The sequence below is a fragment of the Enterococcus sp. 10F3_DIV0382 genome (assembly GCF_002140245.1).
Lineage (GTDB): Bacteria > Bacillota > Bacilli > Lactobacillales > Enterococcaceae > Enterococcus_B > Enterococcus_B lactis.
Genome location: NZ_NGMF01000001.1, coordinates 226,552 through 284,222, shown reverse-complemented (window position 1 = coordinate 284,222; position 57,671 = coordinate 226,552). Strand labels below are relative to the sequence as shown.

The window sequence follows — 57,671 nt, the reverse complement described above, 5'->3', positions numbered from 1 at the left end:
GTCTGTTTTCTCCCAGTGAACAAGCAGAAGGATGATCAAAATCTTGGACATCAATGATTTTTTCTACTAATCCTTCTTGCAATAGATCGACCATCGCTTTCGTGATACCGCCAAGAGCAAAGCTTGCTTTAATCCCGTCTTGAAGCATCGATTCACGTAAAAAGCGTGTCACCGCTAATGCTGCTCCACCTGTACCTGTCTGAAAAGAAAAACCTTCATGATAATAAGGAGACTGAGTGATTACTTTAGCCGCATATTCTGCGATTAGTAACTCTTTTGGATTTTTAGTGAATCGTGTAGCCCCTTTAGCAATACCTTCTGGGTCTCCAATCGAATCTATTTCAACAACGAAATCAACATCTGTTTGTGGGATGCTAATAGGTGTATTAGGAAAAGGTACAAGCGTGTCCGTCACAATTACTACTTGATCTGCGTATTTTGCGTCAACCATTGCATAGCCTAAAGAACCACATGTTGCTTTACCAACTGTTCCATTTGCATTTCCATAAACATCTGAACTAGGCGCACCTAAAAACGCAACATCGATAGATAGGTCTCCTGCCGTTATCGCCCTTGCCCTTCCACCATGAGACCGTATAATCACAGGAGCATCCATTATTCCAGAAGAAATTGTTGCCCCAACCTCGTCTCGTAATCCACTAGTTGTAATATGGGTGACGACTCCATTTTTGATATAATCGATCAAAGGTTCATGAATATTGGCAATCGAGCTAGGCGCAATCGTTAAATCTTTGATACCCATCGCTGAAATTTCTGCCAAAACCTTGTTCATGACTTGATCTCCTTCGCGAAAATGATGGTGGAATGAAATCGTCATACCGTCTTTCAAGCCTGTTCGCTCAATTGCTTCGCGTAAATTGCTTAACAATTTTGTTTCACGTGGTGTTTTTGGTTTAATGTTGCGACTGGCTTCTTTATACGAATTGATGTGCGCAAGTTCACCTTCGAAAATACCGTAATGTTCAGCATATTCTTTTGGTATCTCTCTACCTGCTTGATTCAAAACCATTTTCATCACTCCTCTTCACTTAGTAGATTGGTAGCTTTTGCAAGTGCAATCACCCGCTCAGCACGCTCCACGATTGGTTTATCGATCATTTTTCCATTCAAAGAAATAACGCCAGAACCTCTGGAATCTGCCTCTTCAATTGCCCAAATAACTTCTTTTGCATGTTGGATATCTGCTTTAGTTGGTGCATAGATTTCGTGTACGACAGGGATTTGGCGAGGATTGATCACTGATTTACCATCAAAGCCTAGTTGTTTGATAAGCGCCGTCTCCGCTTGAAATCCAGCCATGTTTTCTACATCTGAATAAACCGTATCGATAGCGGCTATACCAGCAGTACGTGCAGCGTGCAAAATCATGCTCCGAGCAAAGAACAATTCTTGTCCATCAGGGTAACGTTTTGTTTTCATATTCGTCACATAGTCTTCGGCTCCTAAAGCAATACCAACTATTCGTGGAGATGCTTGTGCGATTTCCCGTGAATTCAGCACACCTTCTGCTGATTCAATAGCAGCCATCATTTTAGTCGTGCCGACTGTACAGCCGAATATTTCCTCTGCTTTGGTAATCACTTTATCCACTGCAATGATCTCTTGAGCTGTTTCTGTTTTAGGCAACCTAATAACATCCACACCGGCTGAGACAACAGCTTTGATATCTTCTTCACCACTTTGTTCCAAAGCATTGATTCTGACAACTGTTTCTACATTACCGTAATCTATAGTTTTTAAAGCAAAATGCACAAGGGTACGAGCAGCATCTTTTTCTTTCAGCGATACAGCATCTTCCAAATCAAACATGATGGAATCAGCACCATATAATGGGGCATCCCTCAACATAGCAGCATTTGCACCAGGAACAAACATCATCGTTCTTCTCAATTTTTCCATTTGTCGATTTCACCCCAATCATAAGCGTCTTTCTCGGCAGCCCGATAAACGGCAGTAATCAGTCGAGCAATAATCGTACAATCTAATGCTCCTTTGTCGATTGCTGTTACTTTTGCTGAAGTTACCTTTAAATGAGTCAGTGTTTCTGTTATTACTTGTCGAATCTGCTTGCCAAACTGTTTCTCTACACTACTGTCTAAAGAAATGCTAAGTGTCTCTTTTTCATTTGGTTCGATCGTTATCAAAATATCGCTGGATTCAACGGTACCAGCAGCTGCAACTTGTTTTATTTCCACATGTCATCACTCCTTTTTGATGTAAGTATTCAAGCGTAGTCTCAGGTAGGAATTTCATTAGTTTTTGTTCATTTCGTTCTTTTATTGCTTGCCGTGCTTTAGTCGCACTGATGGTTTCGCCGTTACAGCTCAAACGAGGAAGAATAATAAGAGAAATGTCCGAATCAAAAACTTCTTTCATGGTTTGATTATAAAGATTCGTGACCTCTGAAAAAGGTTCTTCCCCTACAAAGCGTTTATTGATGTGTAAAATTGGTGCTATTTTTTCTTTGAAAAGCTGTGAATCAAAAGTTGCTTGTATACGAGCTTGTTCGATTGGTGCTTTTTCCTTTAAAAAATATGCAGGAAACACCGCAGCAGATATAAGATAATCATTTGTTGGCAGTACACTGACGTTTTTAAGATGGGCTACACCTCTTTTGACCATTTCAAAACGATCAGCCGCTGAAAACATTGATTCTTCTGCGGATAAAACAAAGAGATACACATATTCACTTTCTTTTGCAGCAGATTCGACTAAATATTGGTGTCCTTTCGTAAATGGATTTGCATTTATGACGATCCCGCTAGCACTTTCTGCCTTCTTAGACTGTTTCAGTAGTGTTTTGTATTCATTGAAATTCGGTGCTCCTAACTCCATAAATGCGACTTCTCTCGTTGAAAAGACTTCTTTAAAACCTAACGATCGGAACACTCTTTGATTTTCCAATTTAGTATAAATAAAATAATGCAACTTGCCTTCTTCTCTAAGCTTCTCGATTAAATGGTTGATGATCCGAATCAGAAGTTTTTCCGACTGATATTTTTTACAGACAGCAATGTATTTAATGACCTGCCCTTCATAAGACCCTGAGGCAATCAACTGATCACCATCATAAATACCAACTGTATAATCTGGACACTCGTTTCCACTCAACCCTACAGTATGCAACAATTCCTGCCACTTAATCATTGTTTGATGTTCTTTAGATAGCCAAAGCTGTTTAAGTACGTACATAAAAGCCCTTCTTTATTTTTTTATCGGAAATGTCTTGGTCAGCAGTAAAGAAGCTAAATAAATAATCAAAATCACTACGAATACGCCGCCCCAGCCAAACAATAGTAATTCGAATGCCTTATATAAATCTTCTGTCATTTTTATTCCTCCTTTTTATGTGAGCAGTGCCAAAAGCAGTCCACCTGCGATAACGGAAGCAATCTGACCTGAAACATTCGCTCCAGCTGCATGCATCAAAATAAAATTCTGCGGATCTTCATCTGTTGCCATCTTCTGTATGACTCGACTAGACATTGGAAAAGCAGAGATCCCAGCTGCACCAATCATTGGATTCACTTTTTCTTTGCGGAATAGATTCAGCAGTTTTGCGAATAGCACTCCACCGACAGAATCCATGATAAAGGCTACTAGCCCTAGACCGATCACTATCAATGTATCGACTTTCAAAAATTCTTCGTACTGCATCTTGACAGAAATCGACAGACCTAACAAAATACTGATGATATTCACTAATTCGTTTTGTGCTGTAATAGATAATCGATCCAACACGCCACATTCTCTCAACAAATTCCCAAACATCAAGAAACCCACAAGAGGTAAAGACACAGGTGCAATAAGCCCAGCTACGACCGAAATCACTACAGGAAACAATATCTTAGCTGTTTGAGAAACTTCGCCTGCACGGTAGCTCATACGGATTTGACGTTCTTTTTTGGTCGTTACTGCTTTGATGGCGACTGGTTGGATGATTGGAACTAGTGCCATATACGAATAAGCAGCAACCATAATCGCTCCCATATATTTTGAATTCAGCGTATTCGCTACAAAAATAGATGTTGGCCCGTCTGCGGCTCCGATAATCCCAATCGAGGCTGCGTCATTTAAATCAAATCCTAATAAGACGGCCGCGATTACCGTAAAGAAAATCCCGAATTGAGCTGCTGCCCCAAACAACAGCAAAAACGGATTTTGCAATAACGGCCCAAAATCGATCATCGCGCCAATCCCAATAAATAAAAGTAAAGGAAATAATTCTGTGCTGATCCCCATTTCAAATAAAACTTGAAACGGCCCCGCTTCTCCGCCCGCACTAAGTACCCCTGAATTGGGAAAATTGACCAAAATCGTACCTAGTCCCATAGGCACAAGTAAGGTTGGTTCATATTCCTTTTTTATTCCTAGATACATCAGTATGCCACCGATGATCATCATAACTAAGCGTCCAGGTTCCGTTGCGATCCCAGTTACACCTTCAATCAATGTCTCCATAAACTTCACTTCCTCTTTTTAAATTAACGATCACGAAACCGTAATCAATGCATCACCAGGATTGACCATGTCCCCCGCAGTAACATGGATAGCAGCTACTGTTCCAGCTTTTCCAGCTACAATTTCATTCTCCATTTTCATGGCTTCTAAAATCATCAATGGCTGATTCTCCTGAACAGCTTCCCCATTGTCAACAAGTATTCTTAAGATCGTGCCAGGCATCGGAGCAGTGATGGCATCATCTGTTCCTTGAGCTATCGGCGTAAGGGGTGCTGTCTCTCTTTTTAACGGTGTTTCCTCTTCTTGACTTATTGGCTTCTGAACAACAGATTGGCTAGGCATAGACAGTTGTTGAGGAGTGCCGCCAATCTCTTCCATTTCTACTAAATACTCTTTTCCATCAATCGTTAATTTGAATTTACGTAGCATTTTTTCGACCTCCAATAATTATTTCTCTTTTTTTCTCATAATTTTTCTTACAATGAATTGCGATTTTTCTTTTTCTCCTGCTACGATACTTGTCGCAATCATGGAGACAAGTACAGCTTCAGGATTGCGTTCTTGGATACTTCTGACTACGAATCGGCTTTTTGGCTGATCGTTGGCAACAATAGCAGCAGAGATTACACTCACTATCTCGTTATTTTCGGAACTTGTGGGAATATATTCTGGAACCGCTTCCCATTCATCTGAAAATAAAGCTTCGTTTGATGGATGTTTTGTGTGAAATTCTTCTTTTTGCTGCTTTTCTTTTTTGAACAAGTTTTTCAAAAAGTTCAAGCCCTTTCTCCTTTCTCCGTTATTCGACTCATTTCCATTATAAAAATAACTAAAAAATCAGCTAGCATTATTTTATGTTTGAATTGTTTTTTCGCTGTTCCTTTTTTTCAAAAAATAAATAAAACTCTTTAAAACGTTGGTATATAAGTATTTTCTTCGAATTAATATTTCGTTAAGAACTTATTAAGCTAAAGCTAAGAAATAAGTTTAGGAATTGTTTTTTCTCTGTTCTTTTTCATCATTCATCTTTTCACTGTATTTCATATTGATTATTCTTAACCACGTTAAGCAATGAATTGATAAAAAACAAAAAGGAGGCGTGAGGTGGCTCAAGAGCCAAATGTATTTATTTTTTTACAGCAACATGTCAACGCTTACATTTATTTTAGAATTAGAGAGGAAGAACTATCATGATACTTACAATTTTATCTTATGCAATGATTATCGTGTTTATGTTTGTCATTATGAAAAAGAAAATGTCACCATTTACAGCGTTAGTTATTATCCCACTTTGTTTTACAATTATCGCGATGCTAGCTGGTGTAGCCGATAAAGGAAATATCGGCGATTTTGTCTTAGAAGGTGTAGCTACTACAGCAAATACAGGGATTATGCTACTTTTTGCTATTTTATACTTTTCAATTATGTTAGACGCAGGTTTATTTGACCCGATTACAAGGAAAATGATCTATTTTGCTAAGGGAGATCCAATGAAAGTCCTAGTGGCGACTGCAGTCGTTGCAGCAGCAGTATCACTAAACGGGGATGGAACGACAACTACATTGATTTGTTGCTCTGCGTTCATCCCAATCTATAAAAAACTAAAGATGAAAATGATGAATCTTGGTGTGCTGATCATCCTTCAAAACACTATCATGAATCTGCTTCCTTGGGGTGGACCAACTGCTCGTGCAATGGCAGTTCTAGAAGTTGATGCGGATATCTTGACTTATTTGCTCCCAGGAATGTTTTTCTCATTGCTTTATGTCATCTTATTTGTTGCTCGTCGTATGGGAAAACAAGAGCGGGCGAGGCTTGGAATCACTGAGTTGACAGATGCAGAAATCAAAGAAATGACAACTGTTTCTGATCCAGATATGCTAAAGATTCGTTGTCCACAAAATTTTTTATTCAATGCTGCATTGACGATTCTTCTCATCGGCTGGTTAGTTGCCAGTTCTTTCATCTCAAGTATTGCTCTTCCACCTATCCTTTTGTTTTTAGTAGGAACATGTATTGCTTTGATGGTCAATTACCCAGTATTGAAAGAGCAATCAGAACGAATCGGCGCAAATGGTGGCGATGCTGTTCAAGTAGTCATCCTTGTTTTTGCCGCAGGAATCTTCATGGGCTTATTCCAAGGTTCGGGTATGGCCACCGCTTTAGCTAATAGTTTCACGCACCTTATTCCTCAGCAGCTTGCTGGGTTTTGGGGATTGGTCATTGCTTTGATCTCTGCACCAGGAACATTTTTTATTTCAAATGATGGTTTCTATTTTGGTGTTTTACCAGTCTTAGCAGAAGCAGGTCGTGCTTATGGATTTACTAATATGCAGATGGCTCTTGCCTCCTTATTAGGACAGGCTTTTCATTTACTGAGTCCGCTAGTCGCATTTATTTATCTGCTTTTGCGCCTGACAGGTTTAGATATGGGACAATGGCAAAAAGAAGCGGCAAAGTATGCATTAGGGATCTTCATCATTTTCGTCGTTACGATCATTCTTTTAGGACATATGCCGCTTTACATTCCTCAATAAATAACCATAAAAAAATTAATTCGAAAATTTGTTTTTATATATAATTGTTTTTTGTTATTTTTTTCGTTATGATTCCTTTAGTTGCTTGATTATTTGATTTTTAGAATCCAATTCAGATAGTCAGAAAGGAGTTGGCAAATGAGCTCGATTATTGATGCAGTCAAAAAAAATCTTGATTTTTCACAAAATAAGACCTTGAAAATCTTACTTTACGAAGCGTTTCGAAAAACGATTATTTTAGGAGAAATTCCTGCTGGTACGCGAATCAACGAAAAAGAATTTTCTGAGATCTTGAATATCAGCCGTACCCCAATCCGTTATGCGCTAAAGCAATTAACTACAGAAAAATTAGTCACATATGTTCCTAAAATCGGTGTCGTAGTAAAGGGAATAAGTACGAAAGATGCTCATGAAATCTACGATATTCGAAAATCGCTTGATACACTCGCCGCAATTAAAGCTATGGATCAAATGACAACTGACGATTTTAAAAAAATGAAAGCGCTGTTGATATATGGGGAGAAATTAAATAGAGAAGATCGAGTAGATGAATTACTACAAAATTTCTCCGATTTCAATGCATTTATTTATGAAAAGAGCCAAATGCTTCGGCTAAAAGGAATTGTATTAGAATTGCAATCTTACCTTATCTACTTTCGTGATATTGCCATTCGTTCCTCTAAACGTAGAAATACAGCCCTGGAGGAACATTGGCTTATCTATCGAGGAATGAAAACAAAAAACAAAGAGCAACTCACTTTATTGATCCATGAACATTTAGATCACTCGCTAAAATTCATTCTAGAAGAAATGGAGCGGCAAAAAATTGACTAATCCTTTATTAAAGACCATCAGTAGTTATGCAGAAAAGGCTTTGCTATACGAAGTCTCACTTACTCCAAAACCCGGACTGGTCGATCGCTACTCGAATGGCGCTCATCACGATATGGATTTTTATACTTTTCTCGACAGTATCGTCAGTTTAGCCCCCTTTTTTTATCAATATGCAGAGGCTGGTTATAATCATAAAGGAGATGCTCCTTTACTTTTTGAACAGTTACGAAAGATTGGAAAAAAAGCAGAAAAAGCAATGCTACACGCAACAAATGGTATAAATACACATAAGGGTGCTAATTTCTCTTTTGCGATTCTTCTAGGTGCTACAGGGCTATATATCAAAAAAGGTGCTACCCTTCCCTTTACAAAGAAAGATACTGAGTCTGTCCTTCAAATAGCAAAGCAGATCGTCTCCGGAATAGTAGAAAAAGATTTTCAGCACCTCTCATGTAAAGATAAAGAATCATTGACTTATGGAGAAAAACTTTATCTCGAACACGGCAGTACCGGAATCCGAGGCGAAGCAGCAAGCGGCTACCCTACACTAAATAAGCTGTTAGATTTTTTACGGCAGCATACGCAGAACAACCAAGAGATAAAATACTTATATGCATTGATTTTTTTGATGAGTGAGACACAAGACAGCAATTTGCTCCATCGTGGCGGCTTTGAAGCTTTAAAGCAAGTACAAGCTGAAAGCAGCTATCTGTTCAAAAAAAATTTATCAGCGCAAGCATTTATCCATGAACTGACAATTTATGACCTCCATTTGACCAAACGGCATTTAAGCCCCGGCGGTTCTGCTGATCTACTTGCTTTAAGTATTTATTTTTCATTTTTAGAACATTCCTTGTCTCCATCAGGCAAGAATGTATAGCCGATCCCCCAAATCGTTTTTAAATACTTTGCGTTTTTGGGGTCGGCTTCGATTTTATTTCTTAAATGATTGATAAAAACCATGATCGTATTGGCATCAAAATGCTCATCATTCCAAACACTGCGATAAATTTGTTCTTTGGAAAAGACCTGATCTGGATTTTCCATGAAAAAACGGATCAACTGAAGTTCTTTAGATGATAATTTGATCAGACAATCTTTTTTAAACAATTGATAACGTATTGGGTCAAATCGAAAATCTCCGGCTTTGATCTCTCCTTTTATAGGATGGGCAGACTGGTTGCGAATCGCTTTATTACGATCTAAAGCTGCTGTCACTTGTGCGCGTAAAAGATCTAAAGAAAAAGGCTTAGTCAAATATTGATCTGCTCCTACTTCTAAACCGGTAATCATCGCCTCTTCGCTTTTCTTACCACTTAGAAAAAGTAATGGAACGGCTGGATCTTTTTCTCGGATCAATTGCGCTAAATGATATCCGTCGTTTTCATAATCAAGGCTGATATCAAGTAAAAAAAGATCAAATGTCACACGTGACATGATTTCAATCGTCTTTTCTAGTGAGTCGCTTTGATAAACTAAAATGCCTGTAGATTGTAGAGACTTCCAAATCAGTCTCCGAATCGCCGGCTCATCGTCTACAACTAAAATTTTTTCATTTCGCACAAAAACTCCTCCTCTATTTTTATTTGATAGATTAGCAACAGAAAGGAACGAACAATGAAAAAACCTACAAACAAAGGTCTCTATGCTCCCATCGCACTGATCCTGCTGCTGACGATCAGCGGAATTATTTTTACACTTGCCAGTTTTCATACTTCACAAGAAAAAGCTGTAAAATCTGCAGAAGTGCAATTAGCTCAAATCAATCATTCTGCTATTGAATTGATCAAAGAAAAGATTTTTTCTTATCAATGCTTACTGGACAAGTACAGCGGACAAATGAAAAACGAGGAACTTGCTTCTGATTTATCTGATGTCTCTATATCTAAAAATCAAAAAGCTGCAATCGGTATTTTCCTTTTCTCTTCTAATGGTCAACTTATTCACCAATATAAATTTCAGAGTGCCTTTACTGATATACCAAAAGCCCTAACAGCTGATCCTTTGTTTTCAACAGCTTTGTCAGAGAATACTATTGAAAATGGTGATGTGTATTTCCATCAACATCACGCTTACATAAATTTATACCAGCAAGTTTCTCTCGCCTCTAAAAAACAAGTTCTACTCGTCATGCCGCTTGATTTACAACAGATTTATCAGACCAATATTTCAAAAGATTCTGCAGTCATCGGCTATACAATGGTCAAAAATGCAGAAATGAAGATCATCATGCATCCTTCTCAGGAACAGATTGGCTTAACAGTGGTAGATGATCGAAAAGAAAAATTCCCAACTTTTGATTTTGCTAGTTTGGAGCAGCTAGAAAAAGAACAACTGAAACATAAAAAAGGCAGCCTGACCTACTATTCATACTGGTGGACAAAAAAACATCCTAAACAAGTGATAAAGATTTCTTCCTATGAGTGGTTTACAGTTGGTAACGCTCGACTTATCGCTGCTAGCAATGAAGATTATTACGAAAGAAATGGACTGCTCCTACAGGATAACCTGATTACACTAGGATTGTTAATGTTCTTGCTAGTCATTATTTTTTTGTTAACTGTTTCCATCCGCTATTATGTAAAACGAAATGAAACTTACTTAGAGAATATTCGTCTACAAGAACGACAACTGCTTTTACAAGAAAAATATGAGCTGGAAAAAAGTATCCTTCAAGAATCCAAATTAGAGACAATCGGTTTATTGACTACTACGATCGTTCATGACATGAACAACTTCTTGACACCCATGATCGGTAACTTACAGCTTTTGATAGAAGAACGCCAAGAAGATGAACAATTAACTGAAGATTTAAAAGAAATCTATCAATCTGCAGAAAAAGGACTGCAACTTTCTACCAATGTCTTGCGCTTTTCAAAAGTACATTCAGGGGAACAGTCAGTCCATCAAGTATCAGAAACGGTTCAAGAAGCGATACAAACGATTCGTATTTTACTTCCTAAGACAATCATTCTAGATACTGAACTTTCCGCTAATGGAAGTAGCAGATTTGAAAAAGAAGATCTGCAAATCGTCCTCTATAATTTGATAATGAACGCTTATCAAGCAAAAAACGATGCCCATATACACATCACATCAAAAAAATGCGCGGAACTTTCTAAATGCATGACGGATATCCCTGTTTCGCAACAAGGAAAAAATTGGGTCTTTATCAAAATAGCAGATAATGGACCTGGTATTCCAGAAGAAATACGAGATAAGATATTCACTCCGTTTTTTACAACGAAAACTACAGCTGGAGGAACTGGGCTCGGACTATTTATTGTTGCCTCCCTCGTTCGAAAAAATGATTGGCTTCTTCGAGTTAAAAGCAACAAAGAGGGTACGATTTTCCATTTAGCAATCCCTATTCAAAAAAATAGTATCAACACACTCATATGACTGGAGTAGAATACCTGCTCCAGTTTTCCATATGTTTAAAGGAAACATTGTCTGATAGTTTATAAAGAAACTCTTAGATAGGCTTATTCCTCCTTTCAAGTGTATCATTAAAGCGCTATCACAAAAAGTACAGAAATATATATTTTGTTTACTTTCCCTTTTTATTCGTTAAATTGGTTAGGTTTGCTCTTTTTACTTGAAAAACAAGTATTACCATAAGCCGTTCATAATTTAAGTACGCATTTTAATCAAAAATGATTATTTTTTTAGCTTACATGCTTTAAATCTTAGCATTTTCCTATTCGACACTTAAATCGATTGAGAAATCTTCGCTCTTCTTTATACCCCGTATAGGTATATTAATTTGTTACAAAAAGCTTGTTCTATAAATAATTTTTCTTCTTTTCTATCATTTTTCTCTCTTATGAAGGTATCTTTTTCCTTGATTTCTGCCAGTAGATTTTACCTGATCCTACTTTTTGAAGACATTTCAAAGGAAAAAGCAGCAGTTTTTTAGAAGTAGCAGAGAAATCAAAACAAGTGTATCGTTATTTTTTAACTATTAAATAACAAGTTAAATATAGTTGTTTAGTTATTTTTCACTCCTCTGAATTTACTTTTTTAACCCCATCTGAATTCTCGTTAATATTTATTCATTTCTATTGTATATCCCCTGACAAAAGAAAGCTATATGCCTCCTTTAACTAATCTATTGCTTTTTTAGCTATCATAAAGTTATCCACTGTGGAAAAACTAACGATTTATATTTCAATACACTTTCCTAAAAATAAAAATTTTCCACAAATAAAAACAGGTTTACAACAGAATCATACTGCTGTAAACCTGTTTTTATTAAATAGATAGAATGTTAGCTTACATAAAGATGTTTATTTTTTTATTGCTGCGAATAATGTCAAAAATACCGTGACACTAACTACTGTCCAAGTCAAATGACCTTGATCCAAATAAATAAGCATCGTGACAAAACTAGTAATCAGTCCTACATGAAGTCTTTTTTGATCCATCTGCATCCCTCTTTGAATACTAGTATCACTCGGATATTTGATCGTTTGATTATTTTTTCTATATTTTTCTCTTAAATTTTAAACAAAGATCATTTTACCGATATTGTGATTCGATGGTACGGCTGGGGATGATCCAAGCAGCCAGAATCACGATGTTTGCGATCAGCACGGCTACTGGCGCTACTAAATAGCCTAAGACAATTCCTAAGACATTCAAGCCAATCGATAAGTACGATTTCTTGTAATCATTCAGCATCGCCTTCAATGCTTTCTCGTGACCCTTATTTGCTTTGACAAGTTCTTTTGCCAAGATATAATACGCAATGTTAGCGATCAAGGTAACAAAACCATAAGTCATTTCTGGAGCCAGACTATTGATGTACTCACTGATCCATGAAGTGGCAAATGGAAAAAGTGAAAGCGCAAAAATAAAGAAACTATTCGCCCATAAGACCCGTCCATTTATCTTATGTACAACTTGAAATAAATGATGATGATTGTTCCAATAAATCGCTAAGATGATGAAACTGACAATATAGATAAAAAATCGGTAGCCTAATGCTGCGAGCGCCTCCCACGTATCTCCGTTAGGTTCATGAAGTTCTAAAACTAAAATAGTCATGATAATGGCGATTACAGCATCTGTAAATGCTTCAAGACGATTTTTAGGCATGATATTCTCCTCCTTTTCCGCTCTATTTTAGATGATAAACAAGGGAAAAAGCAATTGTTTGATCATTTAAGCAGATGAAGTAAAAATCAGTCTGCAGTTGGAGGTGTTTTTAGAGAATCCCTGTTATACTTTTTCTATAGTAAAGAATGAACAAGAGGAGGGTTTTGTATGCGTCAAAAAAATATGTTCTTAAATATCTTCATGGTTCTTTTAGTGTTGATTGCTGCTAGCTTTGTCATCAGTCTTTTTGTTAGTGTCGTAAGTGGCCTTTTATGGTTTGCGGTCAAAGTTTTGATTCCAATCGCACTTATCATCTGGCTCGTTCGTTGGATCAAAGGCAATACACATCGAAAAAACTATTATTAATGAATCACATAATCACTCCGTTATGATATAACTTACTTAAAAATAGGGTCACGACATAAGTTCGCGACCCTATTTGATATATCATATATGAATTTTCCCAATTATCCTAATGCTACATCCAAGATCATCATAATGATAAATCCGCTCATAACACCAAAAACTGCAAAATGACGTTTGCTGGACAATGTCTGCTGTGCTTCGGGAATCAATTCTTCCACCACGACATAAATCATCGCTCCTGCAGCAAAAGCAAGTGCATAAGGAAGCAGCAGCTCCACTTTCGTTACTAGTAGTGCGCCAATCACCCCAGCGATTGGTTCAACGATTCCAGAAGCTTGTCCGTAAACAAAGGCCTTTTTACGGCTCAGACCTTCTTGTCGCAATGGGATTGATACAGCTGCTCCTTCTGGGAAGTTTTGGATACCAATACCTAGCGCCACCGAAACAGCGGCTAGTATAGCGGCTGTCGGATTATTCGCAGTTGCTGCTGCACCGAATGCTACCCCCACGGCTAAACCTTCAGGAACATTATGCAATGTAATAGAAAAAACAAGCAAGATTGTCCGCTTTAAATGGGTAGGCAATCCTTCTGCTTCATGTTGCGGTCCAAAATGCATATGGGGCAGTGTTTTATCTGCCATATATAAAAACACCCCACCTAAACCAAATCCAATACTTACAACTAGCCAAGCAATATCTCCATTTTCTTCTGCTTTTGTAATTGCTGGATCGAGCAAGGACCAAAAACTTGCAGCAATCATGACACCAGAAGCAAATCCTAACATCAAATTTAGCACTTCTTTTTTGATTTCTTTAAAGAAAAAAACCAATCCGGCACCAAGAGCTGTCATAAAATAAGTAAAAGCTGTCCCAGCAAGTGCTTGCTGCCAAGGATCAAGCCTCAATAGCCATTCAACCATGCCATTCCCCTCTCTTGAATCTATTTATGTACTACTCTAGCATATTCCCAAAAACATGACTACATTTTTGTGAAAAGACGAATTAGTTGGGATTTTCGATAAAAAGTTCTATACTCTAGATACCAAAAAATTATGAATCATCATTGCTAAAGGAGTGAAACACCATGTCAAAAATCAATGCAGGAGTCGCAATGGTAAAAGTTCTTGAAAGCTGGGGCATCGACCATATTTATGGCATTCCCGGAGGATCTTTCAATTCGATTATGGATGCGCTATATCACGAAAAAAACGAAATCAAATATATTCAAGTCCGTCATGAAGAAGTCGGTGCACTAGCAGCCGCCGCAGATGCAAAATTAACCGGGAAAGTTGGCGCTGTCTTCGGCTCTGCAGGACCTGGTGCGACACATTTGATCAATGGTTTGTATGATGCACAGATGGACCATGTACCTCTAGTAGCGTTCTTAGGACAAGTTGCTTCTACATCCATGAACTATAACTCTTTCCAAGAATTAAATGAAAATCCTATTTTCGCAGATGTCAGCGTATACAATCGTACAGTCATGACGCCCCAAAGTCTTCCACATGTCGTAGATGAAGCCATTAAAGCCGCCTATGAGCATAAAGGTGTGGCTATCGTAACTATTCCTGTTGATCTTGGGTTTGAAGAAATTGATGAACAACCTTTCTCTACTGCTCACACTCATAAAACAAGTGTGATATTACCAGAAGAAAAAGATTTGCTGGCTGCTTTGCCTTATCTTGAAAAAGCAAAAAAACCAGTTCTTTATGTTGGTCAAGGAACGCGAAACGGATTTCCGCAAATCAAAGAATTCTCAGAACATTTTTCAGTTCCTATTGTCGCTTCCGTTCTAGCAAAAGGAATTACTCCTGATGATTATGAAAACTTTCTTGGTTTTGCTGGACGTGTCGCTACTAAACCCGGAAATGAAGCATTGGCAGAAGCCGATCTAATCTTATTTGTCGGTAGCGACTTCCCGTTTGGACGTGCATTTTTTAATCCAACTGCTGAATTTATCCAAATCGATATTGATGCGTCAAAATTCGGACGGCGCCATGAAACATCTCTGTCGATTCTCGGTGATGCAAACACAGCTTTGCAAAGACTGGTCGAATTAGGTGATACTCGTCCTGCTGATAGCTGGTACCTAGCAAATCAGGAAAATAAAGTAAAATGGGTAAATTGGTTGAAATCTTTTGAAGATCGTGAGGAAGAACCGATTCGACCAGAGGCTGTCTATAAAGAAATCAATCGGATTGCTGAAGACGATGCGATTTTCGTCACAGATGTCGGTAACACGACTATCCATTCTATTCGCTTATTAAATATGAACGGTAAACAAAAACATACAACCTCTGGATGGTTCGCCACTATGGGGAATGGTGTTCCTGGAGGAATTGCCGCACAACTAAGCTACCCAGAAAAACAAGTATTTACCTTAAGTGGTGATGGCGGATTTGCTATGGTCATGCAAGATATCATTACACAAGTTAAATATCAGCTTCCAATTATCAATGTTGTTTTTTCTAATGATTCTTATGGTTTCATCGAAGCAGAACAAGAAGATACGGAACAAAAGAAATTCGGTGTATTTTTAGAAGATGCAGATTTCGGTAAAGTTGGAGAAGCACTCGGAGCAAAAAGCTTTACAGTCACAGAATACTCGCAACTTCGGTTTGCCTTTGATGCAGCCGCAAAATCAGATCGTCCTGTAGTGATCGATGTGAAAATCAATAACAAGCGCCCATTGCCAGTAGAAGATCTGCATTTAGATCCAAGAAAATATTCTGAAGAAGAAATCCAAGGATTCAAAGAAAAATATGAAGTCCATGATTTGCCAGTATTGAATGAATTATATGAAAAGAGGTTGTAAAAACTGCGCTATGCTTCGAGTAATAAGAACGATGGACAGAAAATAGTTCCTCATATTTTCTAGGACGGCGATCTTATTACCGAGAAGCAGCAGGTGGAGCACCGTGTATCAAGAGGTTGTGAAAAAGCTACCCTGCATCAAGTAATAAGAACAGCCAAACAAAAATAGCTCGTCATATTTTTTCGTTTGGTTGGGCTTATTACCGCAGATGCAAACTTTTGAACACCGTATATCAAGAGGTTGTGATAACTGCGGTATGTTTCAAGTATTAAGATAAAATTTATGCGTATTGCTTTTCACATTTTTGCATAAATTTTTCTCGACACCTAAAGATTACCTCGTGCATATTTGTCCATGATAAAAAAGCCAGCTACCAATTGCAACAGTCAAACTGTTACCGGAAGCTGGCTTTTTTATTTGTTTGATTTCACTTATCTAAACGCATAGACGATATGTGTGATGCCGAATAACATAAAATAGAACCCAACTAAAAAGCTTAATGTCAACGCAGAAGAAATTGGATTAAACAATAAGAAAATTCCTAATAAAATTCCTAAAATATTGACGATGATCGTAAACCAATAATAACCTTCACTTACTCCTCTTGCCAAGTCAGCAGTAAATAACGCTAAAACGGAATCAGCAATAAACCATACTGCAAAAACAAAAGGTAATGCTGCGACTCCTGCACCAATATTGAATAAGAAAAAGACGCCAACTAGAATATCGATGATCCCGATTATTAAGGGCATTTTTCCTTTATATCCTGTTAGCTCTTTTAATCTGTTACGTACAAACAGTTCAAATATTCCTTTAATAAATGCAAAAATCGCAAAGACTACTACAATTGCAACTAAATTTCCGACAGGGTCTTGAAATGATAACAATGAGACAAGTACAAATAAAATTCCCAAAATCAATGAGCCCCAGTCGATGGTTCTTTTTTCATCCATTTTCTATCCTTCTTTCATTTCTTTTACAGTTTTATAGTACTCCTTCTTATAAATAACGTCAAAAATTATGCTGTTTCAAACTAAAAAATCCTATAGCAGCTATTTCTACTCCTCTTTTATGTTTATTTTCTTCATTCTGTTTCACGTGAAACACAAAGAATGTTCGATTGCCTTGAATCTTTTACCTTTCCCCTATATAATTCTATAAGACTTGTCAAAAACTAATAATGATAAAAGTGAGGAAAAAAATTGATTACTGTAAATGATGTGAGTTTGCACTTTTCAGACCGCAAACTATTTGATGATGTGAATATTAAATTTACCCCCGGAAACTGCTATGGCTTGATTGGTGCAAATGGTGCAGGTAAATCAACGTTCCTTAAAGTGTTATCAGGGGATCTGCAGCCTTCCACAGGTTCCGTTACTATGGGACCAGATGAACGGATGGCCGTATTGAAACAGAACCATTACGACTATGAAGACTATACTGTACTTGAAACAGTCATCATGGGACACAAGCGTCTGTATGAAGTGATGAAAGAAAAAGATGCAATTTACATGAAAGAAGATTTCACTGACGAAGATGGTATTCGAGCAGCTGAATTAGAAGGAGAATTTGCTGAGCTTAATGGATGGGAAGCAGAACCAGAAGCAGCTGTTTTACTGCAAGGACTGAACATCCCTGAAGAATTGCACCATCAGCAAATGAGTGAATTGACTGGCGGACAAAAGGTAAAAGTGTTGTTAGCACAAACACTATTTGGTAAACCTGATGTTCTTTTACTAGACGAACCAACAAACGGTCTGGATATCCAATCGATCAATTGGTTGGAAGAATTTTTGATTAATTTTGAAAATACTGTGATCGTTGTCTCCCATGACCGTCACTTTTTGAACAAAGTATGTACACATATGGCGGATCTGGATTTTGGTAAAATCAAACTTTATGTAGGAAATTATGATTTTTGGTTGGAATCTAGTCAATTAGCGGCTAAACTCCAAGCGAATGCAAATGCCAAAAAAGAAGAACAAATCAAAGAGCTCCAAGAATTCATTGCTCGCTTTAGTGCGAATGCATCAAAATCAAAACAAGCAACTTCACGTAAAAAAATGCTTGAAAAAATTACTTTGGACGATATCCAGCCTTCTTCTAGACGTTACCCATTCGTTGGATTCAAACCTGAACGTGAGATCGGAAACGACTTATTGCAGGTAGAAAATGTAAGTGTAACGATTGATGGAAAGAAAATCTTAGATGATATATCTTTTAATTTAAGCAAAGAAGACAAGGTTGCTTTTGTCGCAGAAAATGATATAACAACAACAACGCTATTCAAAGTTATAATGGGTGAAATTACACCAGATACTGGAACAGTACGTTGGGGAGTAACAACCAGTCATTCTTATTTACCAAAGGATACAACGAAAGAATTCGACACGGATCTAACGATTTTAGACTGGTTGCGCCAATATGCAAGTAAAGAAGAAGATGACAACACCTTCTTAAGAAGTTTCTTAGGAAGAATGCTGTTTTCTGGTGAAGAAGTATTGAAACCAGTAAATGTTTTATCTGGTGGAGAGAAAGTCCGTTGTATGCTCTCAAAAATGATGCTTTCGAAAGCTAACGTACTTGTATTAGACGATCCAACGAACCATTTAGACTTAGAATCAATCACCGCATTGAATGATGGCTTGATGGCATTTACTGGCTCGATCCTGTTTGCCTCTCATGACCATCAATTTATCCAAACATTGGCAAACCGTATCATTGCTGTTTCAGATAAAGGTGTGATTGATCGGGCTGATACGACATATGATGAATTCTTGGAAAACACAGATATTCAAAAACAATTGAACGAGTTATGGGCGTAACGACCTATTTAGCTTAAAAAACAAAAAAACAGCGACCTCTAAGAGATAGAATGCTCATCTATCTTTTAAGAGTCGCTATTTTTGTTACATTCAAATCCTAGGCATTTTTACAGAATGAGTTACTGCTTTTATCGACTGATTCCCATCGAAAAAATCGCGATACAGCCATAGCCTGTGTGACTGGCGATCGTTGGTCCTAAGGGATAAAGCTTGACATCTTTCATCTTTATCTGCTCTTCCAAAAGCCGTTTTGCCTTCTCCGCGCTCTCTAGATCCCCAGCGTAAGCCACATAAACGATTTGATCAAGTGGCGCAACGATTGTTTTTACTGTCTCATTGACGATTGTCTGGATCGACTTGTTCCTTCCGCGAACTTTGTCAACATTCGTCAGCCTTCCTTCTTTATCTACCGTAATAATAGGCTTTACACTCAATAGACTGCCCAGAGTAGCACTTGCTTTGGAAATCCTACCGCCTCGTTCTAGATACTTCAAATCGTCTACAGTTACCCATGAATGGACTTTCAAATAATTTTTTTCCAGCCACTCTAAGGTTTCTTCGATACTTTTCCCTTCTTTTTTCAATCTTGCAGCTTCCAATACTAAAAGCCCTTCCCCGATACTTGCAGCTTTTGTATCAAAAACATAGATCTCAGGGTCTTCATATTCTTCCTTCAGTAATTCAACAGCTTGAAGCGCACTGCTGTAAGAGCCGCTTAATCCACTGGAAAAAGCCACATATAAGACAGGAATCTGTTTTTCCGCATAAGAACGGAAAAATTCTAAATATCGGCCAACATTGATTTGTGATGTCGTAGGCATCGCACCATTTTTCAGCTGATTCATGTAGCGGTCATAATTGAATGTCTTTCCGAGATCATCTACTAACTCTTGATCATTCAATTGGAGATTCATTGATAAAAAATCAATTTTTTCTTCTGCTAATACATGGTATGGCAGATCACAACAAGAATCTGTTACAATTTGATACACATTTTTCAACCCCTTCTCGTTACATTTTACCCTTATCGTCTATTATAGCAAATCTCTTGCGCTAGACACACTTTAACCGGTTTATTTTCGCAAGTTCTAATCAAAATAAGAGGTTGTGACAGAAGTGGTCAGCTTCAAGAAATAAGAAGGAATTTACGAAAATTGCTTCTTAAATTTTTGTGGAATTTCGGCTTATTTCCGTAGAAGCTACTTCTGGACCACCGTGAATAAGAGGTTGTGAAATCAGCGTTTTGACCTGAGTATTAGAGAAAAAAACGGAAAAATAGTTCCTCATATTTTGCCGTTTGTTGAGCGAATACCGAGGGTCAGCTGATTGAACACCGTTTAAGGAAGAGGTTGTGAAAAAGCTGCTCTGCATCAAGCAGTAAGAACAATCAGATAAAAATAGCACTCCATATTTTTCATCTGATTGGGCTTAGTGCCGTAGATGCAAGCCTTTGAACACCATTTATTCGAAAAAAGGGACTGTGACACGGTTTTTGTCACAGTCCCTTATTCTGAATAAACAGTGTTCAAGTTATTATTATCGTATAGATAAACACTTCGACTCGCTCTGGTAAGAACGTCCTGATTCAGTCGTCGTTTTTATCCTTAGATTTGCGCCCAGACGCTTTCTAAGATGTTTGTTTGTGTTCTATCAGGTCCGACAGAAAATGTTGAGATACGTACACCAACAAGCTCTGAGATACGACGTACATAGTTACGTGCGTTTTCTGGCAGTTCTGCAAGTGTTTTGCATCCTGTAATATCTTCTGACCAGCCTGGCAATTCTTCATAGATTGGTTTGCAACGGTTCAACTCTTTCAAGCTTGCTGGATAGTGGTAGATTAGTTCGCCATCTAATTCATAAGCCGTGCAAATTTTTACGGTTTCCAATCCACTTAATACATCGATTGAGTTTAAAGATAGGTTGGTAATACCTGAAACCCGTTTAGAATGGCGCATAACTACAGAATCAAACCAACCGACACGACGAGGACGTCCAGTTGTCGTACCGTATTCTCGTCCTACTTTGCGGATTTGTTCTCCTGTTTCATCAAATAGTTCAGTTGGAAATGGTCCATCACCGACACGTGACGTATAGGCTTTGCAGACGCCGACGACTTTATTGATTTTTGAAGGTCCTACACCGCTTCCGATTGTAACACCACCGGCTACTGGATTAGAAGAAGTAACAAAAGGATAGGTTCCTTGGTCGATATCCAACATGACTCCTTGTGCCCCTTCAAACAACACTCGTTTACCTGCATCTAAGGCGTCATTCAAGATAACCGAAGTATCTGTGACGTATTGTTTGATTTGTTGACCATATTCATAATATTCTTCAAAAATATCGTCAAAATCAAGTGGTTCTGAATCGAACATTTTTACAAATTGACGGTTTTTGTCATCTAGATTCAAACGAAGTCGTTCTTCAAAAATTTCTTTATCCAATAAGTCTGCGATACGGATACCTACACGAGCGGCTTTATCCATATAAGCTGGTCCGATTCCTTTGATCGTTGTACCGATTTTGTTTTCACCTTTCGCATCTTCTTGTAATTGGTCCAATTTGATATGATAAGGCAAGATTACGTGTGCGCGGTCAGAAATACGCAGATTACTTGTTTCTACACCTTTTTCATGTAAATAAGCTAATTCTTTGACCAATGATTTAGGATTGACTACGACGCCATTTCCAATCACACTGATCTTGTCTTTATAAAAAATCCCAGAAGGAATCAAATGCAGTTTATAAGTCACACCGTTGAATTTGATTGTGTGCCCTGCATTGTCGCCACCTTGGTACCGTGCAATCACTTCAGCATTTTCACTGAGAAAGTCTGTGATTTTTCCTTTCCCTTCATCGCCCCATTGCGTACCTACTACTACTACAGATGACATGTGAACACCTCGTTCTATATTATTTAATCCTGAACCATTGTATCAATAATAGATACATAATTCAAATAAAATCGAATGATTTTTATTTTTATTTTATAAAAACGCTTAAAAAACGAACTTTTATCGTTTTAGAATGATTGTTAAAAAAGAGGTTGTAACAGAAGTGGTCAACTTCAAGAAATAAGAAGGAATGTACGAAAATTGCTTCTCAAATTTTTGTGGCATTTCGGCTTATTTCCGAAGAAGTTACTTCTGGAACACCGTTTATTCGGAAAAAGGGACTGTGACAAGACTTTTGTCACAATCCCTTTGGAGATCTGTTTTAATTAAGTGCTCTAGTCACTCTTGCAGTTACTCGTCGCATCTTATACGAGTGCCCTTGGTCATTGCGCAAGGCTGAACGCTGCTTTCACAACCTCTTCTTTAAAATTCTTCTCTTGGCGAAAGCGACGAAAATTTATTGTATTCTTTGATAAACAGCAGTTCAACTGTTCCTCGCGCACCGCTTCGGTTCTTCTCGATGATGACTTCGATGACGTTGTCATTTTTTGGCTCATTTCCATCATCGTCATCTCCGCCTTCTCTTTCATAATAATCATCCCGATACAAGAAGGCTACGATGTCCGCATCTTGTTCGATTGATCCGGATTCACGAATATCACTTAGTACTGGACGTTTGTCTTGTCGCTGTTCTACTCCACGAGACAACTGCGAAAGAGCAATGACAGGTACTTTCAGTTCTTTTGCCAGTTTTTTCAGTTGGCGGGAGATATCTGATACTTCTTGTTGACGGTTCTCTTTACCGTTCCCTTCAATCAACTGCAAATAATCGATCAATATCAAGCCTAGGTTGCCTTTTTCTTGCGCTAGTTTTCGACATTTCGCGCGGATCTCAGAGATCTTGATCCCTGGTGTATCATCGATAAAAATATTTGCTCGAGAAAGACTTCCCATCGCAACGATTAGATTCGACCATTCTTCTTCCGAAAGCTGACCTGTACGCAAATGGCTGGCTTCAATCGAACCTTCTGCACAAAGCATCCGATTTACAAGAGATTCCGCCCCCATTTCCAGACTGAATATCGCAACAGAACGATCTGTTTTGGTTCCTACATTTTGAGCAATATTCAATGCGAACGCAGTTTTACCTACCGCCGGACGAGCAGCCAGAATGATTAGTTCTTCGGGCTGGAAACCTGCTGTCATTTTGTCCAGACCTTGATAGCCAGTTGGTAGGCCTGTGATTTCTTCATTATTTTGAGCTAGTCGATCGATATTTTCAATCGTTGAGTTCAGTACTTCAGCAATGGATAAAAAGCCGCTTCGATTTCTTTTTTCCGAAACCTCCAAGATACTGCGTTCTGCATCATCTAAGATCGTCTGAACTTCTTCTCCTTGCTCGAATCCTTTTGTAACGATACCCGTTGCTGTCTGGATCAATGTACGCAATAATGATTTTTCTTCAACGATTTTTGCATAGTAGACGATATTTGCTGCTGTCGGAACTGCTAAAGCCAAATCTGATAGGTAACTTAAACCACCGGCATCTTCTAACAAATTTGCTTGTTCTAGTCGGTCTTTAACAGTAACAACGTCAATCGCTTCATTACGATCATTCAACTCGATCATTGTCTCAAAAATAATTTGATGGCCGCGACGATAAAAGTCTTTTGGCTCTATGTACTCCATGGCATCAATGATCGTTTCTGCATCAAGAAAAACAGAGCCTAGAACCGCTTGTTCAGCTTCAATATTTTGCGGTGGGATTCGATCCTGCCACACTTCATTCATACGTATCGCTCCTTGTCTTCAATTGCTTCATTTTACAAGAAAATGATGGAAAAGTCATCATTCGCATCGAAAGTATCCTAAAAAAATAGCTCTCTTTTATTATACTCGTTTTCTTCATGCTATTTTACTGTTCTCAAAAAAGAAACCGAAATCAATCTGAAATCGATATGCAGCTTGTGCTTTTGTTGCTACAGCTGCTTTTCTCAGATAAATTTCGGTTTGTCTTTTCTCCTTCTGGTTCTTCTTACCAGCTGAACATCACTATCAAAACTTGTTATTCTTGTACGACATGAACTTTGATCGTAGCCGTCACCTCATGATGCAACTTCACAGGTACGTTTGTGTAACCTAGTGAACGGATTGGGTTTTCTAGTTCGATTTTTCGTTTATCTAATTTGATTTTGTATTGTTTGTTTAGCCCTTCAGCAATTTGTTTTGAAGGAATCGATCCAAACAAACGGCTGTCTTCCCCTGCTTTTGCTTTTAACTCGACTACCGTATCTTCTTTTTCCAAGAATTCTTTTAATTTTTTAGCTTCTTCCAAGATTTCAGCTTTGTGTTTTTCTTGGGCTTTCTTCTGTCCAGCTAACTGACTGATACTACTTTTCGTTGCTTCTTTTGCCAAGTTATTTTTGATTAGATAATTTTGTGCATAACCTGCTGGAACTTCTTTGATGTCCCCTTTTTTACCTTTTCCTTTTACATCTTGTAAAAAAATTACTTTCATTTGGATTACTCCTTATCATATATTTGATTCATATTTTCTTTGATTGCAGCAAAAAGCTTCTGTTTTGTTTCTTCAACTGTCGTATTTTCCAGTTGAGTAGCTGCATTTGTGAAGTGTCCTCCACCACCTAAGGATTCCATGATGATTTGGACATTGATCGTACCGGTACTTCTGGCACTGATCCCAATCAATCCGTCTATCCGCTTCGTAATGACGAAAGCTGCGTTGATATTGATCATCGAAAGGAGTGTATCTGCTGTTTTTGCCGCTATGACACTATTATACTCTTTTTCATCTGTTCCTGCCGCCACAACAATATCAGAAGTCACATACTCGCTTCCAGCAATCAAATGACTGATTTCCAAGTATGTCGCTAAGTCCGAGCTCAATAAATATTGTACTAAGGATGCGTCTGCTCCACAAGACCTTAAATAGCTGGCAACATCAAAAGTTCGTGCAGTTGTACGAACATTGAAACTATTCGTATCTACAACCATCCCTGCAAGTAATAGTGTGGCCTCAAAGCGATCTAAGCGATTCGTTTTGCTGCTTTGGTATTGGATCAGCTCAGAAACTAGCTCTGAAGCGGAAGAGGCTGAAGATTCGATATAAGTCAGCAAAGGCTTGCTTGGAAACTCTTCCCCTCGGCGGTGATGATCAATGATCACGATCTTATCAAATTGCTCATATAGGCTCTGAGAGATCGATAGAGAAGGTTTATGATAATCCACCATCACGAGGAGGTCTTCATCTTTTTTCAGCTCTATGGCGCGTTCTGGAGAGATCAATTGCATTTCTAATTCTGGATGTTTATGGATTTCTTCGAGACAACGTTCTACATCTGGAATGATTTCGTTCTCGTTGATAACGATATAAGCCTTTTTCTGGTTGAAGCGTGCAAGACAACTGACACCAAAAGCAGAGCCTAAAGCATCCATATCCGGAAATTTATGTCCCATGATGAACACATCGCCTGTTTCATCAAAAATCCGGCGCAAAGCAGTACTCATCGCTCGAGAACGGACACGCGTGCGTTTGACATTCTTAGCTGATTTACCGCCATAATAAACAGGTTTCGCACCTTCTTTTACCTCTTTCACGACAACTTGGTCGCCTCCGCGGACTAGAGCAACATCTAAATTGTTCTGAGCTTCTCCACCGATTTCATCGAGGGATCTTGCGCCATAAGCAATCCCCATACTCAAGGTGACAGGCGAGCTCTGTTTTTCAGCTTCTGCTCGAAAGCGGTCCAACAAATCAAATTTTTTATCCATCATCTTTTTCAAATCGATCATCTGCGCGACGAAGAAAAACCGTTCTGCGTTGATTCTTTTGAAAAAGACATGGTATTCATTCATCCAGTCAGAAACTAGTGTAGTGACGAAAGAGTTCAAATAAGAAATCTCTTTATCATCCAATTTATCAATAGCATCTGCATAGTTATCAATAGATAAAATACCGATTACTGGCTGACTGTTCGCCTGATGAAGTTTCAACAACTGGTTTTGGGTGATATCATTAAAATAAACGACACCCTTTACTGTATCCATATCAAACTGAAATGTTTTATCTGCTAGATAGACTTGGTTTTTCTTTTTTTCTTTTGCAGTAAAAAAAGTATCTAACAATTCTTCCTCTGTTAATCCACTTTGATCTTTGACTTTCAATGCTAAAGGATTGAGCCATTCGATTTTTTGGCTTGATGGCTGATAAGCAATCACTCCTACAGGCATGACTTCTGAGACATAAGCCAGATTTGTTTCGGCTACGGTCGAAGCCTGCTGGATTTTTTCACGTTTATTTAAAATAAGCCAGCGTTTCATTTTCAACCAATAGCGAACGCCCCATAAATTCATCAAAAGAATGACCAAAGCGCTAACAAAACGAAATGGTAAAATTAAGACTACCAATACTTCGATTAGTATAAACAGGATAAGGAAGAGAGGTTTTGGGGATAAATGATTGTTTTTATTTTCCATAATTTTCCTCCCATATATGACTAACTTGATTTTACCATAACTTTCGTCATTCAAGCGACTAAACGAATATCGGTTATTTTTACAGAAAAAAAAGAATTGAATAGCTGATCAAAAGGATCAGTCATTCAATTCCTCGGATTTATTAGTCTTCGCTAACAAAAGGTAGCAAGCCCATGATACGTGCGCGTTTGATTGCAACAGTAATTTTACGTTGGTTTTTAGCGCCTGTACCAGTTACACGACGTGGCAAGATTTTACCGCGTTCTGAAATAAATCTTTTTAGTAATTCGATATCTTTATAATCGATATATTCAATATGGTTAGCAGCAATGTAATCTACTTTACGACGTTTACGTCCGCCTCTTCTTTGTTGTGCCATTCTATTTCCCTCCTATCAAATTCGTTTAGAATGGTAAATCATCATCTGAAATGTCGATCGTTGAACTTGAGCCGAATGGGTCAGAAGTATCACGGTCGAAATCAGGCATACCGTTGGATGATTGAGATGTTTGATTAGAGTTATTGTTTCCGCCAAATCCGCCAGCTGATTGACCAGAACTTTGGAATCCGCCGCTTTGTTGGCGATTTTCAGATGCAGAACGACTTTCCAGCAATTGGAAGTTGTCAGCTACTACTTCTGTCACGTATACACGTTGTCCTTGCTGATTATCATAAGAACGAGTTTGGATACGTCCAGTAACACCTAAAAGTGTTCCTTTACGAGCATAGTTTGCTAAAGTTTCTGCTGATTTGCGCCAAATCACACAGTTGATAAAATCAGCCTCGCGATTGCCGCTTTGGTTTGTAAAATTACGATTCACAGCCAAAGTAAATGTTGCGACTGCCGTACCACTTGCTGTGTAACGCAAATCTGGATCTTTCGTCAGACGTCCAACTAATACAACATTATTAATCAAAATAGTCATCTCCTCTCATCGTTTTTCTATTGTTTCACATGAAACAACAATTAAGCTTCTTCTTTAACAATCATGTGACGAATGATGTCGTCGTTGATTTTAGCAAGACGGTCAAATTCATTGACAGCATTTGCTGATGATGGAGAAGATACTTTAACGATGTGATAGATACCTTCACGGTAACCGTTCATTTCATAAGCGAAACGGCGTTTTTCCCAATCTTTTGATTCGATAACTTCTGCTCCGTTATCTTTCAAGATTGCATCGAAACGTTCGATTAAAGCAGTTTTTGCTTCTTCATCAATGTTTGGACGAATAATGTACATGATTTCATATTTCGTGTTTTCCATTGATATTCACCTCCCTGTGGACTTTCGGCTCTTAGGTTCCTAAGAGCAAGGAGAGTTATCTAATTAATTAGACTACTCACAAGCTTTGATTATACACTCTATTTTGGTCAAAAGCAATACAGAATAAACAGTTTCAAATATTTTAAGAGAAATTCAATTAATCAAAAAAGCAAGCAAGGGAACTGTGACAAAAGTCTTGTCGCAGTTCCCTTTTTTCGAATAAACGGTGTTCTCCTGCCAACTCCTCGGTCACAAGTCACACTATTCAACAAACATGAGAAGCTATTTTTTTGAAATTGCTCCTTGTGACTCAGAGTGAAACGGCAGACTCACGATCTCTTCCTTAAACGGTGTTCAAAAGCTTGCATCTACGGCACTAAGCCCAATCAGATGAAAAATATGGAATGCTATTTTTGTCTGATTGTTCTTACTGCTTGATGCAGAGCAGCTTTTTCACAACCTCTTTGCTAACTTAAACACTTCATCTTTATGATTATTCTTCTGTTGCTTGCTCTTCAACTGTTTGTTCTACCGCTTCTGGCTCGACTGCTGCCATTGTGACGACTTTCGTATCAGCTTCCATCTTCATCAAACGTACACCCAATGTTGAACGTCCAGTTTGAGAAACAGTCGATACGTTGAAACGGATAATCACACCTTTATCTGTAATCAGCATGATGTCTTCATCTCCAGAAACAGTGGTCAATCCGGCTAGTGGACCATTTTTTTCAGTGATATTCGCCGTTTTGATTCCTTTACCACCGCGGCCTTTCACTGGATATTCCGATACTTTGGTCCGTTTTCCGTAACCTTTTTCTGTAATCACTAGTACTTCTTGGTCTTCCTTCATCAGGGCTGCCCCAACAACGTAGTCTTCCTCACGCAAACGTATCCCTCTGACGCCGGAAGCTGTACGTCCCATATCGCGGACTGCTTCCTCTTTGAAGGTCACAGAGTAGCCGTTATGTGTGCCAATGATGATATTTGACTGTCCATCTGTCAATAGAACATTGACTAATTCGTCATCTTCTTTCAAACCAATTGCAATCAGACCATTGCTTCGGATGTTAGCGAAAGCAGTGACAGACGTACGTTTAACTGTACCTTGACGCGTCGTAAAGAAGAGATAGTGGCCTTCTTCTGCTTCTCCCGTCACCGCAATAATTGCTTGGATGCTTTCACTCGAGTCGATACCCAGCAAATTGATGATTGGGATACCTTTGGCTGTACGTCCGTATTCTGGAATTTCGTATCCTTTTGCCCGATACACTTTTCCGTTATTCGTAAAGAATAACAATGTATCATGGGTAGAACAAGAAACTAGATTCTTGACGAAGTCGTCATTGTGGATACCCATTCCTTGGACACCACGCCCGCCTCTTCGTTGAGCTCTGAATTCATTATTTGCCAAACGTTTGATATAACCATTGTTTGTCAGTGTAATAACGATTTCTTCTTCTTCGATCAAATCTTCATCTTCTAGACTTAAGACCTCACCGACTAGTAATTCTGTGCGTCGTTTATCACCAAATCGTTGATTCAAGTCTGCTAACTCATTCTTGATGATTTCCGTGACACGTTCGGGTCTTGCCAGAATGTCAGTCAAATCTTCAATCAGTTTCAATAGTTCTTGATATTCATTTTCGATTTTTTCCCGTTCCAAACCGGTCAATCGACGCAAACGCATATCTAAGATAGCTTGTGATTGGCGATCGGATAAATCGAACCGTTCGATCATTGTTGCTTTTGCTTCATCATCTGATTTAGACCCGCGGATAATCGCAATGATTTCATCGATATGATCCAAAGCAATACGCAAACCTTCTAAGATGTGTGCTCTTGCTTCTGCTTTTTCTTTTTCAAAGACCGTCCGTCGTGTGATGACTTCGCGTTGATGTTCGATATAGTTTTCAAGGATTTGTTTCAAACTTAAAACTTTCGGCACGCCTTTTTCGATGGCCAACATATTGAATCCAAATGAATTCTGTAAGGATGTCAATTTGTATAAGTTATTCAAAATAACTGATGCGCTGGCGTCACGACGAATGTCAATGACAATTCGCATGCCTTCACGGGAAGATTCATCCCGCAAATCCGTGATTCCTTCGATACGCTTGTCTCTGTGCAACTCAGAAATCCGTTCAATCAATTTGGCTTTATTGACCATATAAGGTAATTCCGTCACGAGGATCCGTTCTTTGCCATTTGGCATCTCAGTGATCTCAACTTTTGCACGTACGGTAATAGAACCTTTACCTGTTTCATACGCTCTTCGGATTCCTGATTTTCCCATGACTAAACCACCTGTTGGAAAATCTGGTCCAGGTAATACTTCCATCAATTCATTGGTCGTCACATCAGGATTATCCATCAGCAAATCGATAGCCGCTACTACCTCAGATAAATTATGAGGTGGGATATTCGTTGCCATACCCACGGCTATCCCCGTCGTTCCGTTCACCAAAAGATTGGGGAAGCGAGCAGGTAATACAACGGGTTCTTTTTCTGTGTCATCATAGTTGCTTTGGAAATCAACAGTGTTCTTATTGATATCACGCAGCATTTCTGTAGCGATTTTACTCATCCGTGCTTCGGTATAACGCATAGCAGCGGCACCGTCACCGTCAACAGAACCAAAGTTTCCATGGCCATCCACTAGCATATAACGGTAGCTAAATGGCTGCGCCATCCGTACCATTGACTCATAGATCGCACTATCCCCATGAGGATGGTATTTACCCATGACATCTCCGACGATTCTGGCAGATTTTTTATGGGCTTTATCCGGTGTCACACCTAATTCGTTCATGCCGTATAAAATACGGCGATGAACGGGTTTCAGACCATCTCTGACATCAGGCAGTGCACGTGCGACAATAACACTCATCGCATAATCGATGAAGGAGTCTTTCATTTCGCTGGTTAGATTGACATCATGGATGTTTTCTCTGATTTCTTCACTCATTCTTTTTCCTCCTTCATGATTAAATATCTAAGTTCTTCACGTAATGTGCATTTTCCTCGATGAATGCACGACGAGGCTCTACTCGATCCCCCATCAACATTTCAAATATCTGGTCTGCCGCAATAGCATCGTCCACGCTGACGCGGGCCATCATTCGATTACTTGGGTCCATAGTTGTTTCCCATAGTTGATGATCATCCATTTCTCCAAGTCCTTTATACCGCTGAACACTTGGTTTTGGTGAAGCAGGAAGTGAAGCAACGACTTGTTTCAACTCTTCTTCTGCATTCTTTCCTGGTTGTACATACGTGATATTCTTCCCTTGTTTTACCCCGTATAAAGGCGGCTGAGCAATATAGACATAACCAGCTTCAACAATTGGACGCATGTAGCGGTAAAAAAGAGTCAGCAGCAATGTACGGATATGCGCACCATCAACATCGGCATCAGTCATGATCACTAATTTATGATAACGAGCTTTCGATACATCGAAATCTTCTCCAAACCCTGTACCCATAGCGGTAAATAAAGACCGGATCTCTTCATTTGCCAAGATCTTGTCCATACTTGCTTTTTCAACATTCAAGATTTTCCCACGAATAGGCAAGATAGCTTGAAATTCTCGATTACGACCTTGCTTAGCTGATCCGCCGGCCGAATCTCCTTCGACGATGAACAATTCGCATTTTTCAGGATCGTTGCTAGAGCAGTCTGCTAATTTTCCTGGCAGATTACTGATCTCTAAAGCACCTTTACGTCTCGTTACTTCACGCGCACGTTTCGCTGCTAGACGAGCTCTGGAAGCTAATAATCCTTTTTCAACGATTTGACGGCCCACACTTGGGTTTTCTAGCAAGAATTTCATGAAATGCTCGCTAAATAACCGATCAGTGACTGTCCGTACTTCGGAATTGCCCAATTTTGTTTTTGTTTGTCCTTCGAATTGAGGGTCAGGATGCTTGATAGAAATAACAGCTGTCAATCCTTCTCGCACGTCTTCACCAGTCAAGTTGTCATCATTTTCTTTCATCAGCTTTTGTTTTCGAGCATAATCATTGATTACCCGAGTTAATGCAGTCTTGAATCCTGATTCATGTGTTCCGCCTTCATACGTATGGATATTGTTGGCAAAACTCATGATATTGGAATGGTAGCCGTCTGTATATTGCATAGAGACTTCAACTGCGATATCTTGCTGCTCACCTTCCAAATATACAGGTTCTGGGAAAATCACGGTTTTGTTTGCATTCAAGTATTCGACATAACTTTTGATCCCGCCATCATAATGGTATTCATTGATGACTGGTTCTTCTTCTCGTTTGTCCTCAATCGAGATACGCATCCCGCGGTTCAAGAAAGCTAGTTCACGGATTCGGGTAGCCAATTTTGAAAAATCAAACTCAGTTGTCTCTGTAAAAATTTCAGGATCTGGCGTAAAGTGAACCGTTGTTCCATGGCGATCCGTTTGTTCAATGATCTTTAAGTCGTCCACTACAGCTCCACGACGATACTCTTGATAGTACACATTTCCTTCTTTGTATACTTTGACATCAAGTTGCGTAGAAAGTGCGTTTACGACGGAAGATCCCACTCCATGAAGACCACCGGAAACTTTGTATCCGCCACCGCCAAATTTTCCTCCAGCATGTAAAACAGTAAAGACCGTTTCAACTGCAGGACGTCCGGTTTTTGCTTGGATATCTACTGGTATCCCCCGTCCATCGTCAATAACAGTGATACTGTTGTCTTTTTCTATAATCACATGGATTTTCGTTGCAAAACCTGCTAATACTTCATCGATCGAATTATCGACGATTTCCCAAACAAGGTGATGCAGACCTTCAGAACTAGTCGAACCGATATACATGCCAGGTCGTTTACGAACGGCTTCAAGTCCTTCAAGTACTTGAATCTGACTGGCATCATATTCTTTAGCGCGTTCTACTAAACTTCTTTCTTCTGTCATTCAGTTTCTTCTCCTTTTAATTTCCCTTGTCGAACATAAAAAATCTCAGGTTCAACAGTCATTTTATTTTTTACATGGTCAAGTGTCGTCGTTGTTAAGAACGTTTGAACTTTTCCTTCGATTGTTTCCAGCAGATGGAGCTGACGATTATCATCCAGCTCGCTCATCACATCATCTAATAATAGGATTGGATATTCCCCTGTCTCTTCTTTGATCAAATCAATTTCTGCTAATTTGACACTTAGAGCAGTCGTTCTTTGCTGTCCTTGCGATCCATAAGTCTGCACGTTTTTTTGATTAATAAAAAAGGAAAGATCGTCACGGTGAGGACCAACTGTCGTCGTTCCCCGAAAAAGGTCTTTCTTTTTGTTTTGATTCAAAAGTGCGAGAAATTGTTCTTGGATTTGTTCTTGCGTATGTGTTTCTAAAGAATCGACTGCGGTGAGATACTCGATTTCCAGCTGCTCTTTATGATGTGTGATTTGCTGATGTAAAGAATTAGCCCAAAACTCCAATCGCTTGATGAACTGTGCTCTTGCTTTCAATACTTTGCTACCAAACGCTGCTAGTTGTTCGGACAAAATATCCAAATAAAGCAAATCAGTTTGTTTTTTTTCATTCAATTGCTTCAAATACTGGTTTCTTTGCTTCAAAATCGCTTGGTATTGGACAAGATCATAAAGATAAATTGGATTGATCTGACCTAATTCCATATCTAAAAATTTCCGCCTGATCTGCGGGCTGCCTTTTACTAACGAAAGATCCTCTGGTGCAAATAAAATGACATTCATTTGTCCCACGTAAGTACTTAACTTTTTTTGTTCGATATGGTTGATCTTGGTTTTTCGGCCTTTTTTAGATAATAAGATTTCTAATGGGAGAGTGGATGAACCTTTTGCGATCTCTCCTTGGATCATTGCCTGATCGTCATTCCAACCAATCAATTCCTGCTCACTACTTGTCCGATGGCTTCGCGTCATAGCCAATACATAGATACTTTCCAAAAGATTTGTTTTTCCCTGCGCATTTTCACCTAAAAAAATGACCAGATTCTTGGAAAATTCGATGTTCAGCTCTTCGTAATTTCGATAATTTTTTAAATACAGCTTATTCAGCCTCATTATCGTCGTTTCCTTTTTTTACCATAAAAAAAGTTCCTACTTCTGGAACTTCAACCATCATACCGGGATAAAGCTTGCGTCCACGACGATTTTCCGGCTCGCCATCGACTAACACAGTGTTTTCTGCCAAATACCATTTTGCTTGTCCGCCACTACCGATAACGGTGGCTTCTTTCAGCATTTGACCCAACGTCATGAATTCCGTATTTAGAATGACTTGTTGTTTCAATGTCCATCCCTCATTTTCATTATTAAAAGTATACTCTATTATACCTTTTTTTCCGCAATAAAACAAATTTATCCATATATTTTTCCATATAAGACGATTTAATCTAAAAAAGGTGATTTAGACAAAAATAAACAGAAAGCCTTAAAAGAGATTTTAGGGCCTTCTGTTTAAATTTTATTTTTTCTAATTCTTTTCAATTAAATTTTCAATATCTTTGAAAATCTTTGTTAATTTGTACGTACAGGAGTAATCAATTGGATAAATTGAACGCCATCTTCCGTTGGTTCCAACGTGAATGGTCGAATAGCGGAAATAAATTTTACTTTGATACTCATATCTCCAAATGCACGCAACGCTGCTTTCATATAATCCGGGTTGAAAGAAATCTCCAATGGATCGCCACTGCTTGCTGTATAGCTCAAGCTTTCTTCTACTTTCCCGATTTCTGGAGAATTTCCGTATAAAACAACCGCATCTGGACGAATGGATAAACGAACGATATTGTTGCGGCCTTCATGAGAAAGTAAAGAAGCACGTTCGATTGCTGCTAGAAAGCTAGGAACAGAAAATTCGACCTCTGTATTAAAGCTTGATGGGATCAAACGATTGGTATCAGGATAGTTTCCTTCTAGCAAGCGGGAATAGAAATACATTGTTTCCGTTTTAAACAAGACTTGGTTTTCCATAATGCTGATTTCGACGATTTCTTCTTCATTTGTCAATGAGCGAGACAATTCGATCAAACTTTTCCCGGGAATAACAATATCAAAATGATCAGCCGTTTGTTCTACTGGGATCACCCGTTGACTTAGACGGTGAGAGTCGGTAGCTACAGCCAATAAAGAATGATCAGATAAAATAAAATGCACACCCGTCAAGATTGGACGGCTCTCATGCTGCGAAACAGCAAAAACTGTTTCGTTGATTAGTTTAGTCAATACGTGTACTGGTAATTTCATCTGGTTATGACTTTCGACAACAGGAAGATGAGGATAATTATCTGCATCTAATCCATTCACGATAAAATTCGCTTTTCCAGAAGTGATCGCTACTTGTTTATTTTCTAATACTTCTAAAGTAAATGTTTCTTCAGGAAGTCTTCGAATGATTTCGCTAAAGAAACGAGCTTGTAAAACAATTGATCCGGTAGATTCGATTTGCATATTTGCTTTTTCGTTTTCAACAGACAAAAAAGTTTCAATTGATATATCAGCGTTGCTCCCTGTCAAAGTCAAACCTTCTTGTGTCAGTGTGATTTTTACACCTGTCAAAATAGGGATAGTGGTTTTGCTTGAAATAGCTCGTTGAACAGTTTGCAATTCCTGCATAAAGCTAGCTCGGTTTAAAGTAACTTTCATGATGTATCTCCTTTGAATGTTTGTTTATTTATTATTAGTTAAAAAGAATAATAAAAGTAATAGGGCATGTTGATTCTGTGGAAAACTCAAAAAACGCAAGAGAGAAACGAAAAAACAGCTGTGGAAAAAGTGTGTATAACTTTTGCTTGTTTTTTTCTTTTATCCACATGCTATTTTCAGTTGGTAGAATCGACAAATTAATTTAGTAAAAAGTTTTTGATTTCTGATACTTCATTTTGCATGCTGACACTAGAATCCATCAGCTGCTGGATTTTCTCATGGGCATGGATAACCGTTGTATGGTCCTTGCCACCGAATTCAGCACCAATTTTCGGTAAAGAATTATCTGTGAGCTCACGTGCCAAGTACATAGCGATTTGTCTAGGTACAACAATAGATTTGACGCGTTTCTTTCCTTTGAGATCTTTCAATTGGATGTGATAATACTTTGCCACTTCTTCTTGGATCTGCAAAATCGACAATTGAGGATGTCCTTTTCCTGACTTTAACGTTTTCAGCGCATCTGCAGCTAGACTAGTCGAAATATCTTCACTATTCATTGCAGCAAAAGCCTGTACTCGAACAAGTGCCCCTTCTAATTCACGAATATTAGAATCAATTTGTCCTGCGATATAGCTCAGCGTGTCATCTGGGATCTCTAGACGTTCAGCTGCCGCTTTTTTACGCAAAATCGCTGTTCTTGTTTCAAGATCCGGTGGCGTAATATCAACAGAGAGCCCCCATGCAAAGCGAGAAACAAGGCGTTCTTGTAGTTTTGGAATCTCGTTTGGCAACCGATCACTGGTTAGAACGATTTGTTTACCCTCATTGTACAAGGCATTGAAAGTATGGAAAAACTCCTCTTGCGTAGCTTCTTTTTCTGCGAAAAATTGAATATCATCTACTAATAGTAAATCAACATTTCGATATTCTTGACGGAATTCTTCTGCTGTTTTGTTTTGGATCGAATTGATGAAATCATTAGCAAAAGTTTCACTGCTTACATATTTTACTTTGGCATTAGGCTGACTTTGCAGCATTTGATGACCGATGGCATGCATCAAGTGAGTCTTACCAAGTCCTACGCCTCCATAAAAGAAGAGCGGGTTATAAATAGAACCTGGATCTTCTGCTACAACGAGCGCTGCTGCATGAGCCATCTGGTTTCCTTTACCAATGACAAACGTATCAAAGGTATATTTAGGATTCAGCATGGCTTTTTTTAGCGGGCTAGGTGCCGCAACTTTTGGATTTTTTTCTTCTACAACTTCTTCTTGCTCTGCTTCTTCGCCAGTAATAAAGCGAGGGATAATCTCATTTCCTGATAACATATAACCGACTTCAACGATTTTTGTTGCCAGGTTTTTTTCCCAATATTCTTTATGAATCTTGCTAGGAACCTCAACAACGAGCTGGTTTTGATCAAGAGTTCGAGGGTTCGCTGTTTCAATCCATGTATTATAGCTAGCAGGCGATAAATCCTTTTGGTATGTTGCTTTTAATTCATTCCATAAAGCATCGAGGGATACCATATAAGGCCTCCTCCTTCATTAAAAAGTGAATAACTAGTACTAATTTAGCATTTTTTTTAATAGTTTTCCACAGAAACCGAAGAAAAAAATTTTTTAATTACAATTATCCACACAATCGACAAATAAAAAAAAGAGAAAAACACAGCTGTCAAAAAAAGTTTTCCACACCACTAATGCACAGGTGGACAACTTGTAAAAATCACTAGATTTCCTCCTGTACCTGTGGATAACAAATGTATATTTATCAATGGTTTAGGGACGAAATGCACAGGAAAACGTCTGGTTGTGGATTACTTTTTTTACACGTGTGTTTTCTGTGTAAAAGTACCTCGTTATTATTTGTGGATAATTCCTGTGCATAACTTTTTCCACATGAGATTCCCATAGAAAAAAATAATCTTGTGGATAAGTTTTGACAATCGATCTTCTATTTTATATTGACAAAATCACTACTTTGTCGTTATACTATCAAAGTATGTCTGTGTTTATAAAATAGATAAGAACATTTTGGAGGTGGAATATATGAAAAGAACATACCAACCAAATAAACGTAAACGTCAAAAAGTTCACGGATTCCGTAAACGTATGAGTACTAAAAATGGACGTCGTGTGTTAGCTAGCCGTCGTCGTAAAGGAAGAAAAGTTCTTTCAGCTTAGGCCACTGGGGTTTCAGTGGTTTTTTTTATACTCTTTTTTAGGGAAATGATGAAAGGACAATCGTAATTATGGTATGATTATGAGCGTAAGTGAGAGATAGAAAAGGAAAGAAAACTAATGAGAAAAGCGTATCGAGTAAAAAAAGAACGAGAGTTTCAAGCCGTGTTTCATACGGGAGATTCTTTTGCTAACCGCAAATTCGTCGTTTACCGTTTGAAAAAACCGGGACAGCCTCATTTTCGAGTTGGTTTATCTGTAGGAAAAAAGGTCGGCAACGCGGTAAGCCGCAATGAAGTCAAACGAAAAATCCGAGCAGCAGTTTATTCTATAAAAGAAGAGATTGATCCGGAGTTGGATTTTATTGTGATTGCTAGACCAAGTGTGAAGGGGCTAACTTATGATGAGGTTCGCTCCAATTTAGTCCACGTCTTAAAACTTGCAAAAATAATCGACAGAGAGGAAAAGAGTAAGTGAAGAAATACAAACGTTTACTTTTGATGGCCGGTATCGTTAGTTTGGTCATCGTCTTATCCGGTTGCGGAACTGGGGAAGTCAGCGCACAAAGTACAGGAATTTGGGATCGTTATATTGTTTATTACTTTGCTGAGGCGATCAAGGCGTTGTCATTTGGTAATGCAGGAATAGGGATCATTTTATTTACATTGATCATCCGTGTAATCTTGTTGCCGCTGATGCATTTCCAAACAAAGAGCATGCGTAAGACACAAGAATTACAACCGAAATTAAAAGCACTGCAGCAACAATATAGTTCAAGAGACCCAGAAACACAAAGTAAATTAAGAGAAGAGCAACAGCGTTTATATGCGGAAAATGGAGTCAATCCATATGCTGGTTGTCTTCCTTTATTGGTACAAATGCCAATCTTGATGGCGTTATGGCAATCTATTTCCCGTGTACCTGAGTTGAAACAAGGTCATTTCTTATGGTTGAACTTAGGGAACGCGGATCCAACATTTATCTTGCCGATTCTAGCAGCAATCTTTACTTTTGCAAGTACGTATTTATCTAGTATGAGTCAAATTGAATCGAATGCATCAATGAAGATCATGAATTTCGTGATGCCTGTAATGATTTTAGTGATGGGTGTCAATTTAGCCAGCGGTCTTTCATTATACTGGGTGGTTTCCAATGCCTTCCAAGTTGTACAAACATTGTTGATCAACAATCCTTTCAAAATTCGAAAAGAACGGGAAGAAGAAGCACGGAAAATCCGCGAAAGAGAACGTGCGTTGAAGAAAGCAATGAATCCTAAGAAAAAACGGAAATAATAGGGGAGGGAATGCTAATGCCGATTTATGAAGCTGCAACAATAGATGAAGCTGTTCAACTAGGTCTAGCTGATTTGGGTTTGACCAAAGACCAAGTTGAAATCGAAATATTGGAAGAAGGAAAAAAAGGTTTCCTAGGAATGGGCCGAAAGAATGCACGGCTTTCGATCCAGCCAAGTATCAGCGAAAAAATTTCTGAAACAGTAGAACAGACGGTAGAAGAGATTTTAGAAGAAGAACCAACAGCTGAGATCGAGGTAGTCAACGAAACGATTCTTGAAGAAAAAACAGAAGAAGTAAGTGAGCTAGGTGATGAAGCAGCTTTAACGGAATTGGCAGTCTATCTTACTGAAATTTCAAAACAACTTGATGCTCCAGCACTTGTTAAAATGGAAAGAGAATCAAATAATATGGTCGTTTTTCATTTAGAAACACAAAAACAAGGGTTACTGATTGGGAAACATGGAAAAACGTTGAATGCACTGCAATATCTGGCACAAGTCTTTATCCATCGTTTAGCAAGAAATAAGCTATCTGTAGTGGTCAATGTAGGCAATTACCGCGAAAAGCGTCAAGAGATCATTCAGCGTTTAGCTGATCGCACGGCTGAAAAAGTAAAACGGACAGGACAACCTGTTTTCTTAGAACCAATGCCTGCCTTTGAACGTAAACAAATCCATGCGGCATTAAGCAAAGATGAACATGTAAAAACACATTCGGAAGGTGAGGAACCTTATCGTTACTTAGTAGTTGAACCTGCTAAAAAATATTATTGATTCCATTACTTTTTGAATAAATCACGTTGACAAAGTTTTTCAAACCAAGTATATTTTACTAGAAATCATTCTTATCAGAGTATACGATGAAGTAGTCACTAACTTTGATAGAAAAAAGCGGAACGAAACTGTTTTCAGTTTTGCTCCGCTTTTTTTGTCTATTTCATTTAACCAATCGTCGTTTGGATAAATTGGATCACTGTTCCATAAGCAAAAAGTTCCAGAAAATACTTTCCATCCCGATTTCTTTGCTGATACTCAAAATGACAGTTGATCACCGCATTCGCACCATATTCAAGAACCTTCAACTTTAATTTCCTCTTCGTTGTCAAGAAAAGATCCTCATTGGGAAAAGCTGGGTCAAACAAATCAGCTTCTAAGCATTCCACAACAAAAACGATATCGCGGACGATATATTTTTGATTGATATTTCCTGTAGATAAAACAACATCATTGATCCGAGGATCACTTTCTTCTTTCAATGCATCAGAGTTGAACTGGCTCATTCCTTTTCTCCTTTCAAAAACAAATATTTTAGATAGCGCTCCCATTCTAGTTTACCGTTTTTATGAAGAAAGAAAAAGCATGAATAGAAGAGAAACAATTATTTCTTTATTTTGAAAAAGCTAGAAAATATACAGAAACCACAGATGTTATAATTAATTGGGTATTTCGTAGTCTTAAAAGTTGTTTTACTCAATGAAGGAAGGAAAGGCATATAGAATGAATATATTGACTGAAAAACAAGTAACAGATTTGATCAAATCAGCAAATCGAAAGCGAAATCGTTATTTAAAAAGTGATATCTATGTGCGGGATATGTGCAGTCTTCTTCTACAAAATTGGAATATGCGCGACAATGATACTTTTCTAATAGAAAAGCCTAGTACAACTCCCACGATTGAATTTATGGCAATTTATCAGCAGCTTCTCGATATTCATCCTGAGGAATTCGAAGGACGTGACATCAAAAAAATCAAAGAATCGATTCAAAAAAGTATTTATGGTTCGATCCATACCGAGTTGTTCAGTAACTATATCAATGAATTGAAAAACAATGATCAAGACAGCTTTTTAGTAGTACCTGTTTCATTTTATTATCTAAGTTATAGATCTGCTGATTTCACAAAAAGATCTGATGTTGCAGTTATTATCCAAAAACAAAATAATCAGATAAATGTCCAGATTTATGACAAAGTTCAAATCAGAGCAGTTCGTCCAGATGAATATGCGAAGAAAAAAAATGTTCATAAAAATTCATAGACAAAGGAAGAAATAGCAAAACTAACTCCTATATACACATATGAACTGAGCGATGTTCAATCACTGGTTGACGTTTTACGCATAGGAAGAAATCATTACAATTGGCATGAAAAAGCAGTTCCTTTTCCCAAATATAAGAAGAGTTATTATATTTACAATAAATTAAGTAAGTACGCAACAATAGAAGGATATTCCTCTCATGTAGGGACAATTCAATATGTAAGAGATAACAGCGAAATCAAAAACATGAATGCGGCATTAAAATACATACTAGGAACAAAGTCAGAAATTATTATTGATGGCAAGAAATTCTTTCAAACGAAATACAAAACGTTATCTACGGAACAATTAAATCACACAATAAATGAGCTGATGTTCACGCATTTGAAAAAAATAGGCTATGGACAAGTGACAGAAAATTTCATTAGAAATGCTTATGAAGTCTATAAAGAAGCCAAAAGTCAGCGATCAGCTCTTGATATGATTGACAAAATAGCACATAAATCAGAATGGGGAGGAATCAACAAAAATAATCATTGGATTATCCCGACTGAAATTAGAAAATCCATCGACCATACGCTTTGTTTTTCTTATGGACTGCCTTCTAGCGAAAATAAACAGAAAAGTTGTTATCATTTAACGCCTATTGAAATTCTCTCTGTCAAAATAAAGTGTACGGAATCTAGGCAACAACAACTACACAATATTATCCGAAGAATATCAGTTCCTTCGTTTAGTACGATGGTTGAACGACGAAGAAGACAACAAGAACAAGGTGTTATAAGAGAAGTTTGATAAATAGGTCATTTTTCTTTTTAAAAGAAACGTTAAGATAGCGTTATCCTATTTATTTAGTCTCCCTTTTTTGAAGAAAGATAAATCCTTGCTCATACAGTATTATTCATTTGTTAGAGAGAAGAAAGGAGCGTTTAAAGATGGATCTTTTAGATGCAGCACAAGTAGAAATGCTGATTCAATCAGCGGATAAAAAAAGAGAAAAGTACGTAAATAGCGAAAAATATGTGCCAGAAATGTGCAGTGTTCTTTTACAAAATTGGAACATGATTGGAAATGATATTTTTTTTAAGACGAAACCCAGTACAAGCCCGACGCTTGAATTTATGACCGTTTACCAACAAATCCTCAATGTTTATCCAGATGAATTCGAAGGTCGGGACATCAACAAAATCAAAGAATCCATTCAAAAAAGTATTTATGGTTCAATCCATACAAAATTATTTAAAAATTACATCAATGAGCTAGAGAATAATCATAAAGATAGTTTTTTAGTTGTACCAGTTTCGATGTTTTATAAAGAAAAGTGGTATTCATGGTTCAAAAATGGTCATGGCCTCACTTTCATCATAAAAAAAGAGCAAGATCGTCTGAACGTAGAAGTTTATGATAAAGCACAAATGAGAATGCACTGCCCTGATAAAAGAGCATTGAAAAAAAAGATTCAAGAAAAGCTGTGGTTCGATCAAGAGACCCTAAAAATCACCCCAGTTTATGTCTATGAAGGAGTAGAGAAGAAAGGATTGGAAGAAGTGCTTCGGATAGGAAGGCAGCATCTTACCTTTGAAGAAAGAATTAATCCATTTGCTACAGCTAAAAGAACTTATCACATTTTAAACAAGCTAAGTAACTGCACAGAAAAAGAATATGTTGCGAATCATATTGCTACTACTCAGTATGTTCAAGGAAACTGTGAAATAAATAATATGAATGCTTCTTTAAAATATATTTTGGGAACCAGAAAACAAGTCACTATCCACGACAGAAACTTTTGGCAAACGAAATACAAAACATTATCGACAGAAAAATTCAACTATGTAATGAATGAACTAATGATCATGCACTTGGAAAAATCGGGATATGGTAAAGAAGAAGTGAGAAATTTTATTTCAAAAGCCTATGATCATTATTTGGATAGAAAAAAAGAGCGAGAACAGCTTCCACTGGAGAATAAAAAAATCCATAAAGTATTTTGGGGTGATAAATATAACAATGCAATTTGGACAATCCCATTTGTTCCTCGGAAAGAAGTAGTTCCTGAATCCAGTCACATAACAGGAGCGGAAATCAAAGCGATAAGAAATAGGTGTGATCAATTTGATCAGAAAAAAGTAGAAACACTGCGTAAAATCATTATTGATTCCAATTCAAAAAAGAATCAAAGAACACAAAGAGACAGCCAAAGGCAATTAAATGTAAGGTAATGGAATCAAGTGAGGTACAACTTCATATAACTTGTTTTAAACACTTGATTCCTTATGACAAGTGTGATAACCTATGACCAGAATTTAATCAAGAACAAGCAGTCAAAGTGCGAAGTTCACCATTTATTATGCATAAAGGGTGGAGTGGGCACTTTTTTTGTGCGCAAAATGAAAAAGGAAGTGAAAAAATGGCTGAAATTACTTTAGAATTTGATACGATTGCGGCAATTTCTACCCCGCCTGGAGAAGGAGCAATCAGTATCGTTCGTTTAAGTGGCGATCAAGCTGTGCAACTAGCAGATAAAGTTTATCATTCTGGGAATAAACGACTATCAGAAGTACCAAGCCATACGATCCATTATGGACATATCGTTGATCCTAAGAGCGATCAGCTAGTCGATGAAGTCATGGTCTCCGTGATGAGAGCACCAAAGACATTTACGCGGGAAGATGTGGTAGAAATCAATTGTCACGGCGGGATCGTCGTAGTCAATCAAATTTTGCAGTTACTGTTAAGAGAAGGGGCAAGATTAGCTGAGCCAGGCGAATTCACAAAACGAGCATTCTTGAATGGTCGTGTTGACCTTTCACAGGCAGAAGCTGTGATGGATTTGATTCGAGCAAAAACAGATAAAGCAATGGGGTTAGCCCTCAATCAGTTAGACGGCAATCTGTCTGCCTTGATCCGTTCATTGAGACAAGAGATTTTAGAGACATTAGCCCAAGTAGAAGTAAATATTGATTATCCGGAATATGACGACGTCGAAGAATTGACTACGAAGTTATTGCTTGAAAAAGCACAGATGATCCAACAAAGAATCCAAGCACTACTTGCTACATCCAAGCAAGGAAAGGTTCTGCGGGAAGGGTTAAGTACGGCGATTATCGGCCGGCCAAATGTCGGTAAATCAAGTTTGTTGAACCATTTGTTAAGAGAAGAAAAAGCAATCGTTACGGACATTGCAGGAACGACTAGAGATGTAATCGAAGAGTATGTCAATGTTCGGGGGGTACCGCTCAAGTTAATCGATACAGCTGGAATTCGGGAAACAGAAGATGTGGTGGAACGTATTGGGGTCGAAAGAAGCCGTAAAGCATTAGCAGAAGCAGACTTGATCTTACTTGTTCTAAACCAAAGCGAACCACTGACAGCAGAAGATGAACAATTACTGGAAGCGACAAAGGGATTGAAACGGATCATTCTTCTAAATAAAACAGATTTGCCAGCACAGTTGGAACAAGAAAAATTGAACAAATTGATCGAAAATGAACCAGTTTTTTCAATTTCCGTAGCTAAAAACGACGGACTAGATCATTTGGAATCAGCTATTTCTGATTTATTCTTCAGCGGAGAAACAGGAGAAAGAGACGCTACCTATGTTTCCAATACCCGCCATATCGCATTGTTAGAAAAAGCTTCTCTGTCACTTGAAGAAGTCATTGCAGGTATTGATGCAGGAATGCCTGTGGATCTCGTTCAAATCGATATGACGCGTTGTTGGGATTATCTAGGAGAAGTAGTTGGCGACAGTGTACAAGATGAATTGATCACTCAATTATTCAGTCAATTTTGTTTAGGAAAATAAAAGGAGGAACAAACGATTGAAACATTATGAAGCAGATGCGTATGACGTGATCGTTGTCGGCGCAGGACATGCTGGTTCAGAAGCTGCACTTGCTGCTGCACGTATGGGCTCGAAAACGTTATTACTGACAATAAATTTGGATATGGTAGCATTCATGCCATGTAATCCTTCTGTAGGCGGACCAGCTAAAGGCGTTGTTGTTCGAGAAATCGATGCGCTAGGTGGAGAAATGGGTAAGAATATCGATAAAACCTATATCCAAATGCGTATGTTGAACACAGGAAAAGGCCCAGCTGTCCGAGCATTGCGAGCACAAGCAGACAAACATGCTTATTCAACACAAATGAAACATACGATCGAAAAAGAACCAAATTTGACGCTAAGACAAGGAATCGTCGAAGAACTGATCGTCGAAGATGGTATTTGTCATGGTGTAGTGACTTCCACAGGAGCGAGCTACCGGGCAAAAGCAGTTGTTATTACAGCCGGAACAGCACTTCGCGGAGAAATCATTATCGGTGAATTGAAATATTCATCAGGTCCGAATAACTCTCAACCTTCTATTGGACTAGCGAATCATCTAAAAGAACTTGGCTTTGCTATCGAACGGTTCAAAACAGGAACGCCGCCTCGAGTAAAATCAAGTACGATCGATTATTCTGTTACAGAAGAACAACCTGGTGACAAAGAGCCGAATCATTTTAGTTTCAGCACACCAGATAGTGCCTATAAACTAGATCAGGAATCTTGCTGGCTAACCTATACAGGTGAGACGACTCACCAAATCATTCGAGACAACTTACATCGTGCCCCAATGTTTACAGGGATCGTTGAAGGGGTAGGTGCTCGCTATTGTCCATCCATCGAAGATAAGATCGTGCGTTTTGCAGACAAACCACGTCACCAACTATTTTTAGAACCAGAAGGCTTGAACACAGAAGAAGTCTATGTTCAAGGGTTATCTACTTCTTTACCAGAAGATGTCCAAGTCGACATGCTTCATTCCATCGCCGGTTTGGAAAAAGTAGAAATGATGCGTACAGGATATGCTATCGAATATGACGTAGTAGAACCACACCAGCTCCGTCCGACATTAGAAACTAAAGTCGTTGAAAATCTTTATACAGCTGGACAAACAAATGGTACAAGCGGGTATGAAGAAGCGGCTGGACAAGGGCTGATTGCTGGTATCAATGCAGCTTTGAAAGTTCAAGGAAAAGAACCTTTAGTAATCAAACGAAGTGACGGTTACATCGGTGTCATGATCGATGATTTGGTGACAAAAGGAACGAACGAACCTTACCGTTTGCTGACTTCACGTGCTGAATACCGTCTGCTTTTACGTCATGATAATGCAGATTTGCGATTGACAGAAATGGGCCACCGTGTGGGCTTAGTAAAAGAAGACCAATACAAGGCTTATTTGAAGAAAAAAGAAGCAGTTGAACAAGAAATCAAACGTTTGATGAATGTACGGATCAAACCAACAGAAGAAGTTCAAGCCTTTTTAGCGACGATTAATGCGGCACCTCTAAAAGATGGCGTACTAGCAAGCGACTTTTTAAGACGCCCTGAGATTACTTATGCAGATCTTCTACGGTTTATCCCAGAGAATGAAGAATTGACACCAAAAGAAATCGAACAAGTAGAAATCCAAATCAAATATGAAGGCTACATCAAAAAAGCCATGGAAAAAGTAGAAAAATTAAAACGCATGGAAGCGAAAAAGATTCCAGAAAACATCGACTACGCAGCAATCAACGGATTAGCAACAGAAGCAAAACAAAAATTGCAGAAAATCCAACCAGAAACGATTGCCCAAGCTAGCCGGATCAGCGGGGTAAATCCTGCAGATCTAAGCATCTTAATGGTCTACATCGAACAAGGGAAGATTGCGAAAGTCAGTGAACCAGCGTAATACGTAATAATAAATAGAAGAGAGAACCAGTTTTTGCAGAAATTGCTCAAAGCTAGTTCTCTCTTCTATGTGTATTTTATAAGTGCCATAATAGAAAGAAAAAATCTATCGACTTTTCTTACTTTTCAAATTTTTAAGAATCCATATGGAAGGATTGCATGTCTTGGGATTTTGCGTTAAAGTAAGGAGAGAATCTGTGAAACAATTGCTGTTTCACAATGAAAGGAATAATTATGATACCAGAAGAATTTCGCCAATCTTTGGCAGAAAAAGGGATAGAGCTTACCGATCATCAAATGGATCAATTTGCTATCTATTATCGGACATTAGTCGAATGGAACGAAAAAATGAATCTTACAGCTATTACGGATGAAAAAGACGTATACCTGAAGCATTTTTACGATTCGCTTACATTAGCATTTGAAGTAGACTTTACGCAACCTTTATCTTTATGCGATGTCGGTTCAGGAGCAGGGTTTCCTAGCATACCTTTAAAAATTGCCTTTCCTGAATTGCAGATAACGATTGTTGATTCTCTGAATAAACGAATAACCTTCTTGTCTGAACTAACTCGATTATTAGGAATCGATGCTTCCTTATATCATGACCGGGCAGAAACATTTGGACAAAATCCTCAATTTCGTGCATCATTTGACCTTGTCACTGCTCGTGCAGTTGCTCGTTTGAATGTGTTAGCAGAATTATGTTTGCCCTTGGCTAAACAAGAAGGCTATTTTTATGCATTGAAAGCAGCAAAAAGTGAAGAGGAACTGACAGAAGCAAAACAAGCGATTGCTTTATTAGGTGGTAAATTCCTCAAAGAAGAGGCAGTTACCTTGCCGAATGTCTCTGACCAACGGCATATTATCGTTATTCAAAAAAAGAAAATAACCCCAAAGAAATACCCAAGAAAGCCCGGTCTGCCTAATAAGCAGCCAATCAAATAGGAGGAGAAGAGATGGCACAAATAATATCTGTTGCGAACCAAAAAGGTGGCGTCGGCAAAACAACGACGACGGTAAATCTAGGTGCTTGTCTTGCCAGCCTTGGCAAAAAAGTATTGCTAGTGGATATGGATGCCCAAGGAAATGCTACCAGTGGTGTCGGGATCAGAAAACCCGATGTGACAAAAGACATCTATGACGTTCTAGTCAATGAATTGCCAATTGATGAGGCGACTTTGATCACTGAACACGAAAATTTGAGTATTGTGCCTGCGACTCTCCAATTAGCAGGAGCAGAGATCGAATTGACATCAATGATGGCAAGAGAATCAAGATTAAAAGGATCTTTAGCAGAAGTCAGCAGCCAGTATGATTATATCTTGATCGACTGTCCGCCTTCTCTTGGCCATTTGACAATCAATTCATTTACAGCAAGTGATTCGATTTTGATACCTGTTCAGTGTGAATATTACGCATTGGAAGGATTAAGCCAATTACTGAATACGGTTCGTTTAGTTCAAAAGCACTTCAATCCAGAATTAGAAATAGAAGGTGTCTTGCTGACCATGTATGATGCACGAACAAATCTGGGAAATGAAGTCGTAGAAGAAGTACGCAAATACTTCCGCGAAAAAGTCTATGAAACAATCATCCCAAGAAATATTCGTTTATCAGAAGCACCTAGTCATGGAAAACCGATCATCGACTACGATCCACGTTCTCGGGGAGCTGAAGTCTACCAAGCATTGGCAAAGGAAGTGGTAAGTCGTGAAGAAAAGTAAAGGATTAGGCCGAGGAATCGATGCATTGTTCCAAGATTTAGAAAACTTAGAGACGGTGGATGTAAAAGATGATACTGTGGTCCAGTTGCCATTGAATGAGCTGCGTCCAAATCCGTATCAGCCGCGTAAGACATTTGAAGAAGTATCTTTGCAAGAACTAGCTAATTCTATTGAACAATCAGGCGTCTTCCAACCAATCATCGTACGCCGTTCTGCAGTAAAAGGATATGAGATCATCGCAGGGGAAAGACGTTTTCGAGCGTCCAAACTAGCTGAAAAAGAAACGATCCCTGCTATTGTCAGAGACTTTGACGAAGAAGCAATGATGCAAGTAGCCGTGTTGGAAAACTTGCAACGGGAAGATCTGAATCCATTAGAAGAAGCAGAAGCGTATGAAATGCTGATGAAAAATCTGAAACTGACACAAGCAGAAGTGGCTAGTCGTTTAGGAAAGAGCAGACCTTATATCGCCAATTATTTGCGCTTGCTTTCTTTACCAGATCTTGTTAAGGAAATGGTGCAAGATCAACGTTTATCTATGGGACAAGCTCGTACGCTGTTAGGCTTGAAAAACAAATCATTGATCTTGAAATTAGCCAATCGTGCAGTAACTGAAAATTTAACTGTCCGCCAACTGGAACAGATCGTTTCTGAGTTAAATCAAAACGATGGAAAAGAAAAGAAAAAAATCCCAAGGCTAGCAAAGGAAAAACCATATTATATCCGAGAAAGCGAAGATCGTTTGATGGATAAATTCGGTACGAGCGTAGCTATCCAAGAAAAAAACGGGAAAGGTAAGATCGAGATCGAATACCTTTCTCAAAAAGATTTGACACGAATTCTTGATATCTTGAATATTCAATTTGATGAAGAATAAACAAAAAGGAGGCTATTTTTATGTACGACTTGCACGATATCGTTGAAATGAAAAAACCTCACGCTTGCCAGACGAACCGCTGGGAAGTCATTCGAATGGGCGCAGATATCAAAATCAGATGTATGAATTGCGGACATATCGTCATGATGACCCGTCGAGATTTTGAAAAGAAATTAAAAAAAGTAATTGAAAAAAATGCAGAGAAAGAGTGAATAAATTTATGGCATTGACTGCTGGAATTGTTGGGTTGCCCAACGTAGGAAAATCAACTTTGTTTAATGCGATCACAAAAGCAGGAGCAGAAGCAGCAAACTATCCCTTTGCGACGATCGACCCTAACGTAGGGATGGTAGAAGTACCTGACTGGCGTCTGCAACGCTTAACAGAACTTGTACATCCGAAAAAAACTGTTCCGACGACTTTTGAATTTACAGATATTGCTGGGATCGTAAAAGGCGCAAGTAAAGGAGAAGGTTTGGGGAATCAATTCTTAAGCCATATCCGCCAAGTAGATGCTATTTGTCACGTTGTACGCTGTTTTGATGATGATAATATCACTCACGTAGAAGGACGCGTCGATCCACTAGAAGATATTGATACAATCAACTTGGAACTAGTGTTAGCAGACTTGGAATCTATCAACAAACGCTATACTCGTGTAGCAAAAGTTGCTAAAACCAAAGATAAAGATGCAGTGGCAGAGCTAGCTGTATTGGACAAAATCAAACCTGTACTGGAAGAAGGAAAATCTGCTCGAACGATCGAATTCACAGAAGAAGAACAAAAAATCGTTAAATCACTATTCTTATTGACGACAAAACCGATTCTTTACGTAGCAAATGTGTCAGAAGATGATGTGGCAGATGCAGACGCGAATCATTATGTACAAGAAGTGCGCAACTTTGCTGCAGAAGAAAATGCAGAAGTAATCGTGGTCAGCGCTCGTGCAGAAGAAGAAATCGCAGAATTAGATGAAGAAGACAAAGCGGAATTTCTAGAAGCTTTAGGAATCGAAGAATCAGGTTTGGATCAGTTGATCCGTGCCGCTTACGATTTGTTAGGCTTAGCTACTTACTTTACTGCTGGGGAACAAGAAGTACGTGCTTGGACATTCAAAAAAGGAATCAAAGCGCCACAAGCAGCAGGAATCATCCATTCAGATTTCGAACGTGGATTTATTCGTGCGGAAACTGTCTCTTTTGAAGACTTGGATCATTATGGAAACATGCATGCAGCAAAAGAAGCTGGACGTGTTCGATTAGAAGGAAAAGATTATGTCGTACAAGACGGCGATGTAATGTTATTCCGCTTTAATGTGTAAAAGGGCTATCAAACTAGCTGTAGAATATGGTAGAATGTCTTTTGTGACGACCGTTGAGAAAAGGAACGGCTAAGGAGGACTATTAGATAATGGAACCAGAACAATTACGAGAAATCGTAAAAGAAAACAATAGTTTAGAAACAAAATTAACCAAAAGAAATCAACAGTACATTTTTGATTTGAAAAAATCTTTAGAAGCAGCGAATTTGTCTGAAGAAGAAAAAGTAAAAGCCCTTCATGACATTCTGCCCACTTTAGTTGCAGAACAAAAAGGCGGAAAAACAGCTCGCCAATTGTTCGGGACAGTCTCTGAAAGAACGGAAGCAATCATCAATAAACCAGCAGAAATACAAAATACATCGACCCCTTTATTGATGTGGTTGGATAATACGTTATTACTGCTTGGTCTATTAAGTATCATGATCGCGATTACCGGATTGTTTTCACGTGGAACAACGCCAGCTTATGGATTCTCTACACTCGTTCTAGGTTCTGCAATCGGTGGCTGGGTCTTTTATATGATGTACAAGTACATCTATCAGTATGAATACCCAGGAGCAGATCGAAGCAAGAAACCAGGAATGGGTAAAACATTGCTTATCCTAGGTGGAACGACACTTCTTTGGGTCGTGCTGTTTTCTGCGACAACGCTATTGCCACCAGTTATCAACCCAGTATTAGATCCGATAGTAGTTATCATCATCGGAGCAGCAGCTTTAGCCGTCCGTTACTACTTGAAGAAAAAGTATGGGATCATTGGAAGTTTATCCGTTCCAAGAAGATAAACCAGAAAGCAGAGCAGTAGCTTTACTAAATATTAAGAGGTAGTAAAGGACCTTATTCCGTTTATCCATAGTTAAATAACAGCAAGGGACTGTGACAAAATTCTTGTCACAGTCCCTATTTGTAAATAAACGGTCTTCAAAAGCCAGTTTATCGGTATTAAGCCAAATCTATGCAAAAATATGGAAAGTCATTTTCACAAAATTTTTATTAATACTCGAAACTAAGTGGCTTTTTCACAACCTCATTTAGCATACACACATATGTAAGCGGTTTATATTGGTATTCTATGAGAAAGCTAATTTGATTCCATGTAGATCATTGACTTAAATGAAAAAATCAATTATTTTAATAGATAAACTAAATTAGAGGAGTGGTACTAAAAATGTCCAACTGGGAAACAAAGTTCACGAAAAAAGGATTTACTTTTGATGATGTCTTATTGATACCAGCAGAAAGTCACGTGTTACCAAACGAAGTGGATATGAGCGTACAATTAGCTAAAAATATTAAGTTGAATATTCCAATCATCAGTGCAAGTATGGATACCGTTACCGACAGCAAGATGGCCATCGCTATGGCAAGACAAGGCGGATTAGGTGTGATCCATAAAAACATGACGATCAGCCAGCAAGCGGATGAAGTAAGAAAAGTCAAACGTTCTGAAAGTGGTGTCATCATTGATCCGTTCTTCTTAACACCACAGCATCTTGTAGCAGATGCAGAAGAATTGATGAGCAAATACCGTATCAGCGGTGTGCCAATCGTTGAAACACTTGAAAACAGAAAATTGGTAGGGATCATTACAAACCGCGACATGCGTTTTGTAACAGATTACCACATGCCCATTGCTGATGTGATGACAAAAGACAACTTAGTGACTGCCCCAGTAGGTACCTCTCTAAAAGATGCAGAAAAGATTTTGCAAAAACATAAAATCGAAAAATTACCAATCGTTGATAACGAAGGTCGTTTAAGCGGATTGATCACAATCAAAGATATCGAGAAAGTGATCGAATTTCCAAATGCAGCAAAAGATGAACATGGTCGATTACTTGTAGCAGCAGCCGTTGGTGTAACAAGCGATACATTCGAGCGTGCGAATGCTTTATTAGAAGCAGGGGTAGATGCAATCATCATCGATACAGCTCATGGACATAGTGCAGGTGTAATCCGAAAAATCCAAGAAATCCGTTCAACTTTTGCAGATGCAACATTGATTGCTGGGAACGTTGCGACGGCTGAAGCGACAAAAGCTTTATATGATGCAGGGGTGGATGTCGTAAAAGTCGGTATCGGACCAGGATCGATTTGTACGACACGTGTGGTAGCCGGTGTAGGTGTACCTCAGCTCACAGCTATCTATGATGCAGCATCAGTTGCTCGTCAATATGGCAAAGCGATTATTGCAGACGGAGGAATCAAGTACTCTGGTGACATCGTCAAAGCATTAGCTGCCGGCGGACATGCAGTTATGTTAGGCAGCATGTTGGCGGGGACAGATGAATCACCAGGTGAATTCGAAATCTTCCAAGGACGACGATTCAAAACATACCGAGGTATGGGGTCATTAGGCGCGATGGAAAAAGGTTCAAAAGACCGTTACTTCCAAGGTAGTGTCAATGAAGCAAATAAATTAGTACCAGAAGGAATCGAAGGTCGAGTTGCTTACAAAGGAAGTGTTGCAGACATTATTTTCCAAATGATCGGCGGGTTGCGTTCAGGAATGGGTTATGTTGGGGCAGCCAATTTACAGCAATTACGTGATGAAGCGCAATTCATCCAAATGAGCGGCAGTGGATTAAAAGAATCACACCCTCATGATGTACAAATCACGAAAGAAGCACCAAACTATTCAGTTGAATCTTAAAAATACTAAAAAAGAGTGGTGACACATGTTGTGTCACCACTCTTTTTTTAAGTAAACAATGTTCCTTTTTAAACGGTGTTCAATCAGCTGGCCCTCGGTATTAGCTCAAAAAACGGCAAAATATGAGGAGCTATTTTTCCATTTTTTTCTCTAATACTCAGGCCAGGACGCTGATTTCACAACCTTTCGATAAACGGTGTTCAAAAGCTTGCATCTGCGGTAATAAGCCCAACCAAACGAAAAATCAGAGGAGCTATTTTTGTTTGGCAGTTCTTATTACTTGATGCAGGACAGCTTTTTCACAACCTCTTTATTTAATAACTTTCAGATTACCCATATAAGGAACGAGCGCTTCTGGAACTGTGACAGAACCATCTTCATTTTGGTAGTTCTCCAAAATGGCAGCTACTGTACGGCCAACCGCAAGTCCTGAACCATTCAAAGTATGAGCGTAGTGGATTTTTCCATCATTATCGCGATAACGAATCATGGCGCGGCGTGCTTGGAAATCTTCACAGTTAGAACAAGAACTGATTTCACGATAAGTATCTTGTGCAGGAATCCATACTTCTAAATCATAAGTTTTAGCTGCAGAAAAGCCCATGTCTCCAGTTGATAAGGCCATTACACGATAAGGCAAATGCAGTTTTTTCAATATATCTTCTGCATCAGCTGTCATTTTTTCCAATTCTTCGTAAGAATGTTCTGCATCCGAGAATTTGACCATTTCTACTTTATTGAATTGGTGAAGTCGGATCAGTCCTCGAGTATCCCGACCGGCACTTCCAGCTTCAGAACGAAAAGCAGGACTTAGTGCAGTGAAATAAACAGGTAAATCCGCACCATCTAAAATTTCATCATTATAATAGTTAGTCAATGGGACTTCAGCTGTCGGAATCAATGTTAAATCAGTATTCTCCAATTGGAAAACATCTTCTTTGAATTTTGGAAATTGTCCTGTACCAAACATCGCTTTACTGTTGACGATATAAGGAGTGATCATTTCAGTATAGCCGTGTTCGTAAATATGCTGATCAAGCATGAAGTTGTAGACTGCACGTTCTAATCGAGCGCCCAACCCTTTATAATAAACAAAACGGCTACCGGCTACTTTTGCGCCACGTTCAAAGTCTAAAATATCCAGATTTTCTGCAATTTCCCAGTGTGGTTTTGGCTCAAAAGCAAATGTACGTGGTTCGCTCCAACGACGGATTTCTACATTGTCCTCTTCGTCTGATCCAACTGGCACAGAATCATGGGGAAGGTTTGGCAAAGTAGTGGCAATTTGTTTCAATTTTTCATCTACTTCAGCAATTTCAGTATCCAATGCTTTGATGTTGCCACCAACTTCTTTCATTTCAGCGATTTTAGCAGAAGCATCTTCTTTTGCACGCTTCAATTGAGCGATCTCAGCAGAAACGTCATTTCGATATTTTTTCAATTCTTCACTTTTGACTAGTAATTTGCGGCGGTTTTCATCTAGTTCCATGAATTCAGCTAATGTTTCTTTTTTAACGCCCCGAGTCATCAATTTTTCTTGTACTTCTTCGATATTTTGTCGCATCATTTTTACATCTAACATATGATTTCCTCCTTTTTGAAAATAAAAAAAGACTGATCCATCCCCTTATTCTTGGGACGAATCAGTCTGAAATTCGCGGTACCACCCAAGTTCAGCATAAGCTGCACTTGTTGAACACATAACGGCTGTTGAACCGACCTTTCTTATTTCGAAAGGGCACGTAAACGAACTGGAACTTCCAAATTACCCTTTGCTGATTTGCACCTGCCATCAGCTCTCTGAAAAAGAATAAAGTGTACTGGGTTCTGTGTTTTTCATTTATTCTAATAATTGTAATAAGAATAGCGAATATTTCAGCTTTCGTCAATAACTTCCTGTGCATCAATAGGTAATTTTTCATTTTTCTTGATTGGAAGGTGCATGATGAAAGAAGTCCATTGCTTATCTGATTTTGCATAAATGTAGCCACCATGTAAAGCCACAATACTTTGAGCGATTGCTAAACCAAGCCCAGTTCCTCCAGTTGCTTGTGACCGAGATTCTTCTACACGATAAAAGCGATCGAATAGATTATCGATTGCCTGTTGTGGGATCATTGCTCCATTATTTTTGACCGTTGCAACAACTTCTGAACCGACACGTTCTACTTCGATCACGATTTTCGTTGCTCCTTTTCCATATTTCAACGCATTCGTCAAAAGATTATTGAAGACACGTACAAGTTTTTCTGTATCGCCATCCATGATAAGGGAATCTACTTTTGACTGCACAAGTATTTGGATATTTTTTTTAGAAGCTTCCAACTCAAAATCAGCTGCTAACTGTTCGATCAACTGGATCATATCAAAGGCAGAAAAATTTACTGGGACAGCAGGCTGGCGTACCTTAGTGTATTCAAATAAGTCGTCCACTAAAGATTTCATCTGCTTTGCTTTAATATAAGCGGTATGTGTATACTTTAAAAGATCTTCTTCTGAGTGATACTGACCATCTTCTATCAATCCTAGATATCCAATGATAGAAGTAAGTGGGGTACGGATATCGTGACTAACATTTGTGATCAATTCATCTTTTGATTTCTCGATTTTACGTTCGTCTTCAATCGCTGCTACTGTGCTATCTACCAATCCATTGATACTTGTTACAACTCGGCTTAAGTCACCACTAAGTTCAAAAGGGATACGATGATCATAATTTCCATTTGCGATGTAATGAAGTTCACTGATGATATGTCGTAATTGCATTTGGCGATATCTTCGAATCAAACGCCAATACAAAACACCGATATCTAATAGAAAGAAAAAGGGAATAATAAAGTTTCGACCGTTCCAAAATAAATCAGTGTTCAATCGTTCCGCAAAAATATTCTTTGAATCCCAAATAGCATTCGTTAAAGAAGGTGAACTATTAATTACCGAACTGATAACAACCAAAATAGAAACATTTAATAGAAGTAAAAGGATGATCGTGATGATTCCTTCCGCTAACAATTCGCTGATTTCTTTTGAAGTCAAGTTGATCCGACGGCGTTTTTCAGTTGCTCGTTTACTATCTTGCGTCAATTTTATAGCCCACTCCCCAAACGGTTTGAATGACTTTTTCACCACCAGTTGCTTCTTCGATCTTATCTCTTAAATGGCTAACATGAACCATGACAGTTTTAGCAGAGACAATACTTTCTTGTTTCCAAACACGCTCAAAAATTTCATCTGCGCTAAATACTCGATTAGGATGACTAGCAAGTAAGTAGAGGATACCGAATTCCAAAGCTGTTAACTGGATTTCTTTCCCATCAATTGTTTTAACTTCATGAGAGTCTTTGTTGATGATTAATGCATTTACTTCTAATACATCAGGCTGATCTGGGGCGATCTGCATTTTTGTACGTCGTAATAGAGACTTTACTCTAGCCATTACTTCTAATGGATTAAACGGTTTGGTTACATAATCATCTGCACCAGCCACCAGTCCTTTGATCTTATCCATATCAGTAGTTTTTGCTGTCAGCATAATGATTGGGATTTGAGATTCTTTTCGTAGCTCTTTCACTACTTGCATCCCGTCCATCTCTGGCATCATGATATCTAAAATAAGTAATTCAATATCAGGGATTGTTCTGATTTTAGATAATGCTTCTTTCCCATCATAAGCTTTTACTGCTTCATAGCCTTCATTGTGAACATAGATACTTAATAATTCAACGATTTCTTTATCGTCGTCAGCAATCAAAATTTTCATAAATAAATCCTCCAGAGTCATATTGTTACTATTATTCTAGCAAAAAAAAGCAGAAATAGATAAAAGCAGCACTTTGTTAAGGAAAATTTTAGAAGGTGAGAGATTTGGTCCTCATAAATAGGACAAAAACATGAACGTTAAACTGAAAATAAAAGGATTTTTCGTTTTTTAAGGTTATAAAGACGAACAAAAAAGGAGCAGAACTAACTAACGATCATATAAGCTGGAAATGTTGATAAATAAGCATTTTCTTATTGACTTTCGTATGTGATGTTGATATATTATTATTTGTTCAAAAGAACACCAATAACTTAAAATAATAAAAAATAAGTTATTGACATGTTGATAGTGACATGATAAGATAACTGAGTCGTTAAAAAAGAACAGCTTGCGAAGGTTGATTCTATTGAAAAAAACTTCAAAAAAGTTCTTGACAAATAACAAACGACAAGTTATGATAAATGAGTTGCTGAAAGATTTCAAAAAACGAAATCGAAAAAAACTTTTAAAAAAGAGTTGACAATCACTTGCCACTCTGATATGATATAAAAGTTGCTACGGCAGCCAAAATAAATCGGAAAAACATTTCCGATGAAGTAGACCTTTGAAAACTGAACAAAGTAAGACAAACCAAATGTGTAGGGCGTCTTGATTCAATTCAAGACAACAAACATTTTTAACAAGCAAGCAATATGCTAGCAAACAAATTGAGCTTAACAATCGTAAGATTGTTCGAACTTTTTATGAGAGTTTGATCCTGGCTCAGGACGAACGCTGGCGGCGTGCCTAATACATGCAAGTCGTACGCTTCTTTTTCCACCGGAGCTTGCTCCAC

The 57,671-nt window shown here is 38.4% G+C and carries 54 protein-coding genes (1 of these 54 running past the window's edge); 23 read left to right on the top strand and 31 right to left on the bottom strand.

What is annotated here, in order from left to right; genetic code table 11:
* The 8 genes in view from citF to A5849_RS01345 are tightly spaced (at most 30 nt apart) and all read right to left on the bottom strand, a layout consistent with a single transcriptional unit that may run on beyond the window.
* A protein-coding gene (citF, locus tag A5849_RS01380; RefSeq protein WP_002346206.1) for a citrate lyase subunit alpha crosses the window boundary here: on the bottom strand, positions 1 to 1,030 show its 5' portion. 503 nt of this gene lie to the left of the window's left edge; only the first 1,030 of its 1,533 coding nucleotides appear in the window; it begins with the start codon at positions 1,028 to 1,030; its stop codon lies beyond the left edge, outside the window.
* A gap of 5 nt (positions 1,031 to 1,035) precedes the next feature.
* Positions 1,036 to 1,920 carry a citrate (pro-3S)-lyase subunit beta gene (gene citE, locus A5849_RS01375; RefSeq protein WP_002309873.1) on the bottom strand — a complete coding sequence of 295 codons (885 nt, stop codon included), beginning with the start codon at positions 1,918 to 1,920 and terminating at the stop codon, positions 1,036 to 1,038.
* The gene (gene citD / locus A5849_RS01370) at positions 1,908 to 2,216 is read right to left on the bottom strand and encodes a citrate lyase acyl carrier protein (RefSeq protein WP_002309875.1); all 309 of its coding nucleotides are present in this window, start codon (positions 2,214 to 2,216) and stop codon (positions 1,908 to 1,910) included. Before citD ends, citE begins: the two co-directional genes overlap by 13 nt.
* Positions 2,179 to 3,213: a [citrate (pro-3S)-lyase] ligase gene (gene citC, locus A5849_RS01365; protein WP_065763755.1), complete on the bottom strand. Its 1,035-nt coding sequence runs from the start codon at positions 3,211 to 3,213 to the stop codon at positions 2,179 to 2,181. The genes citD and citC overlap by 38 nt, the downstream gene beginning before the upstream one ends.
* Before the next feature lie 12 nt (positions 3,214 to 3,225).
* Positions 3,226 to 3,351 (bottom strand): OadG-related small transporter subunit, encoded by a 126-nt coding sequence (locus tag A5849_RS15105; protein WP_002316536.1) that lies wholly within the window; start codon positions 3,349 to 3,351, stop codon positions 3,226 to 3,228.
* A 15-nt stretch (positions 3,352 to 3,366) separates the two neighbouring features.
* Positions 3,367 to 4,482 (bottom strand): sodium ion-translocating decarboxylase subunit beta, encoded by a 1,116-nt coding sequence (locus tag A5849_RS01355; protein WP_002344765.1) that lies wholly within the window; start codon positions 4,480 to 4,482, stop codon positions 3,367 to 3,369.
* A gap of 30 nt (positions 4,483 to 4,512) precedes the next feature.
* Positions 4,513 to 4,911: an acetyl-CoA carboxylase biotin carboxyl carrier protein subunit gene (locus A5849_RS01350; RefSeq protein ID WP_002309879.1), complete on the bottom strand. Its 399-nt coding sequence runs from the start codon at positions 4,909 to 4,911 to the stop codon at positions 4,513 to 4,515.
* A gap of 18 nt (positions 4,912 to 4,929) precedes the next feature.
* Positions 4,930 to 5,262 (bottom strand): hypothetical protein, encoded by a 333-nt coding sequence (locus A5849_RS01345; protein ID WP_002312306.1) that lies wholly within the window; start codon positions 5,260 to 5,262, stop codon positions 4,930 to 4,932.
* Between the two features lie 410 nt (positions 5,263 to 5,672).
* Here A5849_RS01345 and A5849_RS01340 point away from each other — a divergent pair, with 410 nt between their 5' ends.
* The 3 genes from A5849_RS01340 (at position 5,673) to citG (ending at position 8,733) form a co-directional block, all read left to right on the top strand.
* Positions 5,673 to 7,019: a CitMHS family transporter gene (locus A5849_RS01340; RefSeq protein ID WP_002312305.1), complete on the top strand. Its 1,347-nt coding sequence runs from the start codon at positions 5,673 to 5,675 to the stop codon at positions 7,017 to 7,019.
* A gap of 138 nt (positions 7,020 to 7,157) precedes the next feature.
* Positions 7,158 to 7,853 carry a GntR family transcriptional regulator gene (locus A5849_RS01335; protein WP_002309882.1) on the top strand — a complete coding sequence of 232 codons (696 nt, stop codon included), beginning with the start codon at positions 7,158 to 7,160 and terminating at the stop codon, positions 7,851 to 7,853.
* Complete coding sequence (citG, locus tag A5849_RS01330) at positions 7,846 to 8,733, top strand: triphosphoribosyl-dephospho-CoA synthase CitG (protein WP_002309884.1); 888 nt, start codon at positions 7,846 to 7,848, stop codon at positions 8,731 to 8,733. Before A5849_RS01335 ends, citG begins: the two co-directional genes overlap by 8 nt.
* Here the strand turns inward: citG and A5849_RS01325 are convergent.
* Positions 8,682 to 9,416: a response regulator transcription factor gene (locus tag A5849_RS01325; protein WP_086309909.1), complete on the bottom strand. Its 735-nt coding sequence runs from the start codon at positions 9,414 to 9,416 to the stop codon at positions 8,682 to 8,684. The genes citG and A5849_RS01325 overlap by 52 nt on opposite strands.
* Before the next feature lie 54 nt (positions 9,417 to 9,470).
* Between A5849_RS01325 and A5849_RS01320 the strand changes: the two genes are divergently transcribed.
* Positions 9,471 to 11,255, top strand: a complete 1,785-nt coding sequence (locus tag A5849_RS01320; protein ID WP_002309886.1) for a sensor histidine kinase — start codon at positions 9,471 to 9,473, stop codon at positions 11,253 to 11,255.
* Between the two features lie 887 nt (positions 11,256 to 12,142).
* Here the strand turns inward: A5849_RS01320 and A5849_RS14870 are convergent.
* Both A5849_RS14870 and A5849_RS01315 read right to left on the bottom strand, forming a co-directional pair.
* Complete coding sequence (locus A5849_RS14870; RefSeq protein ID WP_002320647.1) at positions 12,143 to 12,280, bottom strand: hypothetical protein; 138 nt, start codon at positions 12,278 to 12,280, stop codon at positions 12,143 to 12,145.
* Positions 12,281 to 12,374: 94 nt separating this feature from the next.
* On the bottom strand, positions 12,375 to 12,953 hold the full coding sequence (locus A5849_RS01315; protein WP_002309888.1) for a TMEM175 family protein: 579 nt from the start codon (positions 12,951 to 12,953) through the stop codon (positions 12,375 to 12,377).
* Positions 12,954 to 13,121: 168 nt separating this feature from the next.
* Between A5849_RS01315 and A5849_RS01310 the strand changes: the two genes are divergently transcribed.
* The gene (locus A5849_RS01310; RefSeq protein WP_002309889.1) at positions 13,122 to 13,319 is read left to right on the top strand and encodes a hypothetical protein; all 198 of its coding nucleotides are present in this window, start codon (positions 13,122 to 13,124) and stop codon (positions 13,317 to 13,319) included.
* A 101-nt stretch (positions 13,320 to 13,420) separates the two neighbouring features.
* Here A5849_RS01310 and A5849_RS01305 read toward each other — a convergent pair whose 3' ends face one another.
* Positions 13,421 to 14,239, bottom strand: coding sequence for a ZIP family metal transporter (locus tag A5849_RS01305; RefSeq protein ID WP_002309890.1), 819 nt, complete (start codon positions 14,237 to 14,239; stop codon positions 13,421 to 13,423).
* Positions 14,240 to 14,403: 164 nt separating this feature from the next.
* Here A5849_RS01305 and spxB point away from each other — a divergent pair, with 164 nt between their 5' ends.
* On the top strand, positions 14,404 to 16,134 hold the full coding sequence (gene spxB, locus A5849_RS01300; RefSeq protein WP_086309908.1) for a pyruvate oxidase: 1,731 nt from the start codon (positions 14,404 to 14,406) through the stop codon (positions 16,132 to 16,134).
* A gap of 431 nt (positions 16,135 to 16,565) precedes the next feature.
* Here spxB and A5849_RS01295 read toward each other — a convergent pair whose 3' ends face one another.
* On the bottom strand, positions 16,566 to 17,087 hold the full coding sequence (locus A5849_RS01295; RefSeq protein ID WP_002309892.1) for an HdeD family acid-resistance protein: 522 nt from the start codon (positions 17,085 to 17,087) through the stop codon (positions 16,566 to 16,568).
* 249 nt (positions 17,088 to 17,336) lie between these two features.
* On the opposite strand from A5849_RS01295, the gene A5849_RS01290 reads away from it, so the two are divergent.
* Positions 17,337 to 18,959 (top strand): ABC-F family ATP-binding cassette domain-containing protein, encoded by a 1,623-nt coding sequence (locus A5849_RS01290; RefSeq protein ID WP_002309893.1) that lies wholly within the window; start codon positions 17,337 to 17,339, stop codon positions 18,957 to 18,959.
* A gap of 128 nt (positions 18,960 to 19,087) precedes the next feature.
* Here the strand turns inward: A5849_RS01290 and A5849_RS01285 are convergent, their stop codons facing one another.
* The 14 genes from A5849_RS01285 to dnaA all read right to left on the bottom strand — a co-directional run bounded on the left by A5849_RS01285 (position 19,088) and on the right by dnaA (position 36,791).
* Positions 19,088 to 19,951 (bottom strand): DegV family protein, encoded by an 864-nt coding sequence (locus A5849_RS01285; RefSeq protein ID WP_002316532.1) that lies wholly within the window; start codon positions 19,949 to 19,951, stop codon positions 19,088 to 19,090.
* Positions 19,952 to 20,563: 612 nt separating this feature from the next.
* Positions 20,564 to 21,856 carry an adenylosuccinate synthase gene (locus tag A5849_RS01275; RefSeq protein ID WP_002309895.1) on the bottom strand — a complete coding sequence of 431 codons (1,293 nt, stop codon included), beginning with the start codon at positions 21,854 to 21,856 and terminating at the stop codon, positions 20,564 to 20,566.
* 423 nt (positions 21,857 to 22,279) lie between these two features.
* A complete protein-coding gene (gene dnaB / locus A5849_RS01265) occupies positions 22,280 to 23,647 on the bottom strand; it encodes a replicative DNA helicase (protein WP_002288373.1) in 1,368 nt (455 codons plus the stop codon).
* A gap of 274 nt (positions 23,648 to 23,921) precedes the next feature.
* The gene (gene rplI, locus A5849_RS01260; protein WP_002313921.1) at positions 23,922 to 24,374 is read right to left on the bottom strand and encodes a 50S ribosomal protein L9; all 453 of its coding nucleotides are present in this window, start codon (positions 24,372 to 24,374) and stop codon (positions 23,922 to 23,924) included.
* A 5-nt stretch (positions 24,375 to 24,379) separates the two neighbouring features.
* Positions 24,380 to 26,353, bottom strand: coding sequence for a DHH family phosphoesterase (locus A5849_RS01255; protein ID WP_002320645.1), 1,974 nt, complete (start codon positions 26,351 to 26,353; stop codon positions 24,380 to 24,382).
* A gap of 142 nt (positions 26,354 to 26,495) precedes the next feature.
* Complete coding sequence (rpsR, locus tag A5849_RS01250) at positions 26,496 to 26,732, bottom strand: 30S ribosomal protein S18 (RefSeq protein ID WP_002288370.1); 237 nt, start codon at positions 26,730 to 26,732, stop codon at positions 26,496 to 26,498.
* A gap of 25 nt (positions 26,733 to 26,757) precedes the next feature.
* The gene (gene ssb, locus A5849_RS01245) at positions 26,758 to 27,270 is read right to left on the bottom strand and encodes a single-stranded DNA-binding protein (protein ID WP_002288368.1); all 513 of its coding nucleotides are present in this window, start codon (positions 27,268 to 27,270) and stop codon (positions 26,758 to 26,760) included.
* Positions 27,271 to 27,320: 50 nt separating this feature from the next.
* Positions 27,321 to 27,620, bottom strand: a complete 300-nt coding sequence (gene rpsF, locus A5849_RS01240; protein ID WP_002288366.1) for a 30S ribosomal protein S6 — start codon at positions 27,618 to 27,620, stop codon at positions 27,321 to 27,323.
* 493 nt (positions 27,621 to 28,113) lie between these two features.
* Positions 28,114 to 30,585 carry a DNA gyrase subunit A gene (gyrA, locus tag A5849_RS01235; protein ID WP_002309898.1) on the bottom strand — a complete coding sequence of 824 codons (2,472 nt, stop codon included), beginning with the start codon at positions 30,583 to 30,585 and terminating at the stop codon, positions 28,114 to 28,116.
* A gap of 19 nt (positions 30,586 to 30,604) precedes the next feature.
* The gene (gene gyrB, locus A5849_RS01230) at positions 30,605 to 32,551 is read right to left on the bottom strand and encodes a DNA topoisomerase (ATP-hydrolyzing) subunit B (RefSeq protein WP_002288364.1); all 1,947 of its coding nucleotides are present in this window, start codon (positions 32,549 to 32,551) and stop codon (positions 30,605 to 30,607) included.
* A complete protein-coding gene (gene recF / locus A5849_RS01225) occupies positions 32,548 to 33,672 on the bottom strand; it encodes a DNA replication/repair protein RecF (RefSeq protein ID WP_002309899.1) in 1,125 nt (374 codons plus the stop codon). Before recF ends, gyrB begins: the two co-directional genes overlap by 4 nt.
* Positions 33,659 to 33,901 (bottom strand): S4 domain-containing protein YaaA, encoded by a 243-nt coding sequence (yaaA, locus tag A5849_RS01220; protein ID WP_002293125.1) that lies wholly within the window; start codon positions 33,899 to 33,901, stop codon positions 33,659 to 33,661. Before yaaA ends, recF begins: the two co-directional genes overlap by 14 nt.
* A gap of 227 nt (positions 33,902 to 34,128) precedes the next feature.
* Complete coding sequence (dnaN, locus tag A5849_RS01215; protein ID WP_002293124.1) at positions 34,129 to 35,259, bottom strand: DNA polymerase III subunit beta; 1,131 nt, start codon at positions 35,257 to 35,259, stop codon at positions 34,129 to 34,131.
* A gap of 197 nt (positions 35,260 to 35,456) precedes the next feature.
* Positions 35,457 to 36,791, bottom strand: a complete 1,335-nt coding sequence (dnaA, locus tag A5849_RS01210; protein WP_002293122.1) for a chromosomal replication initiator protein DnaA — start codon at positions 36,789 to 36,791, stop codon at positions 35,457 to 35,459.
* A gap of 522 nt (positions 36,792 to 37,313) precedes the next feature.
* Between dnaA and rpmH the strand changes: the two genes are divergently transcribed.
* The 4 genes from rpmH to jag all read left to right on the top strand — a co-directional run bounded on the left by rpmH (position 37,314) and on the right by jag (position 39,513).
* Positions 37,314 to 37,448, top strand: coding sequence for a 50S ribosomal protein L34 (rpmH, locus tag A5849_RS01200; protein WP_002293121.1), 135 nt, complete (start codon positions 37,314 to 37,316; stop codon positions 37,446 to 37,448).
* A 117-nt stretch (positions 37,449 to 37,565) separates the two neighbouring features.
* Positions 37,566 to 37,922 carry a ribonuclease P protein component gene (gene rnpA, locus A5849_RS01195; RefSeq protein ID WP_002293120.1) on the top strand — a complete coding sequence of 119 codons (357 nt, stop codon included), beginning with the start codon at positions 37,566 to 37,568 and terminating at the stop codon, positions 37,920 to 37,922.
* Entirely contained in the window at positions 37,919 to 38,737 is an 819-nt protein-coding gene (locus A5849_RS01190) for a YidC/Oxa1 family membrane protein insertase (protein ID WP_002309900.1), read from the top strand. Before rnpA ends, A5849_RS01190 begins: the two co-directional genes overlap by 4 nt.
* Before the next feature lie 17 nt (positions 38,738 to 38,754).
* The gene (gene jag / locus A5849_RS01185) at positions 38,755 to 39,513 is read left to right on the top strand and encodes an RNA-binding cell elongation regulator Jag/EloR (RefSeq protein ID WP_002320644.1); all 759 of its coding nucleotides are present in this window, start codon (positions 38,755 to 38,757) and stop codon (positions 39,511 to 39,513) included.
* 167 nt (positions 39,514 to 39,680) lie between these two features.
* Here the strand turns inward: jag and A5849_RS01180 are convergent, their stop codons facing one another.
* Positions 39,681 to 40,019: a hypothetical protein gene (locus A5849_RS01180; protein WP_002335102.1), complete on the bottom strand. Its 339-nt coding sequence runs from the start codon at positions 40,017 to 40,019 to the stop codon at positions 39,681 to 39,683.
* Positions 40,020 to 40,236: 217 nt separating this feature from the next.
* Here A5849_RS01180 and A5849_RS15100 point away from each other — a divergent pair, with 217 nt between their 5' ends.
* The 12 genes from A5849_RS15100 (at position 40,237) to guaB (ending at position 53,076) form a co-directional block, all read left to right on the top strand.
* Positions 40,237 to 40,776: a hypothetical protein gene (locus A5849_RS15100; RefSeq protein ID WP_241695365.1), complete on the top strand. Its 540-nt coding sequence runs from the start codon at positions 40,237 to 40,239 to the stop codon at positions 40,774 to 40,776.
* A 246-nt stretch (positions 40,777 to 41,022) separates the two neighbouring features.
* A complete protein-coding gene (locus A5849_RS15095) occupies positions 41,023 to 41,571 on the top strand; it encodes a hypothetical protein (RefSeq protein WP_241695364.1) in 549 nt (182 codons plus the stop codon).
* A 140-nt stretch (positions 41,572 to 41,711) separates the two neighbouring features.
* The gene (locus A5849_RS01170; protein WP_002348171.1) at positions 41,712 to 42,995 is read left to right on the top strand and encodes a hypothetical protein; all 1,284 of its coding nucleotides are present in this window, start codon (positions 41,712 to 41,714) and stop codon (positions 42,993 to 42,995) included.
* Positions 42,996 to 43,183: 188 nt separating this feature from the next.
* Positions 43,184 to 44,581 carry a tRNA uridine-5-carboxymethylaminomethyl(34) synthesis GTPase MnmE gene (gene mnmE / locus A5849_RS01165; protein ID WP_002309907.1) on the top strand — a complete coding sequence of 466 codons (1,398 nt, stop codon included), beginning with the start codon at positions 43,184 to 43,186 and terminating at the stop codon, positions 44,579 to 44,581.
* A gap of 16 nt (positions 44,582 to 44,597) precedes the next feature.
* Positions 44,598 to 46,499 carry a tRNA uridine-5-carboxymethylaminomethyl(34) synthesis enzyme MnmG gene (mnmG, locus tag A5849_RS01160; RefSeq protein WP_002309909.1) on the top strand — a complete coding sequence of 634 codons (1,902 nt, stop codon included), beginning with the start codon at positions 44,598 to 44,600 and terminating at the stop codon, positions 46,497 to 46,499.
* A 233-nt stretch (positions 46,500 to 46,732) separates the two neighbouring features.
* Positions 46,733 to 47,446, top strand: coding sequence for a 16S rRNA (guanine(527)-N(7))-methyltransferase RsmG (gene rsmG, locus A5849_RS01155; RefSeq protein WP_002309910.1), 714 nt, complete (start codon positions 46,733 to 46,735; stop codon positions 47,444 to 47,446).
* Between the two features lie 11 nt (positions 47,447 to 47,457).
* Complete coding sequence (locus A5849_RS01150; protein ID WP_002293108.1) at positions 47,458 to 48,225, top strand: ParA family protein; 768 nt, start codon at positions 47,458 to 47,460, stop codon at positions 48,223 to 48,225.
* Positions 48,212 to 49,102: a ParB/RepB/Spo0J family partition protein gene (locus A5849_RS01145; RefSeq protein ID WP_002293107.1), complete on the top strand. Its 891-nt coding sequence runs from the start codon at positions 48,212 to 48,214 to the stop codon at positions 49,100 to 49,102. Before A5849_RS01150 ends, A5849_RS01145 begins: the two co-directional genes overlap by 14 nt.
* A gap of 20 nt (positions 49,103 to 49,122) precedes the next feature.
* Positions 49,123 to 49,314, top strand: a complete 192-nt coding sequence (locus A5849_RS01140; RefSeq protein ID WP_002293106.1) for a DUF951 domain-containing protein — start codon at positions 49,123 to 49,125, stop codon at positions 49,312 to 49,314.
* Positions 49,315 to 49,322: 8 nt separating this feature from the next.
* The gene (gene ychF, locus A5849_RS01135; RefSeq protein ID WP_002293105.1) at positions 49,323 to 50,423 is read left to right on the top strand and encodes a redox-regulated ATPase YchF; all 1,101 of its coding nucleotides are present in this window, start codon (positions 49,323 to 49,325) and stop codon (positions 50,421 to 50,423) included.
* 89 nt (positions 50,424 to 50,512) lie between these two features.
* Complete coding sequence (locus A5849_RS01130) at positions 50,513 to 51,208, top strand: DUF1129 domain-containing protein (RefSeq protein ID WP_002293104.1); 696 nt, start codon at positions 50,513 to 50,515, stop codon at positions 51,206 to 51,208.
* Positions 51,209 to 51,591: 383 nt separating this feature from the next.
* The gene (guaB, locus tag A5849_RS01125) at positions 51,592 to 53,076 is read left to right on the top strand and encodes an IMP dehydrogenase (protein WP_002293341.1); all 1,485 of its coding nucleotides are present in this window, start codon (positions 51,592 to 51,594) and stop codon (positions 53,074 to 53,076) included.
* Positions 53,077 to 53,386: 310 nt separating this feature from the next.
* Here the strand turns inward: guaB and serS are convergent, their stop codons facing one another.
* The 3 genes from serS to A5849_RS01105 form a co-directional block, all read right to left on the bottom strand.
* On the bottom strand, positions 53,387 to 54,658 hold the full coding sequence (gene serS, locus A5849_RS01115; protein WP_002315470.1) for a serine--tRNA ligase: 1,272 nt from the start codon (positions 54,656 to 54,658) through the stop codon (positions 53,387 to 53,389).
* Between the two features lie 293 nt (positions 54,659 to 54,951).
* Complete coding sequence (locus tag A5849_RS01110) at positions 54,952 to 56,160, bottom strand: cell wall metabolism sensor histidine kinase WalK (protein ID WP_002309915.1); 1,209 nt, start codon at positions 56,158 to 56,160, stop codon at positions 54,952 to 54,954.
* Positions 56,147 to 56,836 carry a response regulator transcription factor gene (locus A5849_RS01105; protein ID WP_002295268.1) on the bottom strand — a complete coding sequence of 230 codons (690 nt, stop codon included), beginning with the start codon at positions 56,834 to 56,836 and terminating at the stop codon, positions 56,147 to 56,149. The genes A5849_RS01110 and A5849_RS01105 overlap by 14 nt, the downstream gene beginning before the upstream one ends.
* Positions 56,837 to 57,671 lie beyond the last annotated feature (835 nt).

Coding starts and splice junctions, on each gene's coding strand:
- citE (WP_002309873.1), bottom strand. CDS start 1,920: ATGGAAAAATTGAGAAGAACGATGATGTTTGTTCCTGGTGCAAATGCT.
- citC (WP_065763755.1), bottom strand. CDS start 3,213: ATGTACGTACTTAAACAGCTTTGGCTATCTAAAGAACATCAAACAATG.
- A5849_RS15105 (WP_002316536.1), bottom strand. CDS start 3,351: ATGACAGAAGATTTATATAAGGCATTCGAATTACTATTGTTTGGCTGG.
- A5849_RS01355 (WP_002344765.1), bottom strand. CDS start 4,482: ATGGAGACATTGATTGAAGGTGTAACTGGGATCGCAACGGAACCTGGA.
- A5849_RS01350 (WP_002309879.1), bottom strand. CDS start 4,911: ATGCTACGTAAATTCAAATTAACGATTGATGGAAAAGAGTATTTAGTA.
- A5849_RS01340 (WP_002312305.1), top strand. CDS start 5,673: ATGATACTTACAATTTTATCTTATGCAATGATTATCGTGTTTATGTTT.
- A5849_RS01335 (WP_002309882.1), top strand. CDS start 7,158: ATGAGCTCGATTATTGATGCAGTCAAAAAAAATCTTGATTTTTCACAA.
- A5849_RS01320 (WP_002309886.1), top strand. CDS start 9,471: ATGAAAAAACCTACAAACAAAGGTCTCTATGCTCCCATCGCACTGATC.
- A5849_RS14870 (WP_002320647.1), bottom strand. CDS start 12,280: ATGGATCAAAAAAGACTTCATGTAGGACTGATTACTAGTTTTGTCACG.
- A5849_RS01315 (WP_002309888.1), bottom strand. CDS start 12,953: ATGCCTAAAAATCGTCTTGAAGCATTTACAGATGCTGTAATCGCCATT.
- A5849_RS01310 (WP_002309889.1), top strand. CDS start 13,122: ATGCGTCAAAAAAATATGTTCTTAAATATCTTCATGGTTCTTTTAGTG.
- A5849_RS01305 (WP_002309890.1), bottom strand. CDS start 14,239: ATGGTTGAATGGCTATTGAGGCTTGATCCTTGGCAGCAAGCACTTGCT.
- spxB (WP_086309908.1), top strand. CDS start 14,404: ATGTCAAAAATCAATGCAGGAGTCGCAATGGTAAAAGTTCTTGAAAGC.
- A5849_RS01295 (WP_002309892.1), bottom strand. CDS start 17,087: ATGGATGAAAAAAGAACCATCGACTGGGGCTCATTGATTTTGGGAATT.
- A5849_RS01275 (WP_002309895.1), bottom strand. CDS start 21,856: ATGTCATCTGTAGTAGTAGTAGGTACGCAATGGGGCGATGAAGGGAAA.
- dnaB (WP_002288373.1), bottom strand. CDS start 23,647: ATGAATGAAGTGTGGCAGGATCGAATCCCACCGCAAAATATTGAAGCT.
- rplI (WP_002313921.1), bottom strand. CDS start 24,374: ATGAAAGTAATTTTTTTACAAGATGTAAAAGGAAAAGGTAAAAAAGGG.
- A5849_RS01255 (WP_002320645.1), bottom strand. CDS start 26,353: ATGGAAAATAAAAACAATCATTTATCCCCAAAACCTCTCTTCCTTATC.
- rpsR (WP_002288370.1), bottom strand. CDS start 26,732: ATGGCACAACAAAGAAGAGGCGGACGTAAACGTCGTAAAGTAGATTAC.
- rpsF (WP_002288366.1), bottom strand. CDS start 27,620: ATGGAAAACACGAAATATGAAATCATGTACATTATTCGTCCAAACATT.
- gyrA (WP_002309898.1), bottom strand. CDS start 30,585: ATGAGTGAAGAAATCAGAGAAAACATCCATGATGTCAATCTAACCAGC.
- gyrB (WP_002288364.1), bottom strand. CDS start 32,551: ATGACAGAAGAAAGAAGTTTAGTAGAACGCGCTAAAGAATATGATGCC.
- recF (WP_002309899.1), bottom strand. CDS start 33,672: ATGAGGCTGAATAAGCTGTATTTAAAAAATTATCGAAATTACGAAGAG.
- dnaN (WP_002293124.1), bottom strand. CDS start 35,259: ATGAAAGTTACTTTAAACCGAGCTAGCTTTATGCAGGAATTGCAAACT.
- dnaA (WP_002293122.1), bottom strand. CDS start 36,791: ATGGTATCCCTCGATGCTTTATGGAATGAATTAAAAGCAACATACCAA.
- rpmH (WP_002293121.1), top strand. CDS start 37,314: ATGAAAAGAACATACCAACCAAATAAACGTAAACGTCAAAAAGTTCAC.
- rnpA (WP_002293120.1), top strand. CDS start 37,566: ATGAGAAAAGCGTATCGAGTAAAAAAAGAACGAGAGTTTCAAGCCGTG.
- jag (WP_002320644.1), top strand. CDS start 38,755: ATGCCGATTTATGAAGCTGCAACAATAGATGAAGCTGTTCAACTAGGT.
- A5849_RS01180 (WP_002335102.1), bottom strand. CDS start 40,019: ATGAGCCAGTTCAACTCTGATGCATTGAAAGAAGAAAGTGATCCTCGG.
- A5849_RS15100 (WP_241695365.1), top strand. CDS start 40,237: ATGAATATATTGACTGAAAAACAAGTAACAGATTTGATCAAATCAGCA.
- A5849_RS15095 (WP_241695364.1), top strand. CDS start 41,023: ATGAATGCGGCATTAAAATACATACTAGGAACAAAGTCAGAAATTATT.
- A5849_RS01170 (WP_002348171.1), top strand. CDS start 41,712: ATGGATCTTTTAGATGCAGCACAAGTAGAAATGCTGATTCAATCAGCG.
- mnmE (WP_002309907.1), top strand. CDS start 43,184: ATGGCTGAAATTACTTTAGAATTTGATACGATTGCGGCAATTTCTACC.
- rsmG (WP_002309910.1), top strand. CDS start 46,733: ATGATACCAGAAGAATTTCGCCAATCTTTGGCAGAAAAAGGGATAGAG.
- A5849_RS01150 (WP_002293108.1), top strand. CDS start 47,458: ATGGCACAAATAATATCTGTTGCGAACCAAAAAGGTGGCGTCGGCAAA.
- A5849_RS01140 (WP_002293106.1), top strand. CDS start 49,123: ATGTACGACTTGCACGATATCGTTGAAATGAAAAAACCTCACGCTTGC.
- ychF (WP_002293105.1), top strand. CDS start 49,323: ATGGCATTGACTGCTGGAATTGTTGGGTTGCCCAACGTAGGAAAATCA.
- A5849_RS01130 (WP_002293104.1), top strand. CDS start 50,513: ATGGAACCAGAACAATTACGAGAAATCGTAAAAGAAAACAATAGTTTA.
- guaB (WP_002293341.1), top strand. CDS start 51,592: ATGTCCAACTGGGAAACAAAGTTCACGAAAAAAGGATTTACTTTTGAT.
- serS (WP_002315470.1), bottom strand. CDS start 54,658: ATGTTAGATGTAAAAATGATGCGACAAAATATCGAAGAAGTACAAGAA.
- A5849_RS01105 (WP_002295268.1), bottom strand. CDS start 56,836: ATGAAAATTTTGATTGCTGACGACGATAAAGAAATCGTTGAATTATTA.